Origin of the sequence: Bradyrhizobium valentinum (assembly GCF_001440405.1) — a bacterium.
GTDB classification, from domain to species: Bacteria; Pseudomonadota; Alphaproteobacteria; order Rhizobiales; family Xanthobacteraceae; genus Bradyrhizobium; species Bradyrhizobium valentinum.
Genome location: NZ_LLXX01000161.1, coordinates 1 through 57,671 on the forward strand (window position 1 = coordinate 1; position 57,671 = coordinate 57,671).

The 57,671-nt window shown below is 63.2% G+C and carries 45 protein-coding genes and 1 pseudogene (1 of these 46 running past the window's edge); 19 read left to right on the forward strand and 27 right to left on the reverse strand.

The genetic code is table 11. The features are described from left to right. A partial coding sequence (gene recQ, locus CP49_RS28270) for a DNA helicase RecQ (protein ID WP_057853423.1) occupies positions 1-1,643 on the reverse strand: 1,643 nt, incomplete at its 3' end. Between the two features lie 107 nt (positions 1,644-1,750). Here recQ and CP49_RS28275 point away from each other — a divergent pair. Genes CP49_RS28275 through CP49_RS28285 form a run of 3 tightly spaced genes read left to right on the forward strand, consistent with a single transcriptional unit; the run spans position 1,751 to position 5,834 of the window. Next, positions 1,751-3,112: a c-type cytochrome gene (locus CP49_RS28275; protein ID WP_057853536.1), complete on the forward strand. Its 1,362-nt coding sequence runs from the start codon at positions 1,751-1,753 to the stop codon at positions 3,110-3,112. Further along, positions 3,109-3,606, forward strand: coding sequence for a (2Fe-2S)-binding protein (locus tag CP49_RS28280; RefSeq protein ID WP_057853424.1), 498 nt, complete (start codon positions 3,109-3,111; stop codon positions 3,604-3,606). Before CP49_RS28275 ends, CP49_RS28280 begins: the two co-directional genes overlap by 4 nt. Next, positions 3,603-5,834 carry a xanthine dehydrogenase family protein molybdopterin-binding subunit gene (locus CP49_RS28285; protein WP_057853425.1) on the forward strand — a complete coding sequence of 744 codons (2,232 nt, stop codon included), beginning with the start codon at positions 3,603-3,605 and terminating at the stop codon, positions 5,832-5,834. The genes CP49_RS28280 and CP49_RS28285 overlap by 4 nt, the downstream gene beginning before the upstream one ends. Before the next feature lie 168 nt (positions 5,835-6,002). Here the strand turns inward: CP49_RS28285 and CP49_RS28290 are convergent, their stop codons facing one another. From CP49_RS28290 to CP49_RS28300, 3 genes are all read right to left on the reverse strand, one after another. Beyond that, positions 6,003-7,379, reverse strand: a complete 1,377-nt coding sequence (locus tag CP49_RS28290) for a vWA domain-containing protein (protein WP_057853426.1) — start codon at positions 7,377-7,379, stop codon at positions 6,003-6,005. Between the two features lie 7 nt (positions 7,380-7,386). After that, positions 7,387-8,334: an AAA family ATPase gene (locus tag CP49_RS28295; protein WP_057853537.1), complete on the reverse strand. Its 948-nt coding sequence runs from the start codon at positions 8,332-8,334 to the stop codon at positions 7,387-7,389. A 108-nt stretch (positions 8,335-8,442) separates the two neighbouring features. Beyond that, complete coding sequence (locus CP49_RS28300; RefSeq protein ID WP_057853427.1) at positions 8,443-9,075, reverse strand: HAD-IA family hydrolase; 633 nt, start codon at positions 9,073-9,075, stop codon at positions 8,443-8,445. Between the two features lie 112 nt (positions 9,076-9,187). Here CP49_RS28300 and CP49_RS28305 point away from each other — a divergent pair, with 112 nt between their 5' ends. Beyond that, positions 9,188-9,946, forward strand: coding sequence for a S1 family peptidase (locus CP49_RS28305; RefSeq protein WP_057853538.1), 759 nt, complete (start codon positions 9,188-9,190; stop codon positions 9,944-9,946). Between the two features lie 148 nt (positions 9,947-10,094). Here the strand turns inward: CP49_RS28305 and CP49_RS28310 are convergent, their stop codons facing one another. The 3 genes from CP49_RS28310 to CP49_RS28320 all read right to left on the reverse strand — a co-directional run bounded on the left by CP49_RS28310 (position 10,095) and on the right by CP49_RS28320 (position 15,576). Then, the gene (locus CP49_RS28310; RefSeq protein ID WP_057853428.1) at positions 10,095-12,317 is read right to left on the reverse strand and encodes an acetate--CoA ligase family protein; all 2,223 of its coding nucleotides are present in this window, start codon (positions 12,315-12,317) and stop codon (positions 10,095-10,097) included. A 169-nt stretch (positions 12,318-12,486) separates the two neighbouring features. Then, on the reverse strand, positions 12,487-13,065 hold the full coding sequence (locus CP49_RS28315; protein ID WP_057853429.1) for a class GN sortase: 579 nt from the start codon (positions 13,063-13,065) through the stop codon (positions 12,487-12,489). Positions 13,066-13,302: 237 nt separating this feature from the next. Further along, on the reverse strand, positions 13,303-15,576 hold the full coding sequence (locus CP49_RS28320) for a marine proteobacterial sortase target protein (protein ID WP_156438707.1): 2,274 nt from the start codon (positions 15,574-15,576) through the stop codon (positions 13,303-13,305). 187 nt (positions 15,577-15,763) lie between these two features. Here CP49_RS28320 and CP49_RS28325 point away from each other — a divergent pair, with 187 nt between their 5' ends. Together CP49_RS28325 and CP49_RS28330 are read left to right on the forward strand one after the other, a co-directional pair. After that, positions 15,764-16,525 carry a helix-turn-helix domain-containing protein gene (locus CP49_RS28325; RefSeq protein WP_057853431.1) on the forward strand — a complete coding sequence of 254 codons (762 nt, stop codon included), beginning with the start codon at positions 15,764-15,766 and terminating at the stop codon, positions 16,523-16,525. A 178-nt stretch (positions 16,526-16,703) separates the two neighbouring features. Beyond that, positions 16,704-16,913 carry a cold-shock protein gene (locus CP49_RS28330; RefSeq protein WP_057841312.1) on the forward strand — a complete coding sequence of 70 codons (210 nt, stop codon included), beginning with the start codon at positions 16,704-16,706 and terminating at the stop codon, positions 16,911-16,913. Positions 16,914-17,030: 117 nt separating this feature from the next. Here the strand turns inward: CP49_RS28330 and CP49_RS28335 are convergent, their stop codons facing one another. Further along, complete coding sequence (locus CP49_RS28335; RefSeq protein WP_057853432.1) at positions 17,031-18,584, reverse strand: acyl-CoA synthetase; 1,554 nt, start codon at positions 18,582-18,584, stop codon at positions 17,031-17,033. 189 nt (positions 18,585-18,773) lie between these two features. Between CP49_RS28335 and CP49_RS28340 the strand changes: the two genes are divergently transcribed. From CP49_RS28340 to CP49_RS28370, 7 genes are all read left to right on the forward strand, one after another. Continuing rightward, the gene (locus CP49_RS28340) at positions 18,774-19,928 is read left to right on the forward strand and encodes an acyl-CoA dehydrogenase family protein (RefSeq protein WP_057853433.1); all 1,155 of its coding nucleotides are present in this window, start codon (positions 18,774-18,776) and stop codon (positions 19,926-19,928) included. Between the two features lie 142 nt (positions 19,929-20,070). Further along, positions 20,071-21,225 carry an acyl-CoA dehydrogenase family protein gene (locus tag CP49_RS28345; RefSeq protein ID WP_057853434.1) on the forward strand — a complete coding sequence of 385 codons (1,155 nt, stop codon included), beginning with the start codon at positions 20,071-20,073 and terminating at the stop codon, positions 21,223-21,225. A 31-nt stretch (positions 21,226-21,256) separates the two neighbouring features. Continuing rightward, positions 21,257-21,913, forward strand: coding sequence for a glutathione S-transferase family protein (locus CP49_RS28350; RefSeq protein WP_057853435.1), 657 nt, complete (start codon positions 21,257-21,259; stop codon positions 21,911-21,913). Positions 21,914-22,083: 170 nt separating this feature from the next. Beyond that, positions 22,084-22,905, forward strand: coding sequence for a helix-turn-helix domain-containing protein (locus CP49_RS28355; RefSeq protein WP_057853436.1), 822 nt, complete (start codon positions 22,084-22,086; stop codon positions 22,903-22,905). A 66-nt stretch (positions 22,906-22,971) separates the two neighbouring features. Beyond that, positions 22,972-23,838: a beta-keto acid cleavage family enzyme gene (locus CP49_RS28360; protein ID WP_057853437.1), complete on the forward strand. Its 867-nt coding sequence runs from the start codon at positions 22,972-22,974 to the stop codon at positions 23,836-23,838. Positions 23,839-23,957: 119 nt separating this feature from the next. Then, complete coding sequence (locus CP49_RS28365) at positions 23,958-25,574, forward strand: acyl-CoA carboxylase subunit beta (RefSeq protein ID WP_057853438.1); 1,617 nt, start codon at positions 23,958-23,960, stop codon at positions 25,572-25,574. An 11-nt stretch (positions 25,575-25,585) separates the two neighbouring features. Further along, a complete protein-coding gene (locus tag CP49_RS28370; protein WP_245310914.1) occupies positions 25,586-27,547 on the forward strand; it encodes an acetyl/propionyl/methylcrotonyl-CoA carboxylase subunit alpha in 1,962 nt (653 codons plus the stop codon). A 140-nt stretch (positions 27,548-27,687) separates the two neighbouring features. Here the strand turns inward: CP49_RS28370 and CP49_RS28375 are convergent, their stop codons facing one another. The 7 genes and pseudogenes from CP49_RS28375 to CP49_RS47975 all read right to left on the reverse strand — a co-directional run. Next, positions 27,688-28,680, reverse strand: a complete 993-nt coding sequence (locus tag CP49_RS28375; RefSeq protein WP_057853539.1) for an ABC transporter ATP-binding protein — start codon at positions 28,678-28,680, stop codon at positions 27,688-27,690. Beyond that, on the reverse strand, positions 28,677-29,690 hold the full coding sequence (locus tag CP49_RS28380; RefSeq protein WP_057853440.1) for an ABC transporter ATP-binding protein: 1,014 nt from the start codon (positions 29,688-29,690) through the stop codon (positions 28,677-28,679). Before CP49_RS28380 ends, CP49_RS28375 begins: the two co-directional genes overlap by 4 nt. Next, positions 29,690-30,583, reverse strand: a complete 894-nt coding sequence (locus tag CP49_RS28385) for an ABC transporter permease (RefSeq protein WP_197423264.1) — start codon at positions 30,581-30,583, stop codon at positions 29,690-29,692. The genes CP49_RS28380 and CP49_RS28385 overlap by 1 nt, the downstream gene beginning before the upstream one ends. A gap of 4 nt (positions 30,584-30,587) precedes the next feature. Further along, entirely contained in the window at positions 30,588-31,535 is a 948-nt protein-coding gene (locus tag CP49_RS28390) for an ABC transporter permease (RefSeq protein WP_057853442.1), read from the reverse strand. 140 nt (positions 31,536-31,675) lie between these two features. After that, positions 31,676-33,271, reverse strand: coding sequence for an ABC transporter substrate-binding protein (locus CP49_RS28395; RefSeq protein ID WP_057853443.1), 1,596 nt, complete (start codon positions 33,269-33,271; stop codon positions 31,676-31,678). Positions 33,272-33,486: 215 nt separating this feature from the next. Then, positions 33,487-35,037, reverse strand: coding sequence for an AMP-binding protein (locus CP49_RS28400; protein WP_057853444.1), 1,551 nt, complete (start codon positions 35,035-35,037; stop codon positions 33,487-33,489). Between the two features lie 80 nt (positions 35,038-35,117). After that, positions 35,118-35,306: pseudogene (locus CP49_RS47975) on the reverse strand (iron-containing alcohol dehydrogenase); the annotation flags it as partial. A gap of 580 nt (positions 35,307-35,886) precedes the next feature. Between CP49_RS47975 and CP49_RS28410 the strand changes: the two are divergent. The 3 genes from CP49_RS28410 (at position 35,887) to CP49_RS28420 (ending at position 41,641) form a co-directional block, all read left to right on the forward strand. Next, a complete protein-coding gene (locus CP49_RS28410) occupies positions 35,887-37,062 on the forward strand; it encodes an efflux RND transporter periplasmic adaptor subunit (RefSeq protein ID WP_245310919.1) in 1,176 nt (391 codons plus the stop codon). Next, positions 37,059-40,211, forward strand: coding sequence for an efflux RND transporter permease subunit (locus CP49_RS28415; protein ID WP_057853447.1), 3,153 nt, complete (start codon positions 37,059-37,061; stop codon positions 40,209-40,211). The genes CP49_RS28410 and CP49_RS28415 overlap by 4 nt, the downstream gene beginning before the upstream one ends. 236 nt (positions 40,212-40,447) lie before the next feature. Then, positions 40,448-41,641: an ABC transporter substrate-binding protein gene (locus tag CP49_RS28420; protein WP_057853448.1), complete on the forward strand. Its 1,194-nt coding sequence runs from the start codon at positions 40,448-40,450 to the stop codon at positions 41,639-41,641. Positions 41,642-41,991: 350 nt separating this feature from the next. Here CP49_RS28420 and CP49_RS28425 read toward each other — a convergent pair whose 3' ends face one another. Genes CP49_RS28425 through CP49_RS28440 form a run of 4 tightly spaced genes read right to left on the reverse strand, consistent with a single transcriptional unit; the run spans position 41,992 to position 46,632 of the window. Beyond that, positions 41,992-42,384 carry an MAPEG family protein gene (locus CP49_RS28425; protein ID WP_057853449.1) on the reverse strand — a complete coding sequence of 131 codons (393 nt, stop codon included), beginning with the start codon at positions 42,382-42,384 and terminating at the stop codon, positions 41,992-41,994. A 30-nt stretch (positions 42,385-42,414) separates the two neighbouring features. Beyond that, positions 42,415-43,500, reverse strand: coding sequence for a lipocalin-like domain-containing protein (locus CP49_RS28430; protein WP_057853450.1), 1,086 nt, complete (start codon positions 43,498-43,500; stop codon positions 42,415-42,417). Next, the gene (locus CP49_RS28435) at positions 43,490-45,949 is read right to left on the reverse strand and encodes an ABC transporter permease (RefSeq protein ID WP_057853451.1); all 2,460 of its coding nucleotides are present in this window, start codon (positions 45,947-45,949) and stop codon (positions 43,490-43,492) included. Before CP49_RS28435 ends, CP49_RS28430 begins: the two co-directional genes overlap by 11 nt. Then, positions 45,946-46,632, reverse strand: a complete 687-nt coding sequence (locus tag CP49_RS28440) for an ABC transporter ATP-binding protein (RefSeq protein ID WP_197423265.1) — start codon at positions 46,630-46,632, stop codon at positions 45,946-45,948. The genes CP49_RS28435 and CP49_RS28440 overlap by 4 nt, the downstream gene beginning before the upstream one ends. A 262-nt stretch (positions 46,633-46,894) precedes the next feature. On the opposite strand from CP49_RS28440, the gene CP49_RS28445 reads away from it, so the two are divergent. Then, on the forward strand, positions 46,895-48,181 hold the full coding sequence (locus CP49_RS28445) for an MFS transporter (protein WP_057853452.1): 1,287 nt from the start codon (positions 46,895-46,897) through the stop codon (positions 48,179-48,181). A 160-nt stretch (positions 48,182-48,341) separates the two neighbouring features. Here CP49_RS28445 and CP49_RS28450 read toward each other — a convergent pair whose 3' ends face one another. Continuing rightward, positions 48,342-50,084, reverse strand: coding sequence for an N-acyl-D-amino-acid deacylase family protein (locus tag CP49_RS28450; RefSeq protein ID WP_057853541.1), 1,743 nt, complete (start codon positions 50,082-50,084; stop codon positions 48,342-48,344). Between the two features lie 98 nt (positions 50,085-50,182). Continuing rightward, complete coding sequence (locus tag CP49_RS28455) at positions 50,183-51,397, reverse strand: MFS transporter (RefSeq protein WP_057853453.1); 1,215 nt, start codon at positions 51,395-51,397, stop codon at positions 50,183-50,185. A 299-nt stretch (positions 51,398-51,696) separates the two neighbouring features. Between CP49_RS28455 and CP49_RS28460 the strand changes: the two genes are divergently transcribed. Further along, the gene (locus CP49_RS28460; RefSeq protein WP_057853454.1) at positions 51,697-52,950 is read left to right on the forward strand and encodes an ATP-grasp domain-containing protein; all 1,254 of its coding nucleotides are present in this window, start codon (positions 51,697-51,699) and stop codon (positions 52,948-52,950) included. Between the two features lie 120 nt (positions 52,951-53,070). Here the strand turns inward: CP49_RS28460 and CP49_RS46380 are convergent, their stop codons facing one another. Both CP49_RS46380 and CP49_RS45305 read right to left on the reverse strand, forming a co-directional pair. Next, positions 53,071-53,226, reverse strand: a complete 156-nt coding sequence (locus CP49_RS46380; RefSeq protein ID WP_197423266.1) for a hypothetical protein — start codon at positions 53,224-53,226, stop codon at positions 53,071-53,073. Between the two features lie 20 nt (positions 53,227-53,246). Then, complete coding sequence (locus CP49_RS45305; RefSeq protein WP_156438709.1) at positions 53,247-53,396, reverse strand: hypothetical protein; 150 nt, start codon at positions 53,394-53,396, stop codon at positions 53,247-53,249. Here CP49_RS45305 and CP49_RS28465 point away from each other — a divergent pair. After that, positions 53,395-53,637, forward strand: a complete 243-nt coding sequence (locus CP49_RS28465; RefSeq protein WP_057853455.1) for a hypothetical protein — start codon at positions 53,395-53,397, stop codon at positions 53,635-53,637. The two genes, CP49_RS45305 and CP49_RS28465, sit on opposite strands and share 2 nt — an antisense overlap. Before the next feature lie 192 nt (positions 53,638-53,829). On the opposite strand, the gene CP49_RS28470 is transcribed toward CP49_RS28465, so the two are convergent. The 4 genes from CP49_RS28470 to CP49_RS28485 form a co-directional block, all read right to left on the reverse strand. Continuing rightward, positions 53,830-54,123 carry a hypothetical protein gene (locus CP49_RS28470; RefSeq protein ID WP_063791792.1) on the reverse strand — a complete coding sequence of 98 codons (294 nt, stop codon included), beginning with the start codon at positions 54,121-54,123 and terminating at the stop codon, positions 53,830-53,832. Positions 54,124-54,129: 6 nt separating this feature from the next. Continuing rightward, positions 54,130-54,369, reverse strand: coding sequence for a hypothetical protein (locus tag CP49_RS28475; protein ID WP_063791793.1), 240 nt, complete (start codon positions 54,367-54,369; stop codon positions 54,130-54,132). Between the two features lie 114 nt (positions 54,370-54,483). Beyond that, a complete protein-coding gene (locus CP49_RS28480; protein ID WP_057853456.1) occupies positions 54,484-55,488 on the reverse strand; it encodes a DUF6925 family protein in 1,005 nt (334 codons plus the stop codon). Between the two features lie 127 nt (positions 55,489-55,615). Then, positions 55,616-57,671: the 3' portion of a TonB-dependent receptor gene (locus CP49_RS28485; protein WP_057853457.1), read on the reverse strand. It continues 209 nt past the right edge of the window; the window shows 2,056 of its 2,265 coding nt (coding positions 210-2,265); the start codon falls outside the window, past its right edge; it ends in the stop codon at positions 55,616-55,618.

Consider the following 57,671-nt stretch of genomic DNA (forward strand, 5'->3'; position numbering starts at 1 on the left):
TCGGCGGGTTTGGTCTCCGCGCGTGGCGCCAGATCGCCGCGCCTTGATTTTGCGCGGCTGGCACGGATGCGCGTGCCGGGTGCCGCTTCGCGCAGCATCACCTCGGTCTCGCCTTTCAGGACGCCGCGTGCGCTTTCCGTCAGTTTCAGCGCGCCAAAGGCCTCGCTGTCAGCCTTGAGGTGGCCAATGGCGACCAACTGGCGGATCACGGCGCGCCATTGCTTTTCATTGTGATCAGTGCCGATGCCGAACACGGACAGCTTGTCGTGGCCGAATTGCGTGACGCGCTCAGTCATGCGGCCGACCAGCACGTCGATCAAGTGCATGGCGCCGAAACGTTGCCCGGTGCGGTAGGCGCAGGACAAGAGTTTCTGCGCGGCGACCTTGCCGTCACGAAGCTGCGGCGGCGACAGGCAATTGTCGCAATTGCCGCAATTGCTGGTGGTCGCGTGCTCGCCGAAATAGCCGAGCAGGCGGCTGCGCCGGCAGCCCGCGGTTTCCGCCAGCGCCACCAGCGCGTCGAGCTTGCCGATCGAGACGCGCTTGAAGGCGTCGGAGCCGGTGGATTCGTCGATCATGCGGCGCTGCTGCACGATGTCGGACAGGCCATAGGCCATCCAGGCGCTGGAGGGCTTGCCGTCGCGCCCGGCGCGTCCGGTCTCCTGGTAATAGGCCTCGATGCTTTTCGGCAGGTCGAGATGCGCCACGAAGCGCACGTCCGGCTTGTCGATGCCCATGCCGAACGCGATGGTGGCGACGATCACGACGCCGTCCTCGTTGATGAAACGATCCTGGTTGCGAGCACGAACGCTGCCGTCGAGGCCTGCGTGATAGGGTAGCGCCGGGATGCCGGCGCTGGTCAGCGCTTCCGCGGTGTCCTCGACCTTGGCGCGCGACAGGCAATAGACGATGCCGGCGTCACCGGCGTGACGCTCGCTGATGAAGGCCTTGAGTTGGGCCGGCGCATTTTGCTTTTCGACGATTTCGTAGCGGATGTTCGGACGGTCGAAACTCGAGATGAAGCTCGGCGCGCCGGCTAGCCCAAGCCGCGTCACGATCTCCTTGCGCGTCATCTCGTCGGCAGTCGCGGTCAGCGCAATGCGCGGCACGTTCGGAAAGCGTTCGGCGAGGACGGACAGGCCGATATATTCCGGGCGGAAATCATGCCCCCATTGCGACACGCAATGTGCTTCGTCGATCGCAAACAGCGCGATATTGGCTTGGCCAAGCAGAGACAGGCAGCGCGGTGTCAGCAGCCGTTCCGGCGCGACATAGAGCAGATCAAGATCGCCAGCTAGCAGCCGACGCTCGACTTCCGAGGCTTCCTCGAACGACAGCGTGGAATTCAGCACGGCCGCATTGACACCGGCTTCCAGAAGCCCCGCGACCTGGTCCCGCATCAGTGCGATCAGCGGCGATACCACGATGCCGCAGCCTTCGCGCAGCAGGGATGGCAATTGGTAGCACATCGACTTGCCGCCGCCGGTCGGCATCAGCACCAGGCAGTTGCCGCCACCCGCGACGTGGCGAACGATTTCTTCCTGCGCGCCGCGAAAGCTCGGTAGGCCGAATACGTGATTCAGTACGGAAAGCGCGTCCCGAGCGGTTCCTGAGTGGCGATTGAGGGCTGTGTTCGCTTCCATATCGGCTTCAAAGGGGTCAACAGGCGGTGATCGATGCCGTCTCGGGCGAACGAGGCCGGGATGTCCGTGTTAAACCACGGTCGAACAACAAATTCAAATTCATGAGCATGACCAGATCGTCTCGGCTCATCACAAGCGGTATCGCTGTCATGCTGATCGTCGGCGTGGCGATGGCTTTTGCGATTGTTTGGCGGCCGGTCATTCCGGCGATCGATCCCCCGGCGCCATACGCGTTCGATGCCGCCCTGATCAAGCGCGGCCGCGATCTCGCGGCGATCGGCAATTGCAACGAATGCCACACCGTGCGCGGGGGCAAGAACTTTGCCGGTGGCCTGCCGGTGCCAACGCCGTTCGGAACGATTTACTCCTCCAACATCACACCGGATGCAGAGACCGGGATTGGCCAATGGTCGGAAGCAGCGTTCCGCCGCGCGATGCGCGACGGGGTCAACCGTAAGGGCGAGCACCTCTATCCGACCTTTCCCTACGATCATTTCACCCATGTTTCCGATGAAGACGACCGGGCGCTCTATGCCTTCCTGATGACGCGACAACCGGTCCATGCGCCCTCGCGCGAAAACCAGATTTCCTTTCCGCTTAATCAGCGGCCGGTCATCGCCGGGTGGAAACTGTTGTTCCTTCGCCGCGATAGCTATCAGCCCGACGCGACGAGGAGCGCCGAATGGAATCGCGGTGCCTATCTGGTCGCCGGCCTTGCCCATTGCGGCGCTTGCCACACGCCGCGCAACGCGCTTGGCGCGGAACGCGTGAACGCCCAGTTTGCCGGCGGCGACGTCGACAACTGGCTCGCCTATGCCCTGAACGACCGCTCGCATGCGCCGGTGCCATGGGATGCCGACGCGCTCTACATGTACTTGCGCAGCGGCTGGCATCCCGATCACGGCACGGCGCGCGGGCCGATGGCACAAGTGGTCAGCAACCTGTCGTCCGTGCCGGATAGCGATGTCCGCGCCATCGCAGTCTATATGGCCGACATATCAGGCACACCGACCCCAGATCGCAAACAAGAAGGCGAGGCCGCGCTCGCGCAAGCCAGATCACCGTCTCAGGCTTCGCAGACCGACACGGCTGGCGCGACGATCTATGTCGGCGCCTGTGCATCCTGCCATGAGACGAGCCGGCCGCTACCCTATGGCGGCGTCAATCTCGCGCTCAGCACGGCAGTCTCCAGCCCCGATCCCCGCAATCTCGCCAACGTCGTGCTGTCGGGCGTCTCAGCCGTCGAAGGCGAACGCAGCCCGATTATGCCGGGCTTCGCCGATAGCATGAACGATGCGCAGATGGCAGCGCTGCTGAACTATCTACGCGCTCGCTTCAGCAAGCAGCCGGCATGGACCGGCGTTGAAAAGACCGTCGCGGATGCGCGCCGCGCCGTGACAGTCTACCTCCAGACATCGGCCGGGCCGCGCAATGCTCCGGCCGATCCGACGCAGCGAGACAAGCCATGATGACATTGAAGGTCAATGGTCGGGAACATCAGGTCGATGCCGATCCGGATACGCCGCTGCTCTATGTGCTGCGCGATGATATCAAGCTCAACGCCGCCAAATTCGGCTGCGGGCTTGGCCAATGCGGCTCGTGTGCCGTGATCGTCGACGGCAAGGCCATTCTCTCCTGCATAACGCCCATGGTCTTGCTGGAAGGCAAGCAGGTGACGACGCTCGAAGGTCTTGGCTCGGTGTCCGAGCCGGCGCCGATCCAGCGTGCCTTCATCGAAGAGCAGGCGGCGCAATGCGGCTACTGCATTCCCGGCATGATGATGCGGGCGCAGGCACTGTTGCTGAAGAATTCCAAGCCGACCGATGCAGAAATCCGCGCTGCGCTCGAGCAGCATCTATGTCGTTGTGGTACGCATATGCGCATCCTGCGCGCGGTACGCCGTGCGGCGCGGTTGATGGAGGCAGCCGATGCGTCTTCGACAACCAACAGGAGCGCGCAATGAACGCCCCGCTCATTCTCGATCGTCGCCGTGTGCTTGCGGGCGGGGGTGCACTGATCGTCAGCTTCTCGCTCACGAGCGCTTTCGCGCAAGACCAGGCTCCGGCCGCGACGCCACCGTCCAAGCCTCCCGGCAGTCTCGCGGCCACGGCATACCTGGACTCCTGGATCCGCATCGATGCCGATGGCAGCATCACGGTCTTCACCGGCAAGGCCGAACTCGGCCAAGGATTTAGGACCGCGTTCCAGCAGATCGCTGCGGAAGAACTCGATCTGCCGTTCGAATCGTTAAAGGTCATCACCGCCGACACGAAACTTACAGCGAACGAGGGCTACACGGCCGGAAGCCGCTCGATGCAGGATAGCGGTACCGCGATCCAGAACGCGGCGGCGCAGGTGCGTGAATTGCTGGTCGCGGAGGCCGCGAAGCGCCTTGATCTGCCGGCGGAGAATCTCCGAACCGAAAATGGCGCGGTGATCTCGCCGGATGGCCGGCGGCTGTCCTATGGCGAATTGGTCGCCGCCGATATGTTGCATGTGCAGGCGCAGCCGAAATCAAGGCTCAAGGACCCTGCGACCCTCAAGGTGATGGGCCAGCCGGTGCGACGCGTCGATATCCCCGCAAAAGTCACGGGAGGCGGGGTCTATGTGCAGGACATGCGGCTGCCGGGCATGGTGCACGCCCGTGTCGTGCGGCCGCCGAGTTATGGCGCGCAACTGACGGAGTGCGACAGTTCGGCAGTCGAAAAACTTGCCGGCGTTGTGAAAGTCGTGCGCGATGGCAATTTCCTGGCTGTGGTCGCCGAGAAAGAGTTTCAGTCGATCAAGGCGATGAACGCGCTGTCATCAGCGGCGAAATGGAAAGAGAGTGCGAGCCTGCCGAAGCAGGACGATCTCCTGAACGTGCTGATGCATTTGCCGTCGCAGGATTCCACAATCTTCCAGCGCAGCGATCCGTCCGTCTCCAGGGGAAAGACCATCGAAGCGATCTATACGCGGCCTTATCAGTTGCATGGCTCGGTCGGGCCGTCCTGCGCGGTCGCGCAATTGGTTGACGATGCCATGACGGTGTGGACGCACACACAGGGCGTCTATCCTGATCGTCAGGCCATCGCTGAGATGCTGCGGGTGCCGCCGGCCAGTGTTCGCCTGATCCATGTCGAAGGCTCCGGCTGTTACGGTCACAATGGCGCCGACGATGCCGCGGCTGACGCCGCGCTGATCGCCCGTGCATTGCCCGGCCGCCCGGTTCGCGTGCAATGGATGCGCGAGCAGGAACATGCCTGGGAGCCGTTCGGCCCGGCGATGGTGACGAAACTCAAGGCCTCGCTCGACAGCAACGGCAAGATCGCCGACTGGCATTTCGATGTCTGGAGCAATACGCACTCGATGCGGCCGGGCGGCGCCGGATCGATGCTGGCGGCGCAGCACATGGCGCAACCCTTTGCCGTGCCTGCTCCCAGGCCGTTGCCGCTGCCGGAAGGCGGCGGTGACCGCAACGCAATCCCGATTTACACGTTTCCCAACGCGCAGGTGGTGCACCACTTCATCCCGGCGATGCCGCTCCGAATTTCCGCGTTGCGCGCGCTGGGCGCCTATCACAATGTGTTTTCGATCGAGAGCTTTATGGACGAACTCGCAGGCCTCGCCGATGCCGACCCGGTCGAATTCCGTTTGAAACATCTGGAGGATCAGCGTGGCCGTGCCGTGATCGAAAAGGCGGCGCTGGGTTTCGAATGGAAGAGCGGCCAGAAAGCGCCGCAGGATCGCGGCTTCGGCTTTGCCTTTGCGCGCTACAAGAATCTGGCAGCCTATTGCGCTGTTGCTTCCGAGGTCGAGGTCAATCGGGAGACCGGCCGTCCACGGCTGGTCCGCGCGGTGGCGGCGGTTGACAGCGGGCAGGTGGTCAATCCGGACGGGTTGATCAACCAGATCGAAGGCGCAATCGTGCAGTCAATGAGCTGGACATTGTATGAAAGCGTTACCTTCGACGACACCAGGATAACCAGCATCGACTGGCAGACCTATCCGATCCTGCGTTTCGATGCCGTGCCGGAAAGCATCGAGGTTCACATCATCGACCGGCCGGGGCAGCCGTTCCTCGGCAGTGGCGAGACCGGGCAGGGGCCGACGGCGGCATCGATTGCAAACGCCATTGCCAATGCCACGGGAAAGCGGCTGCGGAATTTGCCGCTGACGCGCAAGCGCATCAAGGAGGCGATCGACGCGTAATTATTGTCGTCCCTGCGAAAGTTCATCGTCGTCCCTGCGAACGCAGGGACCCATAACCACAAATGTTTGCTGTTACACGAGGCCGCGACCCCAGCATCGAGCAACATAGACATCTGCGGTTATGGGTCCCGGCTCAAGGCCGGGACGACAATTGTGGGGTAAAGGTGCCTACTGATAGCTCGCCACGATATCGGACACCGCGCGTTCGAGCTGCTTTGCGGTGGCGCATTGGCGGACCACGGTGCAGAAGGTCGAGTAGCGCGGCATTTCGGAATCGCCCCAGCCCCAGGCCATGCGTCCCTCCGGATTGAGCCACACCAGCCGCTTCGACCGTTCTGCGATGCGGCGAAGGATGTCGGCGCGCGGATCGAGATTGTTGCTGCGGGCGTCGCCGAGCACGATCACAGTGGTCTGCGGCGTGATCGCGTTCATCCACTCGCGTTCGAAATCGTCGAAGGAGTTGCCGTAATCGGACGAGCCGAAGCCGACCTTGGACATGATCTCGGCCATCGCCTCTTCCGGCGATTTGGATTCCAGGATGTCGCTGACCTCGATCAGGTGACCTGAGAACGCAAACGAGCGAACGTCGTCCACGACCTCATGCAGGCTGTGGATCAGCAGCAGGAAGAAATCCGAAACCCGCGCCACCGAGCCCGAGACGTCGCAGAGCGCCACGATCTTCGGCTTGTCGCGGTGCCGCCGTTTCCAGGCAGTCAGGAACGGCACGCCGCCCCAGGCGGCGTTACGCCGGATGGTTCGGCGCACGTCGAGATGACCGCGGCGCTGGCGCTTGCGCGGCTTGGAGTAGCGCTCGCGCAGGCGACGGGCGATCTGGCGGATCAGATGCCGCATCTGATCGACCTGCCGCGGCTCGATTCGCGACAGCGGCGCATTGCGCAAAATTTCGTTGCGCAGGTTTTCCGCTTCCTCGCGGCCGTACAGCATCAAGGCCTGCGAGACGGTATCGCGGACCGTGCCGCGCAGCCCGTCCAGCGCGTTGGTTAGCCGCTCCGCCAGGGCAGGGTTGGTTGCGGCGAGATTGTCGAGATCGTCGCGCAGGCGCTGGATGCCCATCTGGTCGAGGATGCGGCCGGAGAAGATGCCGCGCTGCGTGAAATAGCGGATGTCGGGCAGCGAGGCAGCGCTCGCTGCGTTGGCGATCGCCGCCGAAATCTGATTGCGATCCTGCGCCAGCAGCATCTGAGCGAGCTGTCCGAGCCCCTCGGCCTGCTCGTCGCCGCCGCTGGCGTCGCCGGGTGAATCGGACGCACCGTTGGATCCTTCTGCGTCCTGCTCGTCTGCCTTGCGGTCCTCGGGTGGTGATTGCGGTTCAGGCTGATCGAAGAACAGATCAAAGCAATCGCCGAGCGCCTTCTTCTCGTCCTGCGTCTTGGCGAGCGTCAGGAGAAATGTATCGCGCAGGATGGTGCGATCGGCAAAACCGACCTTGGAGACGGCCCGCATCGCATCGATGCTTTCGGCCGGCGAGAGCCTCACGCCTGCGCCCCGCGCCGCACGAAAGAAGCGATGCAGGTTCTCCCTCATTCGCTCGTCACCCGAAGACGTTTTGACGCGAGGCCTTGGCGATGAAGGTCGAGACTTGAGGCATGGTGGCCTCGATATCCGCCTCGTATTTCAGGAGGACGTTGAGCGTGTCCTTGACCATCTCATGACCAAGCTCGGGCGCCTGCAGCAAGACGAGCACCCGCGCCCAGTCGATGGTCTCGCTGACCGACGGCAGCTTCTTCAGATCGAGCGTGCGGACCTCGTGGATGAAGCTCACCATCTGTTTGCGCAGCGCCTGCGAGATGCCGGGCACGCGGCTCTCGACGATCCGCTCTTCCAGCTTCTGCTCGGGGAAGCCGATGTGAAGATGGAGGCAGCGCCGCTTCAGCGCGTCGCCGAGATCGCGTTCGCTGTTCGAGGTCAGGATCACCGTCGGCGGCGCGACCGCGACCACTGTTCCGAGTTCCGGTATCGTCACCTGGAAATCACTGAGGATTTCCAGCAATAGCGACTCGAACTCCGCGTCCGACTTGTCGATTTCGTCGATCAGCAGCACGCAGCCGGCGGGTTGCTCCAGCGCCTGCAACAGCGGCCGCGGCTCGACGAATTCCTTAGAGAAGAACACATCGCCGAAATCGTGAAGCTGATTGAGCGCCGCTTCCAGCGTCGGCGCACCGCCGAGCACTTCGCCGAGCTTGTCCTTCAGGATCTGCGTGTAGAGAAGCTGCTTGGCGTATTTCCACTCGTAGAGCGCCTTGGCCTCGTCGAGCCCCTCATAGCATTGCAGGCGGATCATCTTCATGCCGCGCCATGCGGCGATCGCTTTCGCAAGCTCGGTCTTGCCGACGCCGGCGGGGCCCTCGACGAGGATGGGTTTTTCGATCTGCTGCGCCAGATAGACCGCGGTCGCGATCTGGCGGCTTGCAATATAGCCTTGCGCAGCAAGACCGCTTTCCACTGCCTCGATCGAGGCCGACGGCCTGATATCAGCCACGGGTTTCAACTCCGAAATTCGATAGATTTCGGAATGTTCTGCCTGCGTTCCCGGCAAAGAACAAGCGCCGTTTCGTCATGGGCGGCGGCAAATTCCGCCATTTTCCGCCTAGCGCAATGTAAGCCCGGTTGCTGCCTCCAGCTCGGTGATGGCCTGCGCCGCATTGACCACCTTGATCGTGGTCATGCCCATCTCGCGCGCCGGCTTCAGGTTGACGCCGAGGTCGTCGAGATAGACGCAGTTCTTGGGATCGACCTTCAGCGTCTCGACCATCATCCGGTAGATACGCGGGTCGGGCTTTCGCAGGCCGATTTTTGCCGACTCGATGACATGGTCGAACAACACCATCACCTCGGCGACATAGAGCGTGCGGCCACTGTGGCTGCCGATCGCGTTGGCGGGAAGGTTGTTGGTGATGCAGCCGGTCTTGAGCCGCGCCTTCACGCGCTTGAGCGCCTCGACCATCTCGGGCCGCAGATCGCCCGAGAGCAGCGGCAGCACGTCCTTGCCGCGAACTGCCGCGCCCAGCGCCAGCGATTCGGCCGCAAACAACTCGTCGAAGGCTTCGATATCGACCTCGGCGCGCTCGAACTTGGCCCAGGCGTTTTCAAGATGGTTGGCGGCATTGGTGCGCCGGATGATGTCGGCGGGCAAGCCGCGCTCGGTCTCGAACCGCGTAAAGGCCTCGAACGGCGAGGTGGTCAGAACTCCGCCGAAATCCCAGATCACTGCCTCGATCATCGTTCCCTGCCTGAAAGTGATGTGTTGGGAGAGCGGCTAACACGGAATGTGCGCTGGAACCAGCCCGATCCGGCGCTTGGCGACACGCGCGGCGCGGGCTATTGCTGCGCCGATGAACATCCTGCCTCGCTTGATTGCCAGCCTCGCTTTGCTATCCGTTCCCGCGCACGCCATCGTCGGCGGCGGCGCGCCGTCGGCGGAGGGCGTCGGCCGTTCGATCATTACCATCGTCGGCTCGCGCGGCAATTTCTGCACCGGCACGTTGATTGCACCGAAACTGGTGCTGACCGCAGCGCACTGCGTGCAGCCGGGCGCGGACTACAAGATCGTCGAATACGGTGCGGACCGGCAGCCGTCGCTGCAGGACGTCAGGACCGTCGCCATTCATCCCGGTTTCAACATGCAGGCGATGTCGGGACATCGCGCGACGGCGGATGTCGCGTTGCTGCAATTGGCGACGCCGCCGAAGGGAAGGACGCAGGCCGCGCTCGGATTGCCCAACATCCCGATCAACGTCGGCAACCGTTTTACCATCGCGGGCATCGGCGTGACCGTGCGCGGCGACGGCAAGAGCGGCGGCACCGTCCGCGTCGCCGGCCTGGTCGCGACGGGCAGGCCGGGGACATTGCAGATCAGGCTTGTCGATCCCGTGGGGCAGGGCGCGCGCGAGGGGCTTGGCGCCTGCACCGGAGATTCCGGCGCGCCTGTTTTCGAGGACAAGCAAAGCGGCCCCGTCATCGTCGGCGTTGTAAGCTGGTCGACCGGGCCGAACGGCTCGGCGGGCTGCGGCGGCATGACCGGGGTGACGCCGCTGACGCTCTATCGCGACTGGATTTTGCAGACGGCACAGAAGTGGGGCGTAGGATTGTAATTACTTCCGTCGTCCCTGCGAACGCAGGGACCCATACGCCGCGGCCCATCGGCAAGGCGATGGTGCTAGCTGTTCTCGTAACCCATTAGCATCGGTGGTTATGGGTCCCTGCTTTCGCAGGGACGACAGTGGCAGACGAATCCATCGCCTAATGCTTCGCCGCCTTGTTGGCCGCGGCGTTGTTGAGCACGATCAGGCCGTCGACGGCGACACCGACCTTGCTGTTGATCAGGAACGGATTGACGTCGATCGAGGCGATCCGGTTGCCGGCATCGGCCATCAAATTGGACAGGCCGACCAGCGCCTTCACGGCGGAAGGCTCGTGCAGCGCCGGCTTGCCGCGATAGCCCTTCATTTTTACGCCGGCCTTGGTCTTGCCGATGAGCTGCTTTGCCTCGGCGTCATCCAGCGGTGCGCCGGCGAGCGCGACGTCCTTCATCAATTCGATATCGACGCCGCCGGTGCCGAACAGCACCACCGGCCCCATCTCGGCGTCGAGCGAGGCGCCGACCACGAGTTCGAGCTCGGCCTTGACCTGCTGCGCGATCAAAATGCCCTCCAGCCTGGGCTTGCTCTTGATCTTCTTCACCCGCGCCGTGATGTCGTTGAAGGCCTTCTTCACTTCGGCCGCGCTGTTGAGGTTCAGCACCACCCCGCCGATGTCGGATTTGTGCAGGATGTCGGCGCTGACGACTTTTGCCACGACGGGAAAACCGATCTTCTTGGCGATCTTCACCGCTTCCGCCGCGGTCTGCGCGATTTCTTCCTTGGAGACGGGAATGCCGTAGGCCTTGAGAAGCTTCTTCGAGGCGACTTCGTCCAGCGCGGCTGCGCCGTTGGCGGCCTTGAGCGTCTTTTCCAACACCGCGCGCGCGGAAGCTTTCGAGCTCGACACGATGTCGGGCACTTCCTTGCGCAGGGACGCATACTCGATCAGCGACTTGATCGCGCCGACCGCCCGGTCGAGGCCCTGCATGACTGCGATGTTCGGCAGCGATTTGCGCAAACCCTTGGTGAACTCAGTGAACCCGATCGACATCGCGCTGATGTAAACGACAGGCTTGCTTGCGGCGCCGGCCATCTCGTTGACGAGGCGCAGATTACGCTCGCGTAGTTCATGCGGCGCTTTCGGCAGTTCGGCGTCGATGATGACGATATCGGTGTCGGGGTCGTCGATCATGATCTTGATCGACTTGATGTAGACGGAGGGATCGACCACAGCGGCAAAGCCCGCGTCGAGCGGATTGCCGATGATGCTGCCAGGCCCGAGCATTTGCGCCAGTTGCTCTGTTGCATTCGCGCTGAGCGGGGCGAAATTCATGCCTGCCGAATAGAACGCATCGATCAGAAGGCCACGCTTGCCGCCCGACAGTGAAACCGCCGCGATACGGTCGCCTTTCGGCGGATCGGCATGGACGAAACATTCGGTGGTCTCGATCAACTCGTCCAGCCCGCGGACGCGGATCACGCCTTCGCGCGTTGAGATCGCATCGAATGTTTCGATGGAGCCGGCGAGCGCCCCGGTATGCGCCATCGCGGCGGCGCGGCCGCCTTCGGAGGCGCCGAGTTTCAGCGCGATGACAGGCTTTCCGGCGGCGCGGGCGGCCTTGCAGGCTTCGCGAAACACTTTCGTGTTCCGGACGCCTTCGAGATAGACCACGATGACGCGGATCGAGGGATCGGCGGCGAAATAGGCCATCAAATCGGGCGTCTCGAGACCGGTCTCGTTGCCGGTCGTAACCATGTAGCCGACGCCGACGCCGCGATCTTCCAGCGTCTGGCGGATCGCCATCACGATCGCGCCGGATTGCCCGGCAATCGCGACAGGACCGGCTTCCATGGTGACGATGCGGTCGTCGATATTGGTGAACAGCTTTTCGCCTGCGCTCAGATTGCCGAGGCAGTTCGGGCCGGTGACGGCGAGGCCGGTCTCGCGCACGGCTTCTTTCAATTCAACGGCCAGCCGCTGGCTTTCCTCGTCCTGCAGCTCGCTGAAGCCCGAGGTGACGATGGTTGCAGAGCGCGCACCGGCGGCGGCGGCATCGCGGATCACCTGCACCGCGAAACGCGCCGGCACCAGCACCAGCACATGATCGGGCTTTTCGGGGAGGCTCGCAAAATCCTTGTAGCAGGGCACGCCCCAGATCGTTTCGCGCTTGGCGTTGACCGGAAACAGCCCGCCTTCGTACTTGTACTTGATCAGATTGTTCCAGATGCGCTCGGCATAGTTGCCGGGCTTGTCGGTGGCGCCGACCAGCACGATGTTGCGCGGGTGGAGCATCGCATGGATACGCTTGACGATGTCGCTGGCGTCAGACGGAGGCGACCATTTTTCGGCTTGATGCGATGCGGTGCTTGCCTGAGCGTCCATGGATATTCCTTGACTCTGTTGTTTCCTTGGCCGTGGCGATCGAGGACGAACGCCGCGTCATGATTTTCTTGTGATTGAGGCCTTTCTATTGGGACTTGGCGAGGGTGGCAACACGCGTTGCGCGAGCAGCGCCATTCGCTCCGCGCACGATATCCCGGCTCGCGGAGATTCAGTGCAGATCCGGAACGAACCCAATCATGGTGGCGTGCACAAGATAGCGCTCCGGCCCCTGGGTCAGTGCGTCGAATGGCCAACAGGTCGACAGCACCAGTTGATATCCGTCCGCGAGCGGATCGATGCCGGAGGCATCGAAGCGCACGACCGAAGCGGCATCCACCCGGTAGCGGAAGTGTTTGCCGTCGCTTCGTGTCACCTCGATCTCGTCACCGACGACGACGTTTTTCAGGAAAGCGAAATGCGTATCGCGATGCGCCGAATAGACGGCAACGCCGCGTTCGCCGGCATTGGGCGTTCGTTCGACATGGCCCGGGCCGAAGGCGAGCGCCTGGCCGCTACTGCCCGCGAGCACGATGGCGTGGGCGTGAAGCCGTTTCACCTCGATGCGGGCGACCGGCCATGTGTCGGCCCACGACCACGGCTTCGTCTCGCCCCCGGTGGCAATGGCTTTCTCAAAGGCGTGTTCCAGGAGGACCTGTGCGAGCAGCGCCTTGGCGTAGATGTAGGTGCCTTGGCCGAACAGGATCAGGCCGATCAGGGCGAGAAGGAGAGGGAGGAAAACGCGGGGCATTGGTTGTTGTGCCGTCATTGCGAGCGATCTCACGTCGTCATTCCGGGGCGATGCGAAGCATCGAACTAGGGTGCGCAATTGCGCACCTGAGAATCTCGAGATTCCGGGTCTGGTCCTTCGGACCATCCCGGAATGACGTGCGTCGAAAAAAAGCGGCGCGCGCGGCCCTGGGGGACGGGTGAAGCCGCGCGCGCTCTGGAAAAGAGGAGGTCGGGGAGCCTCCTCCTTTCAGCGATGTCAACGCAGTGACATCTGACGCCGATTGAACACCAGCAGGATCAGGCTGACCGTGAGCAGGATCACACCCGCAATCATCTTCAACTCGGCGTCAGTCGCCGTCCTCGGCAGCGTGACCGTATTGGGCGCCTGGGTAGCGACAGGCTGTGCCCGCTTTAGCGCCGCGACCTGAACCTGCGCCTCCTCGGTATCCGCGCGCCGTTCGGCCGGCGTTGCCGGAACGCGCGGGCGCTCGCCGAACACCTTTTCAAAATCCCAACCGGCCGGCAGGTTGATCGGCAGTTCCGAGACCTTGAGCGGCTCGCCTTGAGGCCGGCTCGGCGTCTTGTCGACCGCAACCAGGCTGGTCAGGCGCGTGACGAGCTGATGCTCGAGCGCCAGCGCCAGAATGGTTTTGTCGGCATCTTCCGGCGTTGCCTGTCGCGTGGTGCGCGCAACCTCGGCATCCGCGATCTTGCGTCGCGCCCAGAGTTTGGACAGGCCCTTGCCTTCAGCGGCATTCGCCAGCGGCAGGGTGACGACCCAGGGACGGTCGCCGATGCGGCCCTTGATCTCGACCGAGCCCGCAAGCTGGTCGAGCTTTGCAGCCAGAACCAGCGGCTCGTCGCGATAGACATCGGGGATCGCGACGGGCGTGATGTCGGCCGCGGCGTCGGAGAACTTGGCTGTCAGATTCGTCACCGCGGGATTCTCCAGCTTGGCGAACAGGCCGCGCATGCGCTCCTCGACTTGTTCCACTGAACCGATATGGGTGAAGGTGCCGCGGCCCAGTTCGGCGGCGCGCGTCATCAGGTGGGTATTCGGGGCTGAGCCGATGCCGACCATGAAGATGCGCGAGCGGCCGCGCAGCGCGTTGATGGTTTCGAACAATTGCTGTTCGTTGCCGATGGCGCCGTCGGTCAGGAACACGACCTGCCTGATGTAGTTGGCATCGCCGACGCTGTCGGACAGCGCTGCTCGCATCGCCGGCACCATTTCGGTGCCGCCGTTGGCCTGCAGCGCGCCGACATAGGAGGTGGCGCGGCCGATATGCTCCCTGTCGGCCGGCACGGCTGACGGGAACAGCACATCCATGGAGTGATCGAACCGGATCACATTGAAGCGGTCGTTCGGCTGCAGGCGGCCGAGGGCGTAGATGAGGCTCGCCTTGGCCTGGATGATCGAGACGCCGCCCATCGAGCCGGAATTGTCGATCACGAAGATCACCTCGCGCGGCAGCGGTTTCTGCCGCGTCTGCTCGACCGCCGGCGGCGTGACGAAGGCGAGCAGGTAATCGCTGTCGCCGACGCGCTCGCGGAACAGTCCCACCGATGGCGCCTTCTCGGCCGCCGGCTTCCAGGTCAGCTCGAAATCGCGGTCCGCCGGCACCGGGCCTTCGGCGAGGCGAAGAATGCTTGTATTAGCGTCGGGTTTTTCCGTCTTGATCGCGTGATGGAAGCTCTTGACTTCGCCGAGCGGGAAGCCGGCCTGCAGCCGTACCGTGATGCGCGTCGGATTGACCGGCGCGTTGCTCGCGGGGTCGAGCACTTCGGGCGAGATGCGGTCGCGATCCGGCACGGGGTCGGATTTGACGGCTCCCCAACCGCCGCCATCGGGCCGGAAGTCGACGCTCTGCACCACGGGCGCGGGATTGTAGCGCGGCGCGACCACCATCGGTACCCGCAGCGAGAACTCGTTGCCGGATTGCTGGATCGGCTCCTGGTATTCGATCTGCACCAGCACGGTTTCGCCGGGGCCGATATTGGCGACCGAATTGGTGAAGATGTTCGGCCGTTCCTGTTCGGTCAGCGCCGCCTTCTGCCCGTTCTGCTTCGCCTGTTCGTAGACGATCTTCGCCTGTTGCCGCTCCTTGATGTCGCCGACCACGACGCGATCGCCGATCACCATCTTCAGCGTATCGACGGCGCCGCCGGACGGAAGCGGATAGACGTAGACGGCCTCCACCCAGTCTTGCGTCGGGTTACGGAAAATCTGGGTGACGCGGGCGCGGACCGTGGGACCCGATACGGTGAGGTCGACATCGATGCCGAGCCGCGAAGCATCGGCGTAACCTTCCTCATTTCTTATGAGCAGCGAACCAGAGCGCGCGTCGCCCAGCTTGAGATAGTTGGCCGGCGGGCGCTCCGCCGACCACACCGGCGCAAAGCTCAAAAATAATGCCGCAAACCCGACCGGGATTACGGCAACGCCTTGCATCGCAAAGAACAGCACCAGCCTGATCAGGCTGGGCTGCTCGCTGCGTTTGTCGGCCTCAATTTCGTCGCATGTCGTCATGTCGCTCACTCCCGAACGGCGATTTCGCCACGCGAGAGGGTGTGGAATTCAGCGATTTGGCGCGAGCGGAATGATCGGCATTGTTCGGTCGCCGGCCACCGCGCTCCGCCACGGCCGGGACGGTTTTGTGCGGGTTTGTGATGGATTGTCCGTCTGCTAGACTGGCGCGCGCAAACCAGGGGTGACGATGCCGACGCCGGACAAGCAGCTTTCCGCCGAGCAAAGCCGGCAGATCGCAGACACCATTCGTGAGGAGATCGCCCGTCGCCGTATCTCCCGGCAATCCCTGGCCGAACTCGCAAAGCTCAGCCTCTCGACGCTGGAAAAGGTGCTGGGCGGCCGCCGCCCCTTCACCCTAGCCACCACCGTCCGCCTCGAGCATGCGCTCGGCGTCTCCTTGCGCAAGCCGCCGGAGGCGCCAGTAGCCGCCGCTGTCAACGGCGAGGTTGCGCCCGACGGACTTGGCGCCTATTCGCGCCGCGCGGTCGCCTGGATCGAGGGAACCTATGTCACGGTACGCCCGTCGTTCGGCGACAAGGACGCGATCTTCGCCTACCGCACCGAGATCTCATGGGACGCGGCGGCATCGTCGCTGGTGTTTCACGAAAGCGAACGGCAGGACGCAGCCTTCACCCAGTTCGGCGAAGTGGCGGTGCCGAACCAGTCCGGCCATATCTATCTCGTCACCAACCGGCACGGCCAGCACCGCCTGATCACGGTGGCGCGGCTGGCGATTTCGGGCGAGATGTACGGCATCATCACCACATTGCTCGCAGGCCGCGGCTCGCTGTTAACGCCGATTGCCGCGCCAATCGCCTATTTGCCGATCAAGATGGTTGCCGATCCGACCTTCGGCCGGGTCTCAGTCGATGACCCCAACTACGCCCAATATCGCCAGCATCTGCGGCGGACGACCGATGAGCCGTTTGCGCTGTTCTTGCCGGGATAAGGCCCACCGGCCTTGCATTCCCGGAGAAGCAGCCTATATGGCTCTTATTCGAAGTAATCGCTCTGCCTTGTTGACCACGCCGAACCGGCTCCAATCCCCAAGACATCGTTGAAATCGGATCAAACCTGCACGGAGGTCGTGCGGGCAAAGCGCTTTCGCGCATCTTGGAGATAGTTACATGGCTACCGGAACAGTTAAGTGGTTCAACGCGACCAAGGGCTTCGGCTTCATTCAGCCTGATGATGGCAGCACCGACGTTTTCGTTCATATCAGCGCCGTCGAACGTGCAGGTCTGAGCTCGCTCAATGAAGGTCAGAAGATCTCGTTCGAAGCGAAGAAGGACCCGATGCGCGGCAAGACCAGCGCCGAGAACCTTCGCGTCGATTAAAGGTTGCCGATTTCGGGATTTCCACGGATGTACTGGGATCCTCAAATTGGCCTCTGATACAAGAGCCCGCCGGTGATGAACCGGCGGGCTCTTCGTTTGTCGCATGCCGGCGCACGATCATGAAGCAATGGCCGCTTTGTCGGTCGGCTTCGGCGCGCCGAATCTCTCTCGCAATGTCGGCTTGTGGATTTTCCCGGTCGCGTTGCGCGGCAGGGCATCGACGAACTCGACTAGGCGCGGACATTTGAACCGCGCCAGATTGGCCTGGCAGTGCGCATGGATCTCCTCTGGCCGGAGCGTATGGCCTGGCTTGACCGCAACGATCGCCATGCCGACCTCGCCCCACTGCTCATCGGGAATGCCGATCACGGCAGCTTCGGCGATTGCGGTGAGCTGGTGCAGCACGCTTTCGACTTCGGCCGGATACACGTTCTCGCCGCCGGAAATGTACATGTCCTTCCAGCGGTCGACGATGTAATAGAACCCTTCCTCGTCGACGCGCGTGGCATCGCCGGTGTGCAGCCAGCCGTCGGTGAAGGATGACTGGTTGGCGTCCGGCCTGTTCCAGTAGCCCGGCGTGACGTTCGGCCCCTTGACCCAGAGCTCGCCGAGTTCGCCGACATCCGCGTCGGTTCCGTCAGGACGGACGATCCGCACTTCTGTATGCAGCACCGGCTTGCCGGACGAGCCGGCCTTGCGCACGGCGTCTTCCTTGTCGAGCGTGAGCACGGCCGGGCTGGTCTCGGTCATGCCGTATCCCTGCTGCAGGGCGACGCCGCGTTCCTCCCACACTTTCAAAAGTGGCACCGGCATCGGCGCACCGCCGACGCCGCCGATCACCAGCCGGCTGAAGTCGGAGGTGGCAAAAGACAGATGCTGCGCCATGAACTGGTAGATCGAGGGTACGCCGAAGAATTGGTTGATGCCCCACGACGGATCGCTGATCAGTTGCAGCGCCACGCCAGGGTCGAATGTGCGCATGATCAGGACGGTGCCGCCGGCATGCAGCACCGGGTTGGTGTAGCAATTGAGCCCACCGGTATGGAACAGCGGCAGCACGGTGAGCAGCACGCTCGACGGCGAAATATAGGCGGGGCCGCCAAGATTGACGCAGTTCCAGAACGTCATGCCATGGGTGATGATCGCGCCCTTGGGCAGGCCCGTCGTGCCCGACGTGTACATGATGGTCGAGATGTCGTCATGCGTGACGTCCTCAAAGCGGTCGAGCGGCTTTGAAGCTGCAATCGCCGCTTCGTAGGAGCTGCCCGCACCGAGCCGCAGCGCCGACGAAACATTGCAGAGCTTGGCGACGGATAGCGCGATTTCGGCGAGATCAGTGTCGTGAATCATCACCTTCGGCGAGGCATCGCCGACGATGAACTGCAATTCCGGAACCGTAAGCCGCGTGTTCAGCGGCAGGAATACCGCGCCGATCCGGCCGCAGGCGAACTGCACCTCGAGCGTATCTGATGTGTTCAGCGCCAGCACGGCGACGCGGTCGCCGCGCGTGACGCGGAGTTTGTCGCGCAGATGGGTGCCAAGACGTGAAATCCGCGCATCGAACTGCGCGTAGGAAAGCCGTCGTTCGCTGGCGAGGTCGATAGCCGCGATCTTGTCCGGCGTGCGGCGGCCGAAATGCGCGATCCAGTCGTAATAGCGAACCGACGACATGCTTCCTCCAAGGTAGAGCGGTCTTGCGCCGCGATATCGGCCGATTTTATCTCATTTCTTCGAGTGAAGCCGGCATATCGGCATATTGTCTTGCGTTGTTTAGCTGGCCCGTGGCCAGATCGGCTGCAGCCGCTCAACGCAAGTTTGCGAGAGGCAAATCGGGGCATCGTGATCCGTTGGGAGGAAAGCATGCCGGAGCGCACAAGGGTGCAAAGCCCGTTCTATACCGTCGATCATGAAGCGTTCCGCGATGTGATGCGCCGCTTCGTGACGCGCGAGATTGAGCCCTATGCCCATGAATGGGATGAAGCCGGCGAGTTTCCGCGCGAGCTTTATCGCAAAGCGTCCGAGATCGGGCTGCTTGGACTCGGCTTCCCGGAAGAATATGGCGGAGTGGCCGCCGACCAGTTCATGAAAATCGTGGCGTCGCAGGAGCTGGCGCGCGCCGGCGCCGGCGGGGTCAGTTCGAGCCTGATGAGCCACACCATTGGCTCGCCGCCGATCGCGCGTGCGGCCCGGCCCGAGGTCAAGGCAAGGGTGTTGCCGCAGGTGCTGTCGGGCGAGAGGATTTCGGCGCTCGCGATTACCGAGCCGAGCGGCGGCTCCGACGTCGCCAATTTGCGCACCAAGGCGCGGCGCGACGGCGATCATTATGTCGTTAGCGGCGAAAAGACGTTCATCACGTCGGGCATGCGGGCCGACTATCTGACGGTCGCGGTGCGTACCGGCGGCGAGGGGCCGGGCGGCGTCAGTTTGTTGCTGATCGAAGGCGACACGCCGGGTCTGTCACGTACAAAACTGAAGAAGATGGGCTGGTGGGCGTCGGATACTGCGACCTTGCATTTCGACGAGTGCCGCGTGCCGGCCGAGAACCTGATCGGCGAGGAGGGGCAGGGCTTCAAGATCATCATGCACAATTTCAACAGCGAGCGTATGGGCATGGCGGCGAGCTGCACGGCTTACGCTCGTGTCTGCGTCGAGGAAGCGATGGCGTATGCCAAGGAGCGCAAGACCTTCGGCAAGCCGATTGCTCAGCACCAGGTGATCCGTCACAAGATCGTGGACATGGCGCAGAAGGTGGCGGCGTCGCAGGCGATGCTGGAAATGCTGGCGTGGCGGCTCGGACAGGGCGAGAGCCCGGTCGCCGAAATCTGCATGATGAAGAACCAGGCGACCCAGACCATGGCATTCTGCGCCTCCGAGGCGGTGCAGATCTTTGGCGGCGCCGGCTTCATGCGCGGCGTCAAGGTCGAGCGAATCTATCGCGAGGTCAAGGTCAACGCCATCGGCGGCGGCACCGAGGAGATCATGAAGGATCTCGCCTCGCGGCAGATGGGGTTGTGACTTACACCGTCATTCCGGGGCGCGTCGAAGACGCGAACTACGATGTGCAATTGCACATCGGAGAATCTGGAGATGAGATTAAACAATTTCGAGATTCCGGGTTCGACGCTTCGCGTCGCCCCGGAATGACAGAAAGGAACACATGCTCTTCACCGCCGACCACGACGAACCCCGCCGTATCCTGCAAAAGTTCATCGCCGCCGAAATCAACCCCTTCGTCGACGAATGGGAGAAGAACGAGATCTTCCCGGCGCATGAACTGTTCAAGAACCTCGGCGGCCTCGGCTTCCTTGGCCTCAACAAGCCGGTCGAATTCGGCGGTCAGGGGCTGGATTACTCCTACGCGCTGATGATGGCCGAAGAGCTCGGCGCCATCAAATGCGGCGGCGTGCCGATGGCGATCGGGGTGCAGACCGATATGGCGACGCCCGCGCTGGCGCGGTTTGGTTCGGATGAAGTGCGCCGCGAGTTTCTCAGCCCCGCTATTGCTGGCGACGCGGTAGCCTGCGTCGGCGTATCGGAGCCGGGCGCGGGATCCGATGTCGCCTCGATCAAGACGGAGGCGCGCTCCGACGGCGACGACTATGTCATCAACGGCGGCAAGATGTGGATCACCAACGGCGTGCAGGCCGACTGGATCTGCCTGCTCGCCAACACCAGCGACGACCAGGTTCATCGCAATAAGTCGCTGATCTGTGTGCCGATGAAGGCTAAGGGCGTGCAGGTGGCGCGCAAGCTCGACAAGATGGGCATGCGCTCGTCCGACACCGCGCAGATCTTCTTCGACAATGTCCGGGTGCCCAAGCGCAACCGCATCGGCGAGGAGGGCAAGGGCTTTACCTACCAGATGGTGCAGTTCCAGGAGGAGCGGCTGTGGGGCGCGGCCGCCTGCCTCAAGGCGCATGAATTCATCATCGGCGAGACCATCGAATACACCCGCAACCGCAAGGCGTTCGGAAAATCGATTCTCGACAACCAGACCGTCCATTTCAAGCTCGCGGAGATGCAGACCGAGGTCGAGCTGTTGCGCGCGCTGGTCTATCGTGCCGCGGAGGCGTTGATCGCGGGCGAGGACGTGACGCGGCTTGCCACCATGGCCAAGCTCAAGGCGGGGCGTCTGGGGCGCGAACTCACCGACGCCTGCCTGCAGTTCTGGGGCGGCATGGGATTCATGAACGAGACGCCGGTCAGCCGGGCCTATCGCGACAGCCGCCTGACCTCGATCGGGGGCGGCGCCGACGAGGTAATGCTGACGGTGCTGTGCAAGATGATGGGCACGCTGCCGAAAATCCAATAAGAGAAATCAGGATAATGACGAGGAACGACTGATGATCACGCTCTATCACTGCGACGGCGCCCGCTCGTTCCGTCCGCTCTGGATGCTGGAAGAGATGGGGCTGCCCTATGAGCTGAAAATGCTGCCGTTCCCGCCGCGGGTATTCGCCAAGGAATATCTCGCGATCAATCCGCTCGGCACCATTCCGTTCATGATCGACGGCGAGACCAAAATGACGGAGTCCTCTGGCATCTGTTATTACCTGGGCACCAAATATGGGCCGTCGCCGCTGGTGGCAGGTCAGGACGACCCGGCTTACGGCGCCTTCCTGAACTGGATGTATTTCAGCGACGCCACGCTGACCTTTCCGCAGACGCTGGTGCTGAGATACAGCCAGCTCGAACCGGAAGAACGACGGAACCCGCAGGTTGCCGGCGACTACGCGAAATGGTTCCTGGGCCGGCTGCGGGCGGTCGAAGCAGCGACGGCGAACGCGGAATTCCTCAGCGCCGGCCGCTTTACCGCGGCCGATATCGTCAACGGCTATGCGCTACGGCTGGCGGGCAATATCGGCCTGGCCAAGGATTTCGGGCCAAATGTCACCGCCTATTGGGCCCGGTTGCAGGAACGCGAAGGCTACCAGCGGGCGGTTGCGGCGGAACGCAAGGCCGGCGTCGAGCAGAATGTGGCGCCGCGCATACGGGCTTGAGGGATGTGTCATTCCGGGATGGTGCGTTAGCACCAGACCCGGAATCTCGAGATTCCGGGTTCGTCCTTCGGACGCCCCGGAATGACGGATTCCGCCGTAGTCAGTCCCTAAATTTCCGCTATGGTTGACCCCGTCGCAGCGGCCAGAGAGCCGCGCGAGGAGGACGCGCCATGGACGATACCGGCCACAAATCCGGCCATCTGATGCTGATTACCCCGGAACGCGTGTTCTACGCCGGCCTGCTCGGCCGGCCCCGGCAACGCTGCTCGGGCGGGTTCAACATCTATGTCGCACTCGAAGGCGGTCTCTGGCTCACCACCACCGATGGCCGGCAAACCAATGGCGAAATGATCGCCGTGCTGCCGAACGTCAGGCACACCATCGCCAGCGATTATCGTTCGGTGCTCAGCGTCGTGATCGAGCCGGAGAGCGTTCGCCCGGGCGTGCTCGAAGATCTCGCCAGGCGCCTCTCGGGACCTGAAGGTGCGGCTTTCACCAGCCGCATTCGCGCCGCCTATCACGAACTGCGTGAGCATCACGCCGGCAATGATTTATCCAGTGCCGAATTCGATTCTCTATGCCTTGGCGAGGCCTTGCCACAGCGCGAACTCGATCCCCGCGTGGCGCGTGCGATCGTGCAGATCGGAAGATTCTCCGGCGAGCCGGTGACGGCCGCAAGCTGCGCCGCGGAGGCGGGATTATCTCCATCGCGCTTCCTGCATTTGTTCAAGGAGGAGACCGGAATATCATTCCGTTCGTTCCGCGCCTGGAAGCGCGCGCGGCATTTGCTTCACTTCGCCAACCAGGACATCAACCTTGCGCATCTCGCGCAGGATATCGGCTATCCCGATTCCACGCATTTCAGCCACTCGATCCGTCGCTTCTATGGCTTGAAGCCGCGCGCGATCTTTTCAGGTTCGCGCGATCTGGCGATCTATAGCCACCGCCGTGTCGCCGCCGACAATAGCGGGTGGACGCAAGAAGCTGGCTGATGCGGGACGCATGATCGCGCTGGGTATTTTCGCGATCCCTCGCGTTCCGCTTTCGAAGGTTGATCCATGGGCGACAAGGCCGTCATCACCTGCGCGCTGAACGGCGTGCTGACCGATCCGAAGCAGCACAACGTGCCTGTGACGCCGGAGCAGATGGCGCGCGAGGCCAAGGCCGCGTTCAATGCCGGCGCCAGCATCATGCATGTCCATCTGCGCCAGCAGGAGCCGAACAAGGGCCACCTGCCGTCCTGGGACATCAACATCAGTAAAGAGATTCAGCAGGCGATCCGCGAGGCCTGTCCCGGCGTCATCATCAATCACACCACAGGCACGTCGGGTCCGAAATATCAGGGCGCGCTCGATTGCGTACGCGAGACGAAGCCGGAGATCGCGGCCTGCAACGCCGGCTCGCTGAATTATCTCAAGGTGAAGTCCGACAACACCTGGGCCTGGCCGCCGATGATGTTCGATAACGCGGTCGAGAAGGTGCAGGACTATCTCGACGTGATGAAGGAAGCCGGCACGATTCCCGAATTCGAATGTTTCGATGTCGGCATCGTGCGCTGCGTCGGCATGTACCGGCAGACCGGCATGTATTCCGGGCCGCTGGAGTATAATTTCGTGATGGGCGTCGCCTCCGGCATGCCGGCCGATCCGGAACTGTTGCCGATCCTGTTGAAGCTGAAATTGCCGGAAGCGCATTGGCAGGTCACCGCGATCGGCCGTGCCGAAATCTGGCCGCTGCACCAGCGCTGCGCCGATCTCGGCGGCCATCTGCGCACTGGCCTCGAGGACACGTTCTATCTGGCTGATGGCACGAAGGTGACTTCGAACGGGCAGTTGATTGAAGCCATTGCCGCCTGCGCGCGGCGGGCGGGCCGCGAAATCGCGAGCCCCGCCGAAACGCGGCAGATATTTGGAACAAGGCATTGAGGTCGTCATTCCGGGGCGATGCGAAGCGTGAACCGGAATCTCGAGATTCCCCGATGCGCAATTGCGCATCTGAGGTCTGGTCCTTCGGACCATCCCGGAATGACGGAGTGAATTGGTTTATGGCTGTAATCGAATCGACCGTCGTTCCCTCCAGCGCTGCCTTCAAGGCCAACCGGGACGGCATGCTGGCGCTGATCGCACGGATGCGCTCGCTGGAAGATCGCACGCGCACCGCATCGGCCGCGGCCAAGGACCGCTTTCACAAGCGCGGGCAATTGCTGCCGCGCGAGCGCGTGGCGCTGGTGCTCGATCCCGGCTCGCCCTTCATCGAGCTATCGACGCTCGCCGGCTACATGTTCGATGTGCCGGATGCGGAGAAGAGCGTGCCTGGCGGCGGCGTGATCGCGGGCATCGGCTTCGTTGCCGGCATCCGTTGCATGGTCAGCGCCAATGATTCCGGCATCGACGCCGGCGCGCTGCAACCGTTCGGCCTCGACAAGACGTTGCGGGTGCAGGAACTGGCGCTGGAAAACAAGCTGCCCTACGTGCAACTGGTCGAAAGCGCCGGTGCCAACCTTTTGCGCTACCGCGTCGAGGATTTTATCCGCGGCGGCAACATCTTTCGCAATCTGGCGCGGCTGTCGGCGGCCGGACTGCCCGTCGTCACGGTGACGCATGGATCGTCGACGGCAGGCGGCGCCTACCAGACCGGGCTCTCCGATTACATTGTGATGGTGCGTGGTCGTACCCGCGCGTTCCTGGCCGGTCCGCCGCTCTTGAAGGCGGCGACAGGCGAGATCGCGACCGAGGAGGAGCTCGGCGGCGCCGAGATGCATACCTCCATTTCTGGCCTCGGCGATTATCTGGCCGAGGATGACCGCGACGCGCTGCGCATCGCGCGCGACATCATGGCTAATCTCGAATGGGATCGACCAAAGGCTGCGGCCGAGTCCTTCAAGCCGCCGCGCTATGACTCCGAGGAGCTGCTCGGCATCATGCCGATGGACCACAAGCGTCCCGTCGACATGCGCCAGGCCATCGCGCGTTTTGTCGACGATTCCGATTTCACGGAGTTTGGTGCTAACTACGGTCCCGCAACCGTGTGCGGTCACGCCCGTATCGAAGGGCAGGCGATCGGAATCATCACCAACAATGGCCCGCTCGATGTGCCCGGCGCCAACAAGGCAACGCACTTCATCCAGGCCTGCTGCCAGTCGCGAACGCCGCTGCTCTACATGAACAACACCACGGGTTACATGGTCGGGAAGGCTTACGAGGAAGCCGGCATGATCAAGCACGGCTCCAAGATGATCCAGGCGGTGACGTCGGCGACCGTGCCGCAGATCACGATCTATTGCGGGGCGTCGTTCGGCGCCGGCAATTACGGCATGTGCGGGCGTGGCTTCCATCCGCGCTTCTGCTTCTCCTGGCCGAACGCCAAGACGGCCGTGATGGGCGGCGAGCAGGCGGCCGAAACCATGGCGATCGTGACCGAGGCCGCGGCTATCAGGCGCGGCAAGCCGATCGAGAAGGAGAAGCTCGAGGCGATGAAGGCGCAGATCACGGGCGTGTTCGACGGCCAGATGGATGTGTTCTCGACCAGCGCACGCGTGCTCGACGACGGCGTGATCGATCCGCGGGACACCCGCAGCGTGCTTGCGGAAGTGCTGGCGATCTGCCGCGAGGCCGAGGCCCGCACGCCCCAGCGCATGCAATTCTCGGTCGCCCGGCCATGAGCGGGCTAACCATGAAGCGGACACCGTTCTTCAAGATCCTCGTCGCCAACCGCGGCGAGATCGCGCTGCGCATCATGCGTACCGCACGCCGGCTCGGCTATGGCGTGGTTGCCGTCTATTCCGACGCCGACCGCGACGCGCTGCATGTCCGCGAGGCTGATTCTGCAGTGCGGATCGGGGAGGCGCTGCCGGCGCAATCGTACTTGCGGATCGATGCGATCATCGGCGCCGCCAAAGCCAGCGGCGCTGGCGCGGTGCACCCGGGCTATGGGTTCCTCGCCGAGAATGAGGATTTCGCACAGGCCTGCCGCGATGCCGGGCTGGTTTTCATCGGTCCGTCGCCAGAGGCGATCCGGGCGATGGGCAACAAGGCCGGCGCCAAAGACATCATGCAGAAGGCGGGCGTACCTATCGTGCCCGGATATCAGGGTACGGATCAGAGCGACGGCGTGATGTTGGCGGAAGCCAGAAAGATCGGTTTCCCCGTCATGATCAAGGCGGTCGCGGGCGGCGGCGGGCGCGGGATGCGGCTGGTCGAGGACGCTGCGGCATTTCCGGATGCGCTGCGTAGCGCGCGATCCGAAGCGCAGGGCGCGTTCGGCGATCCAACCGTGATCCTGGAACGTGCCATCGTCGACCCTCGCCATATCGAGATCCAGGTGTTCGGCGATCGCTACGGCAACGCGATTCATCTCGGCGAGCGCGATTGCTCCGTGCAGCGCCGGCACCAGAAGCTGATCGAGGAAGCGCCTTCGCCCAAGGTGACGCCGGAATTGCGCGCGCGCATGGGCTCGGTCGCGGTCGCCGCGGTCAAGTCGATAGGCTATGAGGGCGCTGGCACGCTGGAATTTTTGCTCGACGAGGGCGGCGAGTTCTATTTCATGGAAATGAATACGCGGCTGCAGGTCGAGCATCCCGTCACCGAGGCGATCACCGGGCTCGACCTGGTCGAACTGCAGTTGCGCATCGCCGCGGGCGAGCCGCTTGGACTCAAGCAGGAAGACGTCAAATTCTCCGGCCACGCCATCGAAGTGCGGCTGTGCTCCGAGGACGCCGGCCATGACTTCATGCCGCAGTCCGGCCGAATGACGCTGTGGCAGATGCCGGACGGCGTCCGCGTCGAGCACGCATTGCAATCCGGCTCCGAGATCCCGCCGTTCTACGATTCGATGATCGCCAAGATCATCAGCCATGGCGCCGACCGCAACGAGGCGCGGGGCCGGTTGATCTGCGGACTGGAGCAGGTGGCTGCGTTCGGTGTCACCACCAATCAAGGATTTCTGATCTCCTGCCTGCGCCATCCCGGATTCGCCAGGGGCGAGGCGACCACTTCCTTCATCGGCGATCATCGCGACGAATTGCTAGCGCCCCGCGCGGACGGCAAGGCGGAAGCTGCGCTGGCGGCGCTGTTGCTTTACGTCACCAATCCGCATGCGCCGCCCTGGCGCAGTGGACGCAGTCTGGCGGCGACGTTTCCGCTGACGACGCGGATCGATCTCGATCACGGTGTTCATGAAGTGGATATCGTGCGTGAACGCGACGGTGGGTATGTCGCGAGCCTCGAGAGTGGCGAGCATCGTTTCGGCATCGATGAGCTCGGCCGCGAGACGATCCGCTTCCGCACCGACGGCGTGATGGCTTCTGCAAAATTCCTGCGCGATGGCAACCGGCTGTATATCCTGCATCGCGGCGCCACGATTGCCGTCCGCGACCTGACGCTGGCAGCACCGGTTTCAGCCGCGACGGCTGGCGGCGACGGCAAGGTGCGCGCGGCAATGAACGGCCGGGTGGTGGCGGTGCTGGTCAAGCCGGGCGAGCAGGTCGCGCCCGGTCAGCCAGTAATGACGCTGGAAGCGATGAAGATGGAGCACGTGCATACGGCAGGCGTCGCCGGCACGGTGTCGGCGATCGATGTGGCGGAAGGCGAGCAGGTGACGACAGGCAGGATCGTGGTGGAGATTGCGGCAGCGTAATTCCGTCGTCCCGGCCAAGCGAAGCGCGAGCCGGGACCCATAACCACAGGCTCGTGTTGTGCGAAGGCTGGAGCTGCACCTGATGTAACGTCATCCATCAGTGGTTATGGGTCCCTGCGTTCGCAGGGACGACGATAGACTCACTCCGCCCGTCCCGTCCCGTCATTCAGCCAGCACGCCACCTGATGTCCTTCGCCGGCTTCCACCAGCGCAGGCCGCTCCAGCTTGCAACGGTCCATCGCGTAGCGGCAGCGGGTGTGGAAGGCGCAGCCGGACGGCGGGTTGATCGGACTTGGGACGTCGCCGTCGACCATGGGCGCAAGGCGTTTTGCTTTTGGATCGGCGATCGGGACTGAGGCCAGCAGCGCCTGCGTATAGGGATGGCGCGGGTTGGCGAACAACTCGCTTTTTTCGGCGATCTCGACAATGCGCCCGAGATACATCACGGCGACGCGGTGGCTGATATGGGCGACCACAGCGAGATCGTGGGCGATGAACAGGTACGAGAAATCGTTCTTGCGCTGCAGGTCGATCAAGAGGTTGATCACCTGCGCCTGGATCGAGACGTCGAGTGCCGACACCGGCTCGTCGCAGACGATCAGGCTCGGCCCGAGCGATAGCGCGCGCGCAATGCAGATACGCTGGCGCTGCCCGCCCGAAAATTGATGCGGATAATTCTTCATCTGGTCGGCCCGCAATCCGACCTGCGCGAACAGTTCGGCGACCCGCTCCTGTTGCGCGCGCCCTTTGGCTAGCCCATGTACGCCGAGCGGTTCGCCGACGATGTCGCCCGCAGTCATGCGCGGATTGAGCGAGGCGAACGGATCCTGAAACACGATCTGCATCGAGCGCCGATGTGGCCGCATCTCGGCCTTGCTGAGGCCGGTGATGTCGGTGCCGTTGAGCTTGATGGCGCCGCTGGACGGCTCCACCAGCCGCAGCACGCTGCGCGCGACTGTCGATTTGCCGCAGCCGGATTCGCCGACCAGCCCGAGCGTCTCACCCTTGCCAACGGAGAAGCTGACGCCGTCAACGGCATGCACCGTGCCGACGCGGCGGCGCAGGATGCCGCCGCGCACGGCGTAGTGCTTGACGAGATCAGTGACCTCCAGCAGGGGACGTTGATCGGTCATGGCGCGGCCACCATTTCCGTCGCGCGCCAGCACGCCGCAAAGTGATCGCCGCCTGTTTCCTGCAGCGGCGGGTATTCGGCGCGGCAGCGGTCCACGGCGAGGCTGCAGCGCGGCGCAAAGGCGCAGCCCGGCGGCAGGTTCGTCAGGGACGGGACCATGCCTGGGATTTCGGTCAGCCGCGCATCGGTCTTCGCGCCGAACGAAATCACCGCCGGCATCGAGGCCATCAATCCGCGCGTATAGGGATGCCTCGGATTCTCGAATAGATCCTCGACGGTCGCTTCCTCGACCTTCTTGCCGGCATACATGACGATGACGCGCTGGGCGGTCTGCGCCACGACGCCGAGATCATGGGTAATCAGAATCAGGCCGGTGCCGAGCGTCTTCTGCAGGTCGACGATCAGCGCCAGGATCTGCGCCTGGATCGTCACGTCGAGCGCGGTGGTCGGCTCGTCGGCGATCAACAGCGCCGGACGGCACGCCAGTGCCATCGCGATCATCGCGCGCTGCCGCATCCCGCCGGAAAGCTGATGCGGATACTCCTGCGCGCGGCGTTCCGGCTCGGGGATGCGGACGAGGCGCAGCATCTCGACCGCCTTCGCCCACGTCTCCTTGGACGTCATTTCCCGGTGCAGGCGGAGCACTTCGGTGATCTGGTCGCCGATCCGCATCACAGGATTGAGCGAGGTCATCGGCTCCTGAAAAATCATCGAGATCCGGTTGCCGCGGATGTTGCGCATCTCGGCCTCGTCGAGACCGAGCAGATCGGTCCCTTCCAGCGTCACCGAGCCGCCGACCACCCGGCCCGGCGGGTCCGGCACCAGCCGCATCACCGACAGCGCGGTCACGCTCTTGCCGCAGCCGGATTCGCCGACGATCGCCAGCGTCTCGCCGCGGCGGACGCTGAACGACACGTCGTCGACCGCCCGGAACAGTCCGGAGTTGGTGAAGAACACCGTCTGCAGGTTCTTTACATCGAGAACCGTGTCTTCCGTCCGTGTCTCCGTCATCAGCCGCGCTGCCTCGGGTCGAGGATGTCACGGAGCGCATCGCCGAACAAATTGGTGCCGAACACCGCAAGGCTGATGGCGACGCCGGGGAAGATTACCAGCCACGGCGCGGTGCGGACATATTCCGCCGCCGACTCCGACAGCATGCGTCCCCAGGACGGATAGGGTTCGGGAATGCCGAGGCCGAGAAACGACAGCGAGGCTTCGGTGAGGATGGTGGAGCCGAGCTGCGCGGTCGCCAGCACGATCAAGGGCGCCAGCGTGTTGGGCAGCACGTGGCGGAGCGCGATACGGATCTCGCTCATGCCGATCGATTTGGCGGCTTCGACGAACGGCAGCTCGCGCAGCGCCAGCGTATTGGCGCGGATGACGCGGGCAACCGTCGGGATCAGCGGGATCGCGATGGCGATGATCACGTTCGGCAGCGAGGGGCCGAGCGCCGCCGTCATCACCAGCGCCAGCACCAGCAAGGGCAGCGCCTGCAGAATGTCGGTGATGCGCTGGAACAGGAGGTCGACCCAGCCGGACAGATAGCCCGATGCGAGGCCGACAATGACGCCGATCGAAGATCCCAGCGCGGTGGCGCCGATGCCGACGGCGAGCGATACGCGCGCGCCGTGCACGATCCGGCTCCAGACGTCGCGGCCGAATGAATCGGTCCCCATCCAGTGCGCCGCGCTCGGTGCGGCCAGCCGTTGCGCGGAATCGACGCTGAGCGGATCGTAGCGGCAGATCAGGTCGGCGGAGATCGCCATCCAGACGAACAGCACCATGATGACGAGGCCGATCGTGCCGAGCAGATAGCGCTGCGCCAGAAACAGCAGGCGGCGCCAGCCATGCGTCGAATGGGCGCCGGCTCGTCTTAACTCGCTATCGAAGTTGATCGTGGTCAAGCGGCTAATCCCCATAGCGAATGCGCGGATCGATCGCGGCGTAAAGCATGTCGACGGTGAAGTTTGCGACCACCACGACCACGGCGATCAGCATCACGAGGTTCTGGACGATCGGGTAGTCGCGCCAGCGCAGCGCCTCGACCAGGAAGCGGGCAACGCCGGGAATGTTGAACACGGTTTCGGTGACGATCAGCCCGCCGATCAGGAAGGCCGCTTCGATGCCGATCACCGTAATGACCGGGAGAATGGCGTTCTTCAGCGCGTGACGATAATTGACCGATGCCTCGGAGGCGCCTTTGGCGCGCGCGGTACGGATGTAATCCTGCCGCAGGATCTCCAGCATCGAAGAGCGCGTGATGCGCATCGTCAGCGCTGCGCTGCGAAAGCCGACCGCCATCGCCGGCACGGCATAGATCGCGAACGCTTCCGTCCAGGTTGCCGGGTTCGGATTGTAGATCGGCATGTGGCCGAACAGCGAAACCGAGGCCATCAGGATAAGCAGCCCCAGCCAGAAGGAAGGGAGCGACAGGCCGCTCAGGCTGACGACACGGAGGGTGTAATCCAGCCGCGAGCCTTGGTGGACTGCGCTGAGAACGCCTAAGGGAATGCCGATCGAGGCCGAGAACAACAGCGCCAGCGCCGCCAGCCGGGCGGTGATCGGAATGCGCGGCAGGATCTCCTGCAACGCCGGCTTTTCCGAGACGTAGGAATAGCCGAGATCGCCGTGCAGCAGCCCGCCGATCCAGTTCAGATATTGCTGGTAGATCGGCAGGTTGAGGCCGAGTTCCTTTTCCAGGTTGGCCTTGTCGGTGGGATCGACGAAGCCGGCGGCGTCGAACAGGATGTCGACGATGTTGCCGGGGACGACCCGCAGCAACACGAAGATGATGATCGATATCCCGATCAGGGTCACGAGCATCAAGACGAGGCGTCGCACGATATAAGCAAACACCCGGCTACTCTCCCTGACCCATCGGCTAGAGCCCCTTCGGTTCTGATGAATCAGAACCGAGCTCTCGGTTTTTGTTTTGACGCGTTTTCTTCACGCGAACCGGGATCCACTTCGCTCGAAAACACTATCGCGGCCGTACGTTACTTGTCCATCCAGACGTCTTCGTAACGGTAGCCGTTGTAGGAGCTGTTCACCATGATGGTGATGCCCTTGACATAAGGCTGCCAGCACGAGCCCTGGCGGGCGTGCAAGATGATCGGCCGCGCCACGTCTTCCTGCAGCTTCTTGTCGATCTCCCAGACCAACTTCTTGCGCTTGGCGACATCCTTCTCCATCGACTGCTCGTCGAACAGCTTCTCGATTTCCCTGTTGCAGTAGTTGGTATAGTTGCGCTCCGAGCCGCAGGAATAGTTTTCGTAGAATGACTGGTCGGGATCGTCGACCGCATTGCCGGTGAGGTTCAGGCCGAGCGAGTAATCCTTGCGGGCGACCTTCGGGAACCATTGTGCGGTATCGACGACGTCGAGATCGCCGTCGACATAGATGCTCTTCATCTGGTCGATCAGGATGACGGCGGGATCGCGGTAGATCGGGATGTTGCGCGTGGCGACCTTGACGGCGAGGCGCTTGTCCGGTCCATAGCCCGCCTTCTGCATCAGCTTGCGCGCCTCTTCCCGATTGGCGTTGACGTCGGGACCGTAACCCGGAATCGATTCCAGCATTTCCTTCGGCATCGCCCACAAGCCGCCCGGTGCGGGGAGCATGGTGCCGCCGATATCGGCCTGTCCCTCGTACAGGATCGAGACGAAGGCCTTGCGGTCGAGCACCAGTGCCAGCGCGCGCCGAATGTCGATATTGTCGAACGGCGGGGCGGACGAGTTGACGATGATGTTGGTCGAGACGTTGACCGGCTCGACCACGCACACTGCGTTCGGTGCCTGCGACTTGACCTCCTTCAAGAGCGGGATCGACACTTCGGTCGGGAACGTCATGTCGAATTTCCCGGAGACAAATCCGAGAATGGCCGTCGAACGGTTGGTGATGATGGTGAACTCGATGCCGTCGAGGTGCGGCAGGCCTTTCTTGAAGTAGTCGGGATTTTTGGTGAGCTTGATCGATTCGTTGGCCTTGAACTCGACGAATTTGAACGGGCCGGTGCCGACCGGCTTGGTACGCATGTCGGCCGGGGAGACGTGGCAGGGGTAAACCGGGGTGTAGCCGGAGGCGAGTAGCGACAACAACGCCGGCTGTGGCCGTTTCAGGCTGAACGATGCCTCGAAATCGCCGTTTACAGTCACCTCGTTCACCTGGTCGTACCAGGATTTTCGCGGATTCTGGCGGAATTTTTGCTGCGACTTGCCCATCAGCATGTCGAACGTGCATTTGACGTCGGCAGACGTGAATGGCTTGCCGTCATGCCACTTGACGCCCTGCTTCAATTTGAAAGTGAGCTTCTTGCCGTCGTCGCTCCAGCCCCAACTCTCCGCCAGATCCGGGACGATCGACTCCACGCTGTTTTGCGGAACGTCCTGCTTGTACATGACTAGGTTATTGAAGACCGGCATGAAGGGAACGTTGATCGAGAAGGTCGCGCCCTCGTGGATCGAGGCGCTGCCGGGGCTGTCGCGATGATAGACCCTGAGGATCCCGCCCTGTTTCGGCTCGCCCGCCGATGCAACGTCGTAAGCCGGCAGCAACAACAACGCCGCGACGGCAAGCGCCCGTACGCTCCCCATGGTCCCCTCCACATTTTTACTCGGTCTCGACTGGCCGATTGCCGCCGACGATAGCATGACCGCGCATTGGGGCAACCGGGCAAGCCGGTATGAGAAGCGGCAATTTGGACTAATCGAAATCCGCGTGACGGAACTCGTTCATTGCAGCGCGCCTGTTGCACTGCAACTCGCTGCAAATGGTTTGCCGGAGAGTGATGCGTCGACGCTGATGGCACTCACACAATCCGCGAGGTCTTGTTGCCCCAATAGCGATCGCGCAGCAGGCGCTTGTAGAGCTTGCCGGTCGGAAGCCGCGGCAATTCCGCCTCGAAATCGATCGAGCGCGGCACTTTCTGGCGCGACAGCGATTGGGTGCAGAAGGCGATCAGTTCGTCGGCCAGCTCTTGCCCCGGCGAAACGCCCGGCATCGGCTGCACCACCGCCTTTACTTCCTCGCCGAGATCGGGATTGGGCACGCCGAATACTGCCGCGTCCGCGATCTTGGGATGGGTGATCAGCAGGTTCTCGCATTCCTGCGGATAGATGTTCACGCCGCCGGAGATGATCATGAAAGTCGCGCGATCGGTCAGATAGAGATAGCCGTCATCGTCGACATAGCCGACGTCGCCGACCGTGCTCATGCTGCCGTCGGCCGAACGGGCCTCCTGGGTTTTGGCGGGGTCATTGAAATATTCGAACGGCGTGGCCGTCTTAAACCACACCGTGCCCGCCGTGCCGACCGGGCAGGGCTGCATATTCTCGTCGAGAATGTGCAGGTCACCGAGCAGGACCTTGCCGACCGTGCCGCGATGCGCGAGCCATTCCTCGCTGTTGCAGGCGGTGAAGCCGAGCCCTTCGGTGGCGCCGTAATATTCATGGATGATGGGCCCCCACCATTTGATGATGTCGTCCTTCACGGCGGCCGGACAAGGCGCGGCAGCGTGGATCGCGATCTCGAGCGTCGAAAGATCGTAGCGCTTGCGCACATCCTCCGGCAGTTTCAGCATGCGCGAAAACATCGTCGGCACGAGCTGGGTGTGCGTGACGCCCCATTTCGGAACCAGTTCCAGATATTTTTCCGGATCAAAACTTTCCATGATGATGACGGTGCCGCCGGCGCGGATCGTCAGGTTCACGGCAGCCTGCGGCGCCGAATGATAGAGCGGGGCAGGCGAGAGGTAGATCATGCCTTCGCGGTAGTGCCATAGCTTGTGCAGGAAATCGAAGATCGGCAAGTTCTGTACCGGCGGCTGTTCCGGCAGCGGGCGCAGGATGCCTTTGGGCCGCCCGGTGGTGCCGGACGAATAGAGCATCGCGGTGCCCACGCTCTCGTCGGCGATCGGGGTCTTTGGCAGGCTGGAGGTCGCCTGTTGCAGCCCGACTATGCGATCACTCTCGCCTTCGCCGTCGGCGACGATGCAAATCTCGACTTTCGGGCATTCCTTCAGCGCCTCACGGGCGACGTCGAGTTTCGCTTTCGAGGTGATGAGAAGGCGTGACTGGCTGTTGGTGAGGATGTAGGCGAGCTCGCCAGCCGTCAGGTAGGAGTTAACGCAGGTATAGTACAGCCCGCTCCGCTCACCGGCACCACAAGCTTCGAGGTAGCGGCTGTTGTTCTCCATGAAGATCGAATAGTGGTCGAGCCGCTTGAGGCCGCGGCTCCGAAACAGGTGCGCCAACCGGTTGCTGCGGGCGTCCAGCTCGCGATAGGTGACGGCTTCGCCTGAGGACGCCATGATGAACGCAGGCTGAAGCGGACGAAGATGTGCATGCGTGCCGGTGTACATGTTGGTTTCGATCTCCTCATGCAGCCATGTCTGGAATCTCGCGCACTTGCGCCGGTGCTTCGATCTTGCGCGGATCGCGCAGCACCCAGGGCGTTGCCATCGCGGCGGATGTTTTCGATGACATCGGTTTCGCGGCTGAGCATGCCGCTGACCATCAGAAAGGCGCGTCTCGTGCCGAGCCGGTTCAACTGCTCGACGATCGCCTCGGATGCCGGCCGTCCGAACACGACCTCATCCATCGCGCCGAATACGACACGACCTTTATTCACGGCTGTCCTCCCCGGACATTTTTTGGCCCTTGTTACAAGCCTTGGCGCCAAGGTTAGCGGAGGAAATCCGGCGCGTCATGCATGAACATGGTGTTGGGGGAAGGCCGCGAAGAGCTGTCGTCGTCCAGCCTACAACGCTCGCGCCGACGATGACGACGACGCGAGACAGTGCGTGTAGCCGTCTATCGTCGTTGCGAGCGAATAGTCTTGACGCCCGGGCGGTCGGCTCCCTCCCCCCTTGCGGGGGAGGGCTGGGGAGAGGGGTAAGCCACACGCACCGCCGTCGCAGCCACCCCCTGCCTGCCATGTCACGTTTTCGTCATCAGCCGGCGATTAGCTGAGCGTTCGTTGCAATGTTCCGTTCTCGTCGCACTGCGGAAAACGCCAGGTTTCCGTGGTGCAGCGCGTTGGCTATGCGGATGCATAACGATTGTGCTTGATAACCGCGACTTCTTGACGAGACTGGGAACCGATCACATCTGTGGCCTCCGCCATACGTTCCACGGCGGCTTTCATCCAGCAGGGATGTCGAGAGGGGAGATGGGGTTTGACTGCAACTGAGCAATTGAAACGTCCGGCTTTGCCGGTGGGGGTCGACATTCGCTCACCTCGTAGCCTCAAATGGTTGGCTCCGCTGCTCGCGCTGGCGCTGTCGGCGTGCGATAACAAGCCGCCGCAGCAGGCGGCTCCCGCAGCGCCGCCCGTCACAGTCGCGCAGCCGGTGAAGCGCACCGTCACGGATTGGGATGAGTTCACCGGGCGGTTCGAGGCAGTTCAGGAAGTGCAGGTTCGCGCCCGGGTCGGCGGTTTCGTGAAGAGCGTCGAATTCCGCGACGGCGCCATCGTGCGCTCCGGCGACCTGCTTTATGTGATCGATGCCCGTCCGTTCGAGGCGGTCGCCGAGCAGGCCGACGGCCAGTTGTCGGACGCCCGCGCGAGGGCAGAACTCGCCAGGCGCGAACTCGACCGCGCGCTGACGCTGAATCAGACCCAGGCCGTGTCCGATTCCATCGTCGACCAGCGTCGCCAGACCTTGCAGGCGGCGCGCGCGGCGGAAATGCAGGCTGAAGGCGCGCTCAAGGCCGCCAAGCTCAATATCGAGTTCACCCATGTGATGGCGCCGATCACCGGCCGCGTCAGCCGCCATCTCGTCACGCCGGGCAATCTCGTGCAGGGCAGCGAGGGCGGCGCGACGCTGCTCACCTCGATCGTCTCGCTCGATCCGATCTTCATCTATTTCGACGTCGACGAGGCGACCTACCAGCGCAACAGCCGGCTCTGGTTCGAAGGCAAGCGCCCGAGCTCGCGCGACACGCCGAACCCGGTGCAGGTGACGCTGACCGGCGAGACCAAGCCCTCGCATGAGGGCAAAATGGATTTCCTCGACAACCGCCTGGATGTCTCGACCGGGACGCTGCGCAGCCGCGCCGTCATCCCGAACAAGGATCTCTCGATCCTTCCCGGGCAGTTCGGCCGGGTGCGGATCATCGGCAGCGCACCGTATGAGGCGCTGCTGCTGCCGGACACGGCTGTCGCAACCGACCAGTCGCGCAAGATCGTTTTCGTCGTCAAGGACGACAATACGGTCGAGGCGAAGCCGGTGACGCTTGGGCCGCTCGACGAGGGACTGCGCGTGATCCGCGAGGGGCTTAAGCCCGAAGACCGGGTGATTATTGACGGCCTGCAGCGAGCGCGCGTGGGTGCGAAAGTCACCCCGCAGACGGGCGAGATCAAGCCGGCCGGTGCCAAGACATGAATCTCGGCCGGCTCTCCATCAACCAGCCCATCCTGGCGATGGTGCTGTCAATCGTGCTGCTGATTGTCGGCGCGATCGCCTACACCACGCTGCCGGTCTCGGAATATCCGCAAGTGGTGCCGCCGACGGTGACGGTCACCACGCAATATCCCGGTGCCTCGGCGCAAACCGTCTCCGATACGGTTGCGGCTCCGATCGAGCAGGAGATCAACGGCGTCGAGGACATGCTGTATCTCTACAGTCAGGCGACCTCGAACGGGCAGTTGACGATCACGGTGACCTTCAAGCTCGGCACCGATCTCGACAAGGCGCAGGTGCTGGTGCAGAACCGTGTCGCCATCGCGCAGCCGCGGCTGCCCGAAGAGGTGCAGCGCAACGGCGTCGTCACCCGCAAGAACAGCCCCGACATATTGATGGTCGTGTTCATGCTGTCGCCGGACGACACGTTCGACCAGCTCTACATCTCAAACTACGCGCTGCTGCAGGTCCGCGACCAGTTGCTCCGGCTCGATGGCGTCGGCGATATCCAGATTTTCGGCGCGCGTGACTATTCGATGCGGCTGTGGCTCGATCCCGACAAGATCTCCACGCTGGGTTTGACCGCGGGCGAGGTGGTGGCGGCGATCCGCTCGCAAAACGTACAGATCGCCGGCGGCCAGATTGCGGAGCCGCCGATTGCCGACCGCGCCTTCTCGCCTAATCTCACCTTTACCGGCCGCCTGAAGGACCCGAAACAGTTCGAGGAGATCGTGGTCAAGGCCGGCGCCGACGGGCGCACCGTCAAGCTGCGCGATGTCGCGCGGATCGAGTTAGGCGCGCTGGCCTATGCGACCAACAGCTTCCTGCTGCGCAAATCCGCCGTCGCCATGCTGGTGACCCAGCGGCCGGGCTCGAACGCGCTGGCGACCGCCAAGAGCATTTCGAACACCATGGAGCAATTGAAGACGAGCTTTCCCAAGGGGCTCGACTACAATATCGGCTACAATCCGACCGAGTTCATCGCGCAATCCGTCAGCGAGCTGATCAAGACGATCTACGAGGCGATGGCGCTGGTCGTGATCGTGGTGCTGGTGTTCCTGCAAGGCTGGCGGCCCGCTATTATTCCGATCATCGCAATCCCGGTGTCGCTGGTCGGCACTTTTGCGGTGATGGCGGCGCTCGGATTTTCGATCAACAATCTCACTCTGTTCGGTCTAGTGCTCGCGGTCGGCATCGTGGTCGACGACGCGATCGTGGTGGTCGAAAACGTCGAGCGCCATCTCGAGCACGGCATGAGCCGGCGCGACGCCGCGCTTCGCACCATGGAGGAGGTCGGCAGCGCATTGGTGTCGATTGCGCTGGTGCTGTGTGCGGTGTTCGTTCCGACCGCGTTCCTAGGCGGCATCTCCGGGCAGTTCTTCCAGCAGTTTGCCGTCACCATTGCGGTCGCGACCGCGATTTCCTGCTTCTGTTCGCTAACGCTCTCGCCGGCGCTGGCCTCGCAGATTCTGCAGCCGCATGCAGACAAGCGGCCGCCGGCGCGCTGGAATTTCATCGCACGCGGCTGGGACGCCTTTACCGGCGTGTTCAATCGCGGCTTCGACCGGCTGGCGCATGGCTATGCCAGCGCCGCCGATTTCGTGATCCGGCATGCGGTTGTCATGCTGTTGATCTACGTCGGGCTGATCGGCGCCGCCGGATGGCTATTGATGACGACGCCGCAGGGCTTTATCCCGGCACAGGATCGCGGTTACGTCATCGTTTCCGTGCAATTGCCGGGTGCCGCCTCACTGGCGCGCACGACCGAGGTAGTCCGGGAGATCGAAAAGATCGCGCTTGAAACGCCGGGCGTCGTTCGTGTGCCGGCGTTCGCCGGCTTCTCGGGCGCGACCCGGACGCAGGCAAGCAATGCCGCGGCACTGTTTCCGGTATTCGATGAGCCGGAAGCGCGGGTGAAGAAGGGGCTCACGTCGACCTCGATTGCAAACGATCTGCGCAACCGGCTGGCGAGCATCCAGGGCGCCTTCATCATCGTCATCCCGCCGCCCGCGGTGCCCGGCATCGGCACCGGCGGCGGCTTCACCATGCGGATTCAGGACCGCCAGGGCCGCGGCTCCGAGATGCTTGCCGCGGCGACGGGTGAACTGGTCGGTGCGGCGAGCAAGGCGCCGGGCCTGACCCAGGTGTTCTCGCCGTTTGCCGCCAACACGCCGCAATTGTTCGTCGATATCGATCGCGTCAAGGCGCAGAAGCTTGGCGTGCCGATTGCGAACATCAACGATACGATCCAGACCTATTTCGGCTCGTCCTATGTCAACGACTTCAACCTGTTCGGCCGCACCTACCGCGTCACGGCGCAGGCTGACCTGCCGTTCCGGAAGGAGACATCCGATCTCTCACGCCTGCGCACCCGCAACGCCGCCGGCGACATGGTGATGCTCGGCAGCGTGGTGAATTTCAGCGACATCTCGGGCCCGGATCGCGTCGCGCGCTACAATCTCTACCCCGCGTCCGAGCTGCAGGGCGAGACGCTGCCAGGCACGAGTTCCGCAGCGGGCATCGCCACTGTCAAGCGTTTGGCAGAGGAGACGCTGCCGAGCGGGTTCTCGTATGAATGGACCGACCTGTCCTATCAGCAGGTCACCGGCGGCAACACCGGCCTCTACGTCTTTCCGATCTGCGTGCTGTTCGTATATCTCGTGCTGGCAGCACAATACGGCTCGTGGAGCCTGCCGTTCGCGGTCATCCTGATCGTGCCGATGTGCCTGCTGGCCGCGACGGTCGGCGTGCGAATCATGGGACAGGACGTCAACATCCTGACCCAGATCGGGTTCGTGGTGCTGGTGGGACTCGCGGCCAAGAACGCCATTCTGATCGTCGAGTTTGCGCGCGATATCGAACTCGAAGGAAAGGCGCGGCTGGAAGCCGTGATCGAGGCCTGCCGACTGCGGCTGCGACCGATCCTGATGACGTCGTTCGCCTTCATCCTCGGCGTGTTGCCGCTGGTGATCTCGACGGGCTCGGGATCGGAGATGCGGCAAGCGGTGGGAGTAGCCGTGTTCTTCGGCATGCTTGGGGTGACGCTGTTCGGCCTGATCTTCACGCCGATCTTCTATGTCATCGTGCGGAATCTGGCGGACGGGAAGGGCAAGAAGCCGGTCGCGGCGTGAGTGCGTTCCATTCACCACGATCGTCATTCCGGGGCGCGCGAAGCGCGAACTTTGATGTGCAATTGCACATCAAAGCTCGCACTTCGTCGCGTCCCGGAATGACGGATGAGGCGTTGGCGCGCCTCGCCTTCAAGAGTTCCCCAATACTTTTGGCTGATCCGAAATGGATGGGCAGGTGCGGGGTTATTGAATAGTGTTGCCAGGTTCCACTGACAAAAAAATTCCAGGAGAAAAGAATGAAGTTGGGATTGTTAGCCGCCGTTGCAGTGGGTGGCCTTTTGCTCGCAGGGCCGGCGACGGCGCAGGGCGTCAAGATCGGCATTTTGAACGATCAATCCGGGGTCTATGCCGATTACGGCGGCAAGTGGTCATTCGAGGCGGCCAAGATGGCGGTCGAGGATTTCGGCGGCGAAGTGCTGGGCCACAAGATCGACGTCGTTTCCGCCGATCACCAGAACAAGCCGGATCTCGGCACCGCCATTGCGCGGCGTTGGTATGAGGTCGAAGGCGTCGACATGATCACGGAGCTGACGACGTCTTCCGTCGCGCTCGCGATCCACGACCTCTCCAGGCAGATGAAGAAGATCGATATCGTCGTGGGCGCCGCAACCTCGCGCCTCACCGGCGACGCCTGTCAGCCCTACGGATTTCACTGGGCCTACGATACCCATGCGCTCGCCTACGGGACCGGCGGCGCACTGGTGGAATCCGGCGGCGATAGCTGGTTTTTCATGACCGCCGACTACGCCTTCGGCCATGCGCTGGAAAAGGACACCGGCGATTTCGTCAAGGCCAAGGGCGGCAAGGTGCTGGGTGCGGTCCGCATTCCCCTGAACTCGTCGGACTTTTCGTCCTTCCTGCTGCAGGCGCAAAGTTCGAAAGCCAAGATCATCGGTCTCGCCAATGCCGGTCTCGACACCACCAACTCGATCAAGCAGGCGGCTGAATTCGGCATCGTCAAGAGCGGCCAGAAGCTCGCCGGCCTGCTGCTGACACTGGCCGAAGTGCATGGCCTCGGCCTGGATGCTGCCCAGGGCCTGGTGCTGACGGAAGGCTATTACTGGGACCGCGACGCCAAGAGCCGCAACCTAGCCGAACGCTTCTTCAAGCGTACCGGCCGCATGCCCAACATGATTCAGGCCGGCACCTATTCGGCGACGCTGCAATATCTGAAAGCGGTCAAGGCGGCCGGCACCAAGGATACTGAGGCGGTGGCGAAGAAGCTGAAGGAGCTTCCGGTCGACGACGACTTCGCGCAAGGCGGCAAGGTGCTGGAGAACGGCCGCATGGTGCACGACCTCTATCTGTTCGAGGTCAAGAAGCCCGCGGAATCGAAGAAGCCGTGGGATTACTACAAGCAGCTCGCCGTCGTGCCCGGCGACAAGGCGTTCCCGGCGGCGAAGGATTCGGGCTGTCCGTTGGTGAAGTAGGTCTCCGTCGTCCCTGCGAACGCAGGGACCCATACCGCGTGATCTATCGATGACGCGCGGTGACTGAGGTCCTGCGTTAGCCAATGACCGCTGTAGATTGCTGAGGCAAAGCCGTCTTCCCTTCTGCCCATTCCGCCGGCCGCGGCGTATGGGCCCCTGCGTTCGCAGGGGCGACAAGCTGATGGGCTCTCCCCTCCCTCACACGGTCGTCCCTGCGAACGCAGGGACCCATAACCACAGGCGCTCGTTGTTAGAACGAGCGTCTGATATTCTGCTTCATCGATCAGCCGCGGCGTATGGGTCCCTGCGTTCGCAGGGACGACGTGGGGATAGAGTTCGCGTCGTTCCGGTTACGCCTGCACCAGCCGCCACACGATCGCGCCGAACGCCCCCACCCACAACGCAATCGTCGCCAGCGCCTGGATGGCAAAACCCAGGCTGCGCTTTGCGACCGCCTTGGCATAGCCGAGGATATAGAGAATGCGGCCGATCACCCAGACCAGCCCGATCGCGGCCGCGATGCCGTCGCTGACATAGATCGCGAACAGCCACAGCGACGGCAGGAAGATCGGCAGCCATTCCAGCGTGTTCATCTGCGCGCGAAACACGCGCTCGAAATCCGGATTGCCCGAAATCGCCGGCAGCTTGACGCCGAACTTGCCGCGTGCCCGCGACACCAGAATGGACGAGTAGAAATAGACCAGGATCGCCAGCAAGGTGACGAGTGCGGTGAAGTGATACATCGCAAGAATTTTCCTCTTTGGTGCGGCGGCTTAATAGCCCGTCATTTCCAGATAGCCCACCCCTGTATGGCTGCCTGCAAAGCGGATCGGGCCTTCCCAATAGGGGAAGATCGTGCCCATCCAGCTTCGGGCGTTCAGCGGCGTGCATTCGATCGACAGCGCCATCCTCGGAATGGCGATACGCCATGTCGTCGGTATCTTTCGCTTCTCGATTTCGGTGAAGTTCAGTGGCGTCATTATGATGTCTGCTGAGACGAGCAGTTCGGTCTTGCCATCGGGCGCGATCCACTTGCCCGAGCCGTAATGCTGGCCGTCAGCCTGGCGCATCCGGTACAGCATCAATTTGTCGCCGGCGCTGAAATGCAGCGAGAGCCAGTCCCATCCGCTTTGATCCGAGGCCAGCGGCTGGCTGCTCCACTCGCGATCGAGCCAGGCCATCCCGGTGACGTCGACGGGCCTGTCGTCAATGGTGAGGATGCCCTTCGCCGTATAATGCGGCTGGCTGTAGTAGTAGGAGGCCTGCTCGCGCAACGATTTTCGGCTGTAGCCGCCGTCGCCCTGCAGCACCAGCGGGCGATCCGCATCAAGGCGCAGCGCGTAGCTGAAATCGGCGCCAGCAGCTTTCAGCTCCAGTGGTGCGATATTCTCACCATTCACTGGTACGAGCCGGCGCATCTCCCAGGCATCGATCCAGGCGTGAAACGGCTCAGCCTCCACGCCGGCCTGGCCGACACCGCCGCGCGCGAACGTCTGGCTGAAGCGATGGGTATCGGCGCGGGTGACGGCGGCGTGGCCCATCCAGATTTGCTGGTTGGCCCAGCCTTCCTGCGGCCCGCCCGCCGCGATCGCCTGGCGAAACAGCGTCCATTGGGCGCCGTAGGCAACACCGTTGGCATCGGCGAGATTGGCCGTCACATACCACCACTCGATGCGGAATTCCGGGTGTGGCCCATGGTCGGCGGGAAATGCGAACGTTCTGCCCGGCACGACGGACGCGAATCCATCCGCGCTTTCGCCGAGCCCGGCGAAGCCTTGCGCGAACGCCTTGCCGCCGAATCCGGCGAGCAGCGCGCCGCCGACGAAGCCGCGCCGGGTGATCGGGCCGCTACCGTTCATTGGCAAAGATCCTGATCAGGCTGGCGGGCTGCATGCGCGCCAGCCTGATGACGGGGAGCGCGGCTGCCGCAAGTGCGGCCGCCATCGCGACGCCTGCGAGCCACAGCAATTGCGTCGGGAAGACGTGAAACGGCAGCCGCCAGCCGAACGCCTTGACGTTGACGACCGCGAGCAGACACCACGCGACAAGCAGACCGAGCGGAAGCGCGAAAATGGTGGTGATCAGCGCCACCGACATCGTCTTGAGAAGTTCGATGACCGCCAGCCGCCGCCGCGTGATGCCGAGCGCCCATAGCGGCGCCAGTTGCGGCAGGCGGGAATTGGCAAGCGTCAGCAGGCTGGTCAACAGCGCGACGCCGGCAACGCCAAGCGTGAAGGCGTTCAGCGCGGCGGTCACCGCAAAGGTGCGGTTGAAGATCCGCGTCGATTCCGCCTTCATCGTCGCCTGATCGGCGACATTGCGATTATCGAGAGCGAACTTTTCCTGCAGCGCCGAGATCAGCGTCGGGATCTTTTCTGAAGCGACCCGCAATCCCATGCGCGTCAGCGGGATTTCCGGATAGCGCCGGGTCAGCGCGGCGAAGTTCACCGCGATCTGGCCCTTGGGGTTGCCGTAATCGGCATAGATGCCGACCACGTTGAGCGTCCAGTTTCCGCCCGACGCCGGCACCTCGATGCGGTCGCCGACCGCGAGGTGCAGGCGCCGCGCCAGTTGTTCGCTGACGAGCGCCGCGTCGCCCGGACGAAGCTTGTTCCAGGCATCCTCAGTCGATTGCAGCAGCGGCCAGTTGTCGCGATAGGTGGCATGATCAGGTAGGCCCAGTACCTCGATCGGCGCGCCCGCCAATTGCGTATCGGCACGGCCGCCGGGCAGGATCGCCTTGACCTCGGGGCGCTCGCGCAGCCATGCCTTGATCTCGGTCGCCTGTGCGTCGTTGGCGGCGTTGACATAGACGTCCGCCGCCAGCCGACCGTCGAGCCAGACCAGGAAGGTGCGGCTGAAACTCTCGACCATGGTGGAGACGCCGACATTCACGGCAAGCGCAAGCAACAGCGCCATCAGCGCGAGCGACAATCCCGATAATTGCTGGCGGCTGTCGGCCCAGAACCAGATGCCGACCGGCTGTCTTGCATAGTGCTGACCAAGCGAAAGCATGAGCTCCAGAAACGTCGGCAGGATCAGCGCCGCGCCGAGCATCAGCGCCGCGAGCACGGCAAAACCCGAAAGCAGGGAATCGCCAAACAACAGAAAGGCGCCAGCTGCGGCGAATGCCGCGAACGCCAGCGCGCTCTGATAGGTCAGCCAGCGCCTCTGCGCCTGTTGCCAGGCGAAAGGCTGGGCGGTGGCGAGCAGCGGCAGCCGCAGCGCCTTGGTCAGGCTGGCGGCCGCCGCGGCGAGCGCGCCGAGAATACTGATGGCGATGCCCGCGAACCACCATTGCGGCTTCAGCGTCAGGTGTCCCGGAATCTGCGCGCCGTAGAGCCCGCGCAGGGAGGCTGCGACATCCGGCAACAATGCCGCGGCGATGAAATAGCCGCACGCCAGTCCAAGCAACCCGGCGACCAGCGCCAGCGACACCAGTTCGGCCACCAGCACGACGTTGAGCATCCGCGCCGAGACGCCGCAGGCGCGGAGCGTGCGCAATACCGGCAGGCGTTGCTCGAATGCAAGCCCGATCGCCGAATTGACGATGAACAGGCCGACAACGAATGACAACAGCCCGAAGGCGGTCAGGTTCAGGTGAAAACTGTCGGTCAGGCGTTCGAGGTCGGTCTCCGCATCGGGTTCGATCAAGCGAAGCTTGTCGCCGGTAATGCTTTCGAGCGATGCGCGCTTGCCCGCCGTCTTGCCGATCAGGAGGCGCGAGAGCTGATCCGGCATTTTCAGGAGATTTTGCGCGATGCCGATGTCGACGACCAGCACGCCGGGCACCAGGTTCGGCTGCACGCGAAGCGGCGGCAGCAATGCGTCATTGGCCTGCGGGCGCGCGCCCTCCGCTAGCTTGAGATCGGAAAGCGTTTCCGGCGCCACCAGCATTTCGCCCGGCGGCGTCATGAAGGATTGCAGATTGGCCTTGCCGATCGTGGGCGCGTTGCCGACTTCCGCGGGCAGCGTCACTGGCTCGATCCCCAATAGGCGGAACGATCGCCCTTCGATCTGGATGCGGCCCTCAATCACCGGCGAAACAGGCCAGCCGGCACGGCGCAAGTCGACAAAGAGTTGTTGTGGAAAGCTTACGCCGCTATTGGCGACCAGCATGGCGGTGCGCGTGCCGCCAAAGGTGGCGGCGGCGCGATCGTAGGAGTTGCGCGCCTGCTGATTGAGCGCCTGCACGCCGCTCCACAGCGCGGTCGCCGAGATCAATCCGATAAGCAAAGTCGCAAGCTGCATCGGATGCCGCCGCCAATGGCTCAGCAGCACGGCCAGCGTCCACAGCGCGCGTTTCACGCGATCACCCCGGCATGGAGGTTAACCTGCCGGTCGAGGGTTACGGCCAGCCTTACGCTGTGGGTCACCATCAGAAACCCGCAGCCGCTGCGCGTCACCAGATCGCGCGCCAGCGCCAGCACCTCGTCGGCGGTGTCCTCGTCGAGATTGCCGGTCGGCTCGTCTGCGAGCAGCAGCAGCGGCTTCACTGCCAATGCCCGGCCGATCGCAACGCGCTGCTGCTGGCCGCCGGACAGTTGTTCGGGATAGCGTTTCAGGAAGTTGCCGAGCCCGAGCCGCTCCACCAGCTCGTGGTGCCAGGCCGGATCGTGACGGCCGGCGATGCGCGACTGGAAGACGAGGTTGTCCTCCACCGTGAGGCTCGGGATCAGGTTGAATTGCTGAAACACCAGGCCGAGCCGGTCGCGGCGCAATTCCGCCCGGGCAGCATCGTTAAGTTCGCAGACCTGTGCGTCGGCCAGCCTGATCTCGCCGTCATCGGCTGCGTCGAGGCCCGCGATCAGGTGCAAAAGCGTGCTTTTGCCACTGCCGGATTCACCTGTCAGCGCGACGCTCTCGCCCGCGGCGACCGTCAGGTTCACCCCGCGCAGCACCGCGACCTTTTCACCGGCTGTGCGGTAGCTCTTGGTCAGGCCAGTCACGTGAAGCACCTGTCCGGTCACACTGGGACTGCCGTTGGTCATGCGCGACGATGGACCGATCTGACCATGAAAATCCCCTGACGTGATGGCATGCAACATATCAGGGCGGACGCCCCGGATCACGACCTCAATTCGCGCCGCGACGTGATCGTGATCCGGTTATGGCGTGCGTCTGTCGTAGCAGCCGGCAGTTGCGGAGCGGAGGCCTTGCGGAAAAATCCCGGTTGCCTTGCCTGTAAGCCCCCTTGTACCATTGGAACCGGCCGATCCTACAGAGCCAGCAAAGACAAACGGGGAAGCAGCCATGACCGCGCAACCGACGCCCAAGGGGACGCCCAAGGGCGCTTGGAAAATCACCTTCCTGCTGTTTCTGTTCATGCTGGTGAACTTTGCCGACAAGATCGTGGTCGGTCTCGCCGGCGCTCCGATCATGGACGAGTTGAAACTTTCGCCGGAGCAGTTCGGCTTCCTCGGCTCCTCGTTCTTCTTCCTGTTTTCGATCTCGGCCATCGTCGTCGGCTTCATCGTCAATCGCATCGACACCCGCTGGGTGCTGCTGGCGATGGCGGTGATCTGGTCGGTGGCGCAGTTTCCGATGGTCGGCACCGTTGGTTTCACGACGCTCGTGATCTGCCGCATCATTCTCGGCGCCGGCGAGGGGCCGGCGTTCGCCGTGGCGGCGCATGCCGTCTACAAATGGTTTCCCGACGAGAAGCGAACGCTGCCGACTGCCATTCTCTCGCAAGGCTCGGCTTTCGGCGTTATCCTCGCCGTGCCGGCGCTGAACTGGATCATCGTCAATCATAGCTGGCACTACGCCTTTGGCGCGCTCGGCGTGGTCGGCCTGATGTGGGTGGCGGCGTGGCTGGTGATGGGCAAGGAAGGACCGTTGGTACAGACGGTCGCGATGGCCGCAGCCGATCCGCACGTTCCCTATTTCCAGCTTCTGACTTCGCGGACGTTCATCGGCTGCTGCGCGGCGACCTTCGGCGCCTATTGGGCGCTGTCGCTCGGGTTGACCTGGTTCACGCCCTTCATCGTCAAGGGGCTCGGCTTCTCGCAAAAGGATGCAGGCTGGGTTTCGGTGCTGCCTTGGGTGTTCGGCGCCACGATCGTGCTGCTGACGGGTTGGATTTCGCAGGTGATGCTGACGCGTGGATACACCACGCGCGGCGCTCGCGGCGTGCTCGGGTCGGTGCCCTTGATCGTCGGCGGGCTGATCCTCGCGGTACTGCCGTACGTCAACGGCGCGGGATGGCAGATCGCATTCCTCGTGGTCGGCTCCGGGCTCTGCGGCTCGATCTATGTCGTCTGTCCGCCGATGCTCGGCGAATTCACGCCGGTGCAGCAGCGAGGCGCCGTGCTCGCGATCTATGGCGCGATCTATACGCTGGCGGGAATGATCGCGCCGTTCGTGATGGGCGCCGTGATCCAGAATGCGGCGGTGCCGCTCGACGGCTACATGACCGGGTTCACCATCAACGCCGTGATCATGGCGGCGTCGGGCCTGCTCGGGCTGTTGCTGCTCTGGCCGAATTCCGAGCGCAAAAGGTTGATCGCCCAGGTGGCCGCGCAGCCGAAATTTGCGTGAGGGTTGGAGCAACAACCCTCTCGTCGTCCCTGCGCACGCAGGGACCCATAACCACTGGTGTTGATTGTCTTGTGCAAGGCGTCTGCCACATCGTCTAATTCGATGGGCCGCGGCGTATGGGTCCCTGCGTTCGCAGGGACGACAGCGGTGTTTGTGTTCGCTAACTCGCCGCCGCGTCCATCTGCGGCTTACCGCCCTGCGCGCCGCGCACCAGTTTACCTGGGCGCGCGCCGGTGGCCTTGCCGCCGCGCTGCGTCACCACGCCGGAGACGATGGTGGCGTCGTAACCGTCGACCTGCTGCATCAGACGGCGGCCGCCGACCGGCAGGTCGTAATGCACTTCTGGTGGATGCAGGTGCAGGCGATCGTAGTCGATCACGTTGACGTCGGCCTTGAAGCCAGGGGCGATCACGCCGCGATCGTAGAGGCCGACCGAGAGCGCGGTCTTGCGCGACTGCGCCGCCACCACGAACGGGATCGACAGTTTCTCGCCGCGGGTGCGGTCGCGGGTCCAGTGTGTCAGGAGATAGGTCGGGAAGCTGGCGTCGCAGATGATGCCACAATGCGCGCCGCCATCGGAGAGCCCGGGCACGGCATTAGGATCGCGCAGCATCTCACGCGTCGCATCGAGATTGCCGTCGGCATAGTTGAGGAATGGCACATAGAGCATGCCGCGGCCTTCGTCCGTCAGCATTGCGTCATAGGCGAGCTCTTCCGGCTGTTTACCCCGGCGGCGCGCCTGCGCGCCCAGGGCGTTCTCCGGCGGCTGCTCGTAATCCGGCGGGTTTCCGAGCAGATACATCTTGTCGTAGTCCGGCCGGAAGAACAGCGGATCGTCAGTTGCGGTGGCGTGCTCGCTCAGGATCGCCTTGCGTACATCGGGCTGGCGCAGCCGCGCGAGCCGCTCGGTGAGCGGCAGATGCGCAATCGCTTGGTAGCTCGGATGGGTCTGGAACGGGTTGCGCGACAATTCCAGCCCGAGCATCAGCCCAACCGGGCGGGCGGCGATCTGCGCGGTGATCGAAAGCCCGCGTGCGGAAGCCTCTCTGATGGTGTCGAGCGTCTGCCGCCAACGCTGCGGCGCTCTGTCGTTCTGCGTGATCGAGAACGATACCGGGATCTTCGTGTTCGCCGCCACTCGCAGCATCATCGGCAGATCTTCGTCCATTCCGGAAAGATCGAGCACGAACTGAAAGACGCTACGGCCTTGCGCGTGCATGGCAGCAGCGATCGCGGTCAGCTCGTCCTCGCCGGCTTTCAGTGTCGGTGTGAAATCGCCGGTCGATGTGCGATGATTCAATGTGCGCGACGTCGAGAAGCCGAGCGCGCCTGATCGCACCGCATCAGCAGCCAGTGCTGCCATCGCCTTGTTGTCTTCTGGTGTCGACGGATCGCGCCGCGCGCCGCGTTCGCCCATCACGTAAACGCGCAAGGCGGCGTGCGGCAGTTGCGCGCCGATATCCATGTCAAAGCTCCGCTTCGACAGCCACTCCATGTAATCGGGAAAACTTTCCCAGGCCCAGGGAATGCCGGCGCTCAACACCGGCTCGGGGATGTCCTCGACGCCTTCCATCAACTGGATCAGCCTGATGTGGTCGGCCGGACGGCACGGTGCGAAACCAACGCCGCAATTGCCCATGATCGCCGTCGTGACGCCGTTCTGGGACGAGGGCGTGATGTCCTGGCTCCAGGTGACCTGGCCGTCATAATGGGTGTGGACGTCGACAAAGCCGGGCGCGACCAGCTTGCCCTTGGCGTCGATCTCTTCCTTGCCCTTCGCGGCGACCTTGCCGACTTCGGTGATGCGGTCGCCGGTGATAGCCACATCAGCTTCGAACAATTCGCCGCCCTTTCCATCGGCAACGGTGCCGCCGCGGATCACGAGGTCGGGGGTCGAGGTCATGGCTTCCATCCCGGTTCTGGTTTTTGTTGGCGCATCATCCGACGTCCCCCCGCGCAGTCAACCGCTGGGGATGAGGCTCAGGAATGCGTCACTAGCGTTTACGCCTTGCCGGGTTCCGCCGGCTTGCGGTCGGTCACCAGCGCCAGCAGGACCGTCAGCACCATGAAGGCGACGGACGCACCGAACACCCAATGCGGCAGGCTCTGGTCCATGATCCAGCCGAACAATAGCGGGCTGAGGATGCCGCTGAAGTTGAAGCCGGTCGAGACGATGCCGAACGCGCGGCCTGCCGCGCCCGCCGGTGCGGCGTTGCGGACCAGCATGTCGCGCGAGGGCGCGATGACCCCGCCGAGGAATCCGGCCAGCCCCATGGCGAAAGTCAGAACGACCGACGGCAGGTTGATCGTCGCAATGATTGATATGATGACGGCGTTGATGGCAAAGCACGCGGCGGCGACATTGCCGTGGCGCTTGGTGCGGTCGGCGAGATAACCGCCGGCCAGCACGCCGGCCGCGCTGGCGCCGAGAAAGGCGGTCAGCGCGATATTGGCAGTCGAGAAAGTCACGCCATAGCCGCTCATCAGCGCGACGACGCCGAAATTGCTGATGCCGGCATTGGACAGGCCGAGCAGCATGAAGAAGAGCGTCAGCACGATGATGGCCGGCGTCACGATGCTCTGCTGCGGCGCCGGCGCGCCATCGGTCTTGCGATCGGCCGAACTCGCATCGGGAATGCGGACGGCGATCAATAGCAGCGCCACAACAGGGCCGACAGCGCCGGCCACGATCAGCGCGCCGAGCCCGCCGACAACAGCCACCAGCGCGGCCATGATCGCAGGCGCCACCGCGCCGCCTAGGAAGCCTGCAAACGTGTGGACCGAAAACGCACGGCCCATCCGCGCTTCATCCATATGCGTCGACAGGATCGCATAGTCGCACGGGTGATAGACGCTGTTGGCGAGGCCGAGCAGGGCGGCGCAGACGATCAGCGAAACGTAGCTCAGATGCAGGCCCAGCATGATCAGCGCCAGGCCGCCGACGGTAAGGCCGATCAGCAGCACTTTTCGCGCGCCGATATGGTCGGCAAGATAGCCGATCGGAGCCTGCGTCAGGCCGGAGACGACGCCGAACACAGTCAGCGCAAAACCGAGTTCGATATAGCCGACGCCAAGCTGCACCTTCAGGAACGGAAACAGCATCGGCAGCACGAAGAGATGGAAATGGCTGACCCAATGCGAGACCGAAATCGCCGCCAGCGTACGCAGCGAAGTGTCCGACTTGGCTTGTTGCGGTGCGGCCAGAATGTCGACCATGTCAGCTCAAATTCCCGTGTCACTTCCGGCCCGACTGGAGCGTTTTCCAGCGAAGCATGCCCCCGGACTTGATCCGGGTCGGGACCGGTTCGCGTCAAGAAAACGCGTCAAATCAAAAATCTAGAGCCCCTTTCCGATTCCATCGGAACGGAAAGGGCTCCAGGCAGCGGCGAAAATATAGTCCGGCCGTCATTTGTCCATGAATACCGCTGCATGGCTGCCCCGGCGGAGGGCAGGGACACGCCAATTGCATCATTAAATCGGGAGACAAAGGCGGCCCGGCGCGGCAATGATCCGGCATGCCTGATGCCGCCAGATCGCTCCGGGTGCTCGTCTCCGAAGGTTCCTCTACCTCGGGGCGGGAGGCGATTACGATTCTGGGTCTCGCCGGCCATCACATCGAGGTCTGCGATCCCTCGCCGTGGTGCCTTTCGCGGTTCTCGGGCTTCGTCCGGAAGTTTCATCGTTGCCCCGGATTGCGGGGTGACCCCGCCGCTTATCTGGCGTTCATCGAGCAGCGACTGGCCGACGGGAAATTCGATGTTCTGCTGCCGACGCATGAGCAGGGATTTTTATTTGCCCGGGCGAAGCAGCGTATCGAAGGCCGTGCCGGTCTGGCGCTGCCGGGCTTCGAGAGCTACCGCACGGCGCACAGCAAGGCCGGCTTCAGCCGGCTGCTCGATCGGTTGGGACTGCCGCAGCCGCCGACGCAAATCGTGACGTCGGCGCAGCAATTGCGTGAAGTGGTCCGACTTCCTGCCGTCATCAAAACTTCGGTCGGCACCGCGAGCCGCGGCATCTGGTTCATGCGCAATGCCGACGATCTCGAAAGCGCGGTGCACGATCTCGGCACCCGCGATGCATTTGCTGACGAGATTTTGGTGCAAGACCTTGTCGCGGGCACGACCGAGAAGGCGCAGTCGGTATTTTGCCGCGGGCAAATGATCGGCTTTCACGCCTATCGGCAGGTGATGGTCGGCGTGGGCGGCGGCGAGGCGATCAAGCAAAGCGTGAAGCGGCCTGCCGTTCGCGCTCATCTCGAAAAGGTCGGACAGGCGCTCGATTGGCACGGTGCGTTGTCGATCGACTACATCATGCCCTATGATGGTGGCGCGCCGTTGCTGATCGATTGTAATCCGCGTTTGGTCGAGCCGATGAACGCGTATCGCGCCGGTGTCGATCTGGTCGGGCTCTTGCTTTTGCTCTCGCTGGGCGAGACGCCGGCGGCGCTGCCCGAGGGACGCGAGGGCGTGCTCACGCATCTGGCGATGCAGGCGCTGCTCGGGTGCGCGGCGCGTGGCGGTACGCGGTCCGACATTCTCAGGGAATGCCGATGCCTCGCAGCAGTCAGCGGGCCTTATGCCGGCAGCACGGAAGAACTCACGCCGGTGAAAGCGGACTGGATCAGCGTCGTGCCGCTTGCGGTAACGGCCGCAGTACTGCTGGCCTCGCCGGAGTCAGCACTCAAACTCGCGCGCGGCGGCTTTGGCGCGCATCTGCTCGATCTCCGGAGTATCCGGATGATTGAGGGTGAAGATTTTGGTCAAACATAGGTGTCATCGCCCTGCTTGACAGGGCGATCCAGTATTGCGCGGCGCTGATGTTCTACGCAAAGGCCTCGGCGTACTGGATCGCCTGCTTTCGCGGACGATGACACCTTTGTGTGCCGCGACTCACAACGGCTCATTCTCATTGTCCGTGCGATCACGCTTCGGCGTGGCGATGTCGCCGTCCTCGTAGTCATCGTCCTCGACTGGAACGTGCTCCGGCTTCTTAGGTTTGTCGTCGCCCTTTTTCGGAGGCTCGCTCTTCCTGCCAGTTCCGCCCATGTGATTCCTTTTTCGCCGGATCAATCGGCGTTGCTCTGCATGCCGATTCGGAGTATCGGCATGACCTCGATCTGATCGCGTTCGACCGGCATTTTAACGCCGGCCACGCAAGTTTTCCTGCCCTTTTTGCGGCGTTCAGTCGAAAGGGCGCTCACATACGGAGCCAGCATGAAGAAGCCCCGCCCTGCGGCGGACGAACCGCAGCCGCGCAAGACCATTCGCGCCGACAAGGCGCCGACCACCGGATACTCGCTGGTGGTGGACGGTCATTTCAAATCACATCACGACACGGTGGAGGCTGCCGAAGAGGCGGGCATGGCCTTGAAGAACCGGTTTCAGATGCTTCAGGTGCAGGTCTACGACGCCGAGAACAAGACGCGGTCGATGATCGACTGGCCGGGGCCGGCGTAACGCGGCAGACATCCGACTTTACTTGTCGTCATGGCCGGGCTTCGTCCCGGCCATCCACGTCTTTCCCAGACGTTGCAGCCAAGGACGTGGATGCCCCGGGGGACATCCAGCGATGCCCCGGGGACGTCCAGCGCGAAGACACGCTTCGCGCTTTTGCCCCGGGCATGACGAGACGCCCGCAAGCGTCCGACCTCAGGTTCGCCGTCCGCCGTTTTGCTGGCTCGCCAGCCACTCGGACAGGGCCACCGGCTTCTCGCCTTGCCGCTTGGTGCCGGCGCGAGGCTTCTTTGCGGCCGCCCGGGCGGCGGGAGCGCGTTGCGGCTCGGCTGCTTCGCGCGCAAGCCGCAACGCCTTTAACTTCGCCATATTGTCGAGCACCGCCTTGGCGGAGGCGTCGCGTTCGGCCTTGCCGGATCTTGCGTCCTCGGCGGCCTTTGCCATCTTGTCGGCGCGTGCCTGGGCGCGATCACGATCCTCTTTCGTCATTTCAAGTCAGCCTCTTTTCGCGGTCCTGGTCTTGGCCTTGCTTTTGACCGTCGGTTCCGGCGGGTTTTCGCGGTCGGCCGCTTCCTTCGCCAGACGTAGCGCACGCAGCTTCTCGGTTCGCTTTCGGATGGCGACATCGGCGGCGGCAATCTCGGCCATCGCCTTTATGCCTTCGACTTCCTGGGCGCGCTTGCGATTTAACCTGATCTCTTTCAGTTCGGCAGCGCTCTTCGGCTCATCGTCCATGTCATACCTCTGAAATCACGACAGATATCGTCGAGCGGTCTCGGGGCGGTTTACCACGGATCGGGGCGCAGACGAGGTTATTTTCGATCGAAAAAGGCCCGGTTTCTTGCCAAATTAGCCATTGTGATGAAGCGCCGCCTCGTCGTCGCTTTCGTCGGAACTCGCAGAATCGAAGCTGGCAAGCCAGGCGCCTAGCGCCGATGACGCAAGCCCTTCCGCCTTCATCTGCCGCAAGGCGACTCGGATGCCGGTTCGGCCGTTACGGCCACAGACGATCTCCGAGGGCGGCTCGCCGGCGAGCACCGCCTCGACCACGCGCTGTTTGATCGCCGACGTTTCGGGATCGCCGCACGCGGCCATCATCTGCTGAAACGCACGATGACGCGCGGCGTCGAACGGCCGGGCCTCGCCCAGCCCGTCCCGTGCCGGATGCGGCGGATAGAGATGTGCGCAGGGAACCATCCCATCAGGCACCGGTTCGGTGGCGGGATGGGTTCGGCCGCTCTTCAAAAGCCTCGGCAGCACATGGGTGTGCGGCCCCTCCGGGCTCTTGCCGGTGGGCGGCGGGATTGGCTGATAGACCTCGATGCGGCCGAGCCGGCTGATGAAGACGCGATGCGGATTGGCCTCCAGGATCATGCCCATGGCAGGGTTGCCGTGATCAAACACCGCGCGGCCGACATGGTCGCGCAGACGCCTGGCGAGATTGCGATCGGCGATACGCACGCAGAAATCCGCCTGCAGCGCGCCGAAACCGAGATCGAACAAAATCGAATCCCGATCTTCCTCACGCGGCGCCTGATGATCGGGGCCGACCTCGGTCAGCGCGACGCGCTGGTTCATGGCGCAATCATCTTGCGGCAGGCAAAGCGCGATCTTTTGATTCCACCCGGTCTTGGTGATGCCTTCCGATGCGTAGGGACGGATAGCAGCATCAGGCTTGAGGGCAATGCCGCCACGCGGCGTCACGGCCGAAACGGCTTCAGCCGACTGGACGAGGCGGACCGGTTCGCCACGGTCGCGCGAAAATTCGGCGATAGCGCCGAAGGTGCCGAGGCTCCATTGCGTGTCGGGGTTGGATATTTCCCGCTGCAAAAGATCGATAGTTGCGGCGCTCATCGCCGCCTGCGGAGCGGAAGAGGTTCAGGCATGAAAAGGCATTCTCCCCGGGCAATGCCAAAGGAGAATACCGTCTCGTCAGGTCAGGACAAGCCGGTCCGGCAGGAGGCCGAACCGGCTATTCCGGTCAGAACGTCGCGCCCACCTTCACCATGTAGGTCCGGCCGGGCAACGGATAGGCCGAGAAGCGGCCCGGCGTGAACATGCTCGCGACGGCGTAGTCGTAGTACAGCGCGTCGAAGATATTGTTGACGGAGATCGACCAGAAGAAGTGCTCGTACGCGCCGCTCAGCTTGAAATCGACCGTTGCGCTCGCTGGGATCAGGCGCTGGGTATTGGCCTGGTCGTTGTCCATGAAGCGCTCGCTCCAGGCGCGCACGGTGGCGTCGGCGACGAGATAGTTCTGCCAGATGTTCCAACTGACGCCGGCGCTGCCGGTGTAGCGGGACACCAGCGGAACGTCGTTTCCGGCAAACGGACCTTCGCGGAACACCGCACGGGTATAGGCCATGCCGCCGCGCAGCAGCACGGTATCGCTGATACGAAACGACGCGCTGGTTTCCGAGCCGTAGCGGCGGGTCGGATCGAGATTGACGTTGAAGCGCTGCACCGGGTTGAACTGGAGCTCGTTCTCGAGGTCCATGTTGTAGATGCTCGATTGAACTTCGAGCGGTCCGGACTTGATGCGAACGCCGCCCTCGATGTCATGAGAGGTCTGGGTCTTCAGCCTGAAGTCACCGGGAAGCGCGTTGAAGAAGGGGTCGAAGGCGGGACCCGAGGAGAGCCTCTCATCGACGTTCGGCGTGCGGAACGCGCGCGCGGCGCGACCGAATAGCGAAAAGACATTATTGAATCGATGTTCGAGGCCGATATGCAGCGCGTATTGGCCTTCCTCACTGTCAAGCGGGAAGTTTTGGACGCTGCACGTAAAGAATATTGCGCAGTTCGGATCGTTCTGGAGGATGTCCCGGGCTTTCAAGGTGGTCCGTTGTAGGCGACCGCCGTATGAAAAATCTGTCGTCGGCAACAGTCCAATGGTTTGCTGAAAGTATCCGGCGAGCGTTTGCTGCGACAAATCGTAGGTGTGAATGGGGATCATGCCTTTGGCGACCGGACGCTCAGAATGGTAGGCCGCGTCATAATAATCGATGCCAGTCAGAATGGCCGAAGGCATTCCGAACATCACGTTCTTAATGCTCAATCGGGGCGTGATCGACCACGTCTGCAGATGGCTGTCGACATAGTTGAAGGGGATCGTCGGCAGCAGGCCGAAGAACCCGGCCTGTTGCTTCTTGTCGCGCACGCCGCCATCGACGATGAGGTCGACACCGTTCATCAAGGTCTTGGTGAAGCCGGCGGTAGCATTGGCGCCCTGCTGGTTGCCATAGTCGAATGGGGTATTGGTGCCGCGGCGGTCGGTGACGAGTTGGTTTAGGCCGATCGACGGATCAACCGTGCGGCCGCCGGGAAAACCGAGCTTCTGGTCATCGCCTGACAGTGTCAGGAACGCGGTGAGACCGGGTGTAGTGTAGTTCAAATTGCCGACGCCATTGCGCTGGTCGAGGGCGTTGTTGACTCGATAGCCGTCGGACTTGATGCCGTTGCCATAGAACGACGTCGACCATGGTCCGTAATTGGTCGCGGCCGAAACCGAGGCCTGCCGCTGGTTGAACGATCCGACGCCGGCTTCAGCGCGGATTGCGACCGGCGGGCCGCCGACGCCGTTCTTCAGGACGATGTTGATGACGCCGCCTACCGCATTGTCGCCGTACAGCACCGCGCCACTGTTGCCACGGGTAATCTCGATGCGCTCGATCGAATCGCGCGGAATAGTCGAGAAATCCACGCCCTGCATGTCGACGTCATTGACCCTCCGTCCATTGATGAGGAGCAGGGTATTGGAGGAGGCGAACGCACCGAAGCCACGGAGGTCGACACTGGTCCTTGCGCCATTAACGCCGCCAAACAGGGACGTTAGCTGCACGCCCGGCGTTTGTGCGATGATTTCCTGCACGGTGGAGGCCGGCGAACGCGCGATATCCTGCGCTGTTATGATCGCGGTCGATGTGCCGACGATGCCGTTGAATTGCCTGATAGCGCCTACGCCGGTCGAGAACGAGTCCGCCGCCGGGCCGGGCGCTGCAACAGCGTTGGGGTCGGGCCTCGAAGATGTGCGAGGCACG

Coding starts and splice junctions, on each gene's coding strand:
- CP49_RS28275 (WP_057853536.1), top strand. CDS start 1,751: ATGACCAGATCGTCTCGGCTCATCACAAGCGGTATCGCTGTCATGCTG.
- CP49_RS28280 (WP_057853424.1), top strand. CDS start 3,109: ATGATGACATTGAAGGTCAATGGTCGGGAACATCAGGTCGATGCCGAT.
- CP49_RS28285 (WP_057853425.1), top strand. CDS start 3,603: ATGAACGCCCCGCTCATTCTCGATCGTCGCCGTGTGCTTGCGGGCGGG.
- CP49_RS28290 (WP_057853426.1), bottom strand. CDS start 7,379: ATGAGGGAGAACCTGCATCGCTTCTTTCGTGCGGCGCGGGGCGCAGGC.
- CP49_RS28300 (WP_057853427.1), bottom strand. CDS start 9,075: ATGATCGAGGCAGTGATCTGGGATTTCGGCGGAGTTCTGACCACCTCG.
- CP49_RS28305 (WP_057853538.1), top strand. CDS start 9,188: ATGAACATCCTGCCTCGCTTGATTGCCAGCCTCGCTTTGCTATCCGTT.
- CP49_RS28310 (WP_057853428.1), bottom strand. CDS start 12,317: ATGGACGCTCAGGCAAGCACCGCATCGCATCAAGCCGAAAAATGGTCG.
- CP49_RS28315 (WP_057853429.1), bottom strand. CDS start 13,065: ATGCCCCGCGTTTTCCTCCCTCTCCTTCTCGCCCTGATCGGCCTGATC.
- CP49_RS28320 (WP_156438707.1), bottom strand. CDS start 15,576: ATGACGACATGCGACGAAATTGAGGCCGACAAACGCAGCGAGCAGCCC.
- CP49_RS28325 (WP_057853431.1), top strand. CDS start 15,764: ATGCCGACGCCGGACAAGCAGCTTTCCGCCGAGCAAAGCCGGCAGATC.
- CP49_RS28330 (WP_057841312.1), top strand. CDS start 16,704: ATGGCTACCGGAACAGTTAAGTGGTTCAACGCGACCAAGGGCTTCGGC.
- CP49_RS28335 (WP_057853432.1), bottom strand. CDS start 18,584: ATGTCGTCGGTTCGCTATTACGACTGGATCGCGCATTTCGGCCGCCGC.
- CP49_RS28340 (WP_057853433.1), top strand. CDS start 18,774: ATGCCGGAGCGCACAAGGGTGCAAAGCCCGTTCTATACCGTCGATCAT.
- CP49_RS28345 (WP_057853434.1), top strand. CDS start 20,071: ATGCTCTTCACCGCCGACCACGACGAACCCCGCCGTATCCTGCAAAAG.
- CP49_RS28350 (WP_057853435.1), top strand. CDS start 21,257: ATGATCACGCTCTATCACTGCGACGGCGCCCGCTCGTTCCGTCCGCTC.
- CP49_RS28355 (WP_057853436.1), top strand. CDS start 22,084: ATGGACGATACCGGCCACAAATCCGGCCATCTGATGCTGATTACCCCG.
- CP49_RS28360 (WP_057853437.1), top strand. CDS start 22,972: ATGGGCGACAAGGCCGTCATCACCTGCGCGCTGAACGGCGTGCTGACC.
- CP49_RS28365 (WP_057853438.1), top strand. CDS start 23,958: ATGGCTGTAATCGAATCGACCGTCGTTCCCTCCAGCGCTGCCTTCAAG.
- CP49_RS28370 (WP_245310914.1), top strand. CDS start 25,586: ATGAAGCGGACACCGTTCTTCAAGATCCTCGTCGCCAACCGCGGCGAG.
- CP49_RS28375 (WP_057853539.1), bottom strand. CDS start 28,680: ATGACCGATCAACGTCCCCTGCTGGAGGTCACTGATCTCGTCAAGCAC.
- CP49_RS28380 (WP_057853440.1), bottom strand. CDS start 29,690: ATGACGGAGACACGGACGGAAGACACGGTTCTCGATGTAAAGAACCTG.
- CP49_RS28395 (WP_057853443.1), bottom strand. CDS start 33,271: ATGGGGAGCGTACGGGCGCTTGCCGTCGCGGCGTTGTTGTTGCTGCCG.
- CP49_RS28400 (WP_057853444.1), bottom strand. CDS start 35,037: ATGTACACCGGCACGCATGCACATCTTCGTCCGCTTCAGCCTGCGTTC.
- CP49_RS28415 (WP_057853447.1), top strand. CDS start 37,059: ATGAATCTCGGCCGGCTCTCCATCAACCAGCCCATCCTGGCGATGGTG.
- CP49_RS28420 (WP_057853448.1), top strand. CDS start 40,448: ATGAAGTTGGGATTGTTAGCCGCCGTTGCAGTGGGTGGCCTTTTGCTC.
- CP49_RS28425 (WP_057853449.1), bottom strand. CDS start 42,384: ATGTATCACTTCACCGCACTCGTCACCTTGCTGGCGATCCTGGTCTAT.
- CP49_RS28430 (WP_057853450.1), bottom strand. CDS start 43,500: ATGAACGGTAGCGGCCCGATCACCCGGCGCGGCTTCGTCGGCGGCGCG.
- CP49_RS28440 (WP_197423265.1), bottom strand. CDS start 46,632: ATGACCAACGGCAGTCCCAGTGTGACCGGACAGGTGCTTCACGTGACT.
- CP49_RS28445 (WP_057853452.1), top strand. CDS start 46,895: ATGACCGCGCAACCGACGCCCAAGGGGACGCCCAAGGGCGCTTGGAAA.
- CP49_RS28450 (WP_057853541.1), bottom strand. CDS start 50,084: ATGACCTCGACCCCCGACCTCGTGATCCGCGGCGGCACCGTTGCCGAT.
- CP49_RS28455 (WP_057853453.1), bottom strand. CDS start 51,397: ATGGTCGACATTCTGGCCGCACCGCAACAAGCCAAGTCGGACACTTCG.
- CP49_RS28460 (WP_057853454.1), top strand. CDS start 51,697: ATGCCTGATGCCGCCAGATCGCTCCGGGTGCTCGTCTCCGAAGGTTCC.
- CP49_RS46380 (WP_197423266.1), bottom strand. CDS start 53,226: ATGGGCGGAACTGGCAGGAAGAGCGAGCCTCCGAAAAAGGGCGACGAC.
- CP49_RS28465 (WP_057853455.1), top strand. CDS start 53,395: ATGAAGAAGCCCCGCCCTGCGGCGGACGAACCGCAGCCGCGCAAGACC.
- CP49_RS45305 (WP_156438709.1), bottom strand. CDS start 53,396: ATGCTGGCTCCGTATGTGAGCGCCCTTTCGACTGAACGCCGCAAAAAG.
- CP49_RS28470 (WP_063791792.1), bottom strand. CDS start 54,123: ATGACGAAAGAGGATCGTGATCGCGCCCAGGCACGCGCCGACAAGATG.
- CP49_RS28475 (WP_063791793.1), bottom strand. CDS start 54,369: ATGGACGATGAGCCGAAGAGCGCTGCCGAACTGAAAGAGATCAGGTTA.
- CP49_RS28480 (WP_057853456.1), bottom strand. CDS start 55,488: ATGAGCGCCGCAACTATCGATCTTTTGCAGCGGGAAATATCCAACCCC.